Below are 56,593 nucleotides of genomic sequence, written 5' to 3' on the forward strand. Positions count from 1 at the left end.
GGCGGGCGCGTCCCAGACGGTCACCATCCCGTTGCAGGAGGACCAGGCGTACGACTTCGGCATCGGCGGCCCGAACGGCGTCGAGAAGCGGTTCAAGGGCGTGCTGGACTGCAAGACCCAGGGTGCCGCGACCGATGTCTCGACCCAGACCCTCAGCGAGCCGAGCCCGGCGTCGGTGGGCGGCTCCAGCGGCGGCACCGACCTCGCCGAGACCGGCGGCTCCGACGCGACGCCGATCATCGCGGGCGCAGCCATCGCCCTCGTCGTGATCGGCGGGGCCGTGGTGGTCCTCGTCCGCAGGAAGCAGACACCGCCGCAGATCTGATCGGCCCGGCACCCCGACCACCGGGCCACCCGGCTACCCAGCCACAAGGCTGCTCTGTGCCGCACGGGCGCTCTACCGCACCCGTCCCCCGGCGCACAGCGTCCCGGCCACCGGGCCACCGGGCCACCGGGCCACCGGGCCACCGGGCCACCGGGGAGAGTGCGGCCTCGGCGGGGTGCGCGGTGATCCGTCGGGGTTGCGGTGTGTGACCGTGGGGACCTTCCGCCCCGCCGACGGGAGTTGGCCTCGGCGGGACGGAAGGTACCGCAGCGACTAGGAGCGGGCGCTCCGGACGCGTACGACGGCGAATCCGGCCGCGATCAGGCCGAGGACTCCGACGATCAGGCCCGCTGTGCCCAGAGCACGGGCGGTGGAGTCACTGCTCTTGTCGCTCGCGGTCGATTCCTTGGCCGCCGAGGACGAGGACCCCGCGGACGAGTCGGATCCGGAGGCCCCGGTACCGGCCGCGGTACCGGCCGAAGAAGTGTCTTCGCCCGCGCCCTTGGCGGTGAGGGTCAGCGCCGGAGCCGGGCTCTCCGGCTCCGCCGCGCCCTTCTGAGGCTCCTCGATCCAGCGGACGACGTTGCCGTCCGAGTAGGTCTGGAGCGTCTTGAAGCTCAGTTGGTCGGTGTCGTCGGGCAGTTGGCCGAACGCGACCTCGAAGTCCTGGAACTGGCCGTGGCGGATCCTGCCCCCGGTCCAGGTGATCTCGGAGACGGCGTCGGTGATCGTGCCGTCGTCCGTCTTGATGGGCTTCTTCAGCTTGATGGTCGTCACCTTGGCGGTCCAGCCCTCCTGCGGGGTGACCAGGACGCCCAGGACCGGATGATCGGTGGGCAGGAAGACCTGCACCTTGGTGGTGCTGGCGGTGTCCTCCTCGTTGGGGACACGGAAGCTCAGGAGACCGTCCGTGGCTCCCTTGGCGTAGCTCTCGGGGTGGACCGTCACATGCGCGAAGGCGGCGCCGGCGGCGGTCAGGAGGCCCGCGGTGGCGAGGGCGGCGACCGTGCCGGTGCGGCGCAGGGTGGTGCTCATCGGGAACATCTGGGGAACTCCGTACTGGGGGGAACGTGGTCAGGGCGTGTACGCGAGCCCTGTCGGCGGTCCCCGGCGCGAGACTGCGTGGCGGAGCAGCGTCTGCCGGAGCGGCCACGGCTCGGCCGGAGTCCGTCCCACGGGATCGCCGTACGGCCGTACGGGAGGCGGGGCCGTACGCGCCCTCCACCACGCGGCGAGGCCCGGCACGAAGGCCACGGCCCGGCGCAGCAGGGACCACAGGGCGGCCTCGCCGCGTCGCAGCCACCAGGTCGTCAGCAGGGCCGCGGCGACATGCGCGGCTGTGGCGTGGGGGGTCAGGGCGTGCGTGTGCGGGGCCATCATGGACGCCCCGTGCATGTCCATCGCCATGCGCGGCCGGGCGGCCTCGAAGCCGAGGTGGAGTCCGGCCTGCGCGACCAGCATCGCGCCGCCTATCCCGAACAGGGACCGTTCACGGCCGCCCAGTGGACAGCCGACGGCGAAGACGGCGAGAAGTCCGGCGCCGTCCGCCCAGCGCGGCGGCGCCTGCCCGGTGGCGAGCACGTGCCCCCCGGCGGCCAGCAGCACGCACAGCACGGCGAACACCGCCGCGCGCAAACTCCGTACCGCCAGGGACGCACTCATGGAGCCCAGATACTGCCATGGGGAACGAGTGACCGTCGCGGCTTCCCCGGGGAGCCGTCCGGCACGGGCTGCCCGGCTCTCCCGGCCACCGCTCGGATAGGGTCCCTGCTGAGCCTGGGAGGGACCCGACATGCGACTTCGCTGTGCCGTGCTGGACGACTATCAGAGCGTCGCGACCGAGATCGCCGACTGGTCGCCCGTCGCCGACAGCGTGGAAGTCACCTGTTTCGACCGGCACTTCGCCGACGAGGACGCGCTGGCCGCCGCACTGGCGGAGTTCGACATCGTCGTCACACTCCGCGAACGCGTGCCCTTCCCGGCGTCCCTGCTGGCCCGGCTGCCCAGGCTCAGGCTGTTGATCGCCTCCGGGATGCGCAACACGGTGATCGACTACGCGGCCGCCGAGGCGCACGGGGTGACCGTGTGCGGCACGCCGAGTACCTCGACGCCCCCGGTCGAACTGACCTGGGCGCTGCTGCTCGGCCTCGCGCGGGGGATCGTCACGGAGCACAACGCGTTGCGGGCGGGCGGTCCCTGGCAGAGCACCGTCGGCGCCGATCTGCACGGCCGCCGGCTCGGTCTGCTCGGGCTGGGCAAGATCGGCGCCCGGGTCGCCCAGGTGGGCCTCGCGTTCGGCATGCGGGTCAGCGCGTGGAGCCAGAACCTCACCGCGGAGCGCGCCGAGGAGGTGGGGGTGGAGCTCGCCCCCACCAAGGAAGAGCTGCTGGCGGGCAGCGACTTCGTCTCCGTCCACCTCGCGCTCGGCGACCGCACCCGGGGCCTTGTCGGCGCCGCCGAACTGGCCCTCCTCAAGCCGACCGCCTTCCTCGTCAACACCTCGCGCTCGGCGATCGTCGACCAGGACGCCCTGCTGGCCGCGCTGCGCGAGGGAAGCATCGCCGGAGCCGGCCTGGACGTGTTCGACGTCGAGCCGCTGCCCGCCGGCCACCCGATGCGCACGGCCCCGCGCCTGCTGGCCACTCCGCACCTCGGCTATGTGTCGCGTGCCAACTACGAGACGTACTACGGCGCGGCGGTCGAGAACATCGCGGCGTTCCTCGCGGGCACACCGCTGCGCCGCCTCGGCTGACCGGGGTCCGCTCGGCCGGTCGTCCGACCGTTCGCCGCCGGTCCGCCCGGTCGGCGTGCCCCATAATCCCGTAGTCCCGTATCCCGAAGTACAGAGGTCCCGAAGTCCCGAAGGGCGGGCACGGGATCGGGCCGGATGAACAACCGTCCGTACGGCTCCAGTTCGAAGAGGGATCCCCCGCTGAACGCCCGTGACCAGGTGTGGACGGGGGCGTTGAAGGGGGAGTGCGGTCGCGTCCGTGCCGCCGCACTCACCGATTCAAAGGAGAACGTGATGTCTCGCATCGCGAAGGCCGCCGCAGTCGTCGTGGGCACGGGTGCCGTGGCGCTCAGCGGGGCCGGTCTGGCCATGGCTGACGCCGGCGCCCAGGGCGGGGCCGTCGGCTCGCCCGGTGTCCTGTCGGGCAACGTCATCCAGGTCCCGATCCACGTGCCGGTCAATGTGTGCGGCAACACGATCAACGTCGTCGGTCTGCTGAACCCGGCCTTCGGCAACACCTGCGTGAACGGCGGGGGCCACCACAAGGAGCGCCACGTCGACCACAGCAAGCACGTCAAGCACGTCAAGCACGTCGACCACGGCTACGGCAACTGAGTCCAGCACACGACAGGCCCCCGGCAGGAAGTGACTGCCGGGGGCCTCGCCATGCCCGCTAGGCGTACCGGTAGACGGCGCTGTGGTCCTCCATCGCCTCCGGTGTCACACCCCACGGGGGCATCTTCTCGTGCCGGGCGACGATGCGGCGGTACTGGGAGTCGTTGCGACCCGGGGGGCGTTCGGGCAGATAGCGGGCGCCCCCGTGGCGCTTCTGCCAGCGGGACCACTGAAGGTCGATGAAGGCGTGGTGCAGCCAGAAGACGGGGTCGTTGACGGAGGCGCCGCCCAGCATGTGACCGCCGACCCAGCGGTGGACGCGGTTGTGGTTTCCCCAGGTGGCGTTGCCCGGCCCGTGTCCCCATCCCTCCAGCCGGTTCCGGAAGCCGCGCCTGGAGGTCGAGTTGAAGGGCGCCGCGTCGTAGACGGGATCCTCAAGGGCCGCGTTCAGCTCGCTCTGGGTGGGGAGTTGGAGCGGCTTGCGCGGGCGGCCGAACTCCCGCGTGAGGAACGCGCCGTCGGTCACCCCTTCCTTGATCTTCCAGTTGCCCTGCGCGTAGGCGAAGGGTCCGGTCATGACCTGCCGGTCCGAGCGCCGCCCGTCGCCGCCGAGCAGGTCCTTCGTCCACGGCGCGGCGGACGGCGTGCGGTCCCGCGTCCAGTCCCAGTACGGCACGCTCACCCCGGGGTCCACGCGCTGCAGCGCCCGCTCCAGGTCCAGCAGGAACCGCCGGTGCCAGGGCAGGAACGAGGGCGCCATGTGCGCGGCGCGCAGTCCGCCGTCGCCGTCCGAGACGTAGTAATCGATGTGTGTCCGGACGAACTCGTCGTACTGTCCCCGGCGTTTGACCTCCAGCATCGCGGTGACGAAGCGGCGGCGCTCCGCGCTCGTGAGGGTGCCGGCGTTCTTACGCGTGTACACCATGGTGGTGGCCACCCCCCTTCGCACCGCTCTGCCGTCCGCCGGTCCCCCGCGCACCGCCCGCGGCCGCGCCGCCCGCCTTGCGGTCCATGGCCCGGAGGTGTTCGGCGGGGCCCAGCTCGTCGACGGCCGCGCGCACCGCCGCCAGCGGTGTCGGATACGACTCGTAGTGGTCCACCATGCTGAGATAGCTGCCGTCCGCACGGCGCATCAGATGCAGCGGCCGTTCGTCCACCGTGACCTGCCACTCGGCGCCGGCGAACGCGGCCCGGCCGTCCGAACCACCCTTCGTGCCGAGGATGTGCCGGCCCCGGTACATCTCGTCGAAGGAGAGGTCCTCGGGGCGGTGCCGGCGCGGCGGCCGTGAGGCCGCGACGACGGGGGCCAGCGCCACGCCGACGGCCGACACGAGCAGACCCCGCAGGGCGCCTCGCCGGGTCAACGCCATTCCACCCACGACGAGCTCCGCCCCGCGGCCGCGCCCCCGGCCGACCGGCACCCGGCCCCGCCCGCGCCTCGGCACTCTGCTCGACACCCAGCCGATGACCATGCATCACTCCTCGACGAATTCAGGCTGCTTCGATCCGCTTCAGCGGGATCAACGACGGCGGCGCCCGATGGTTCGGTCGGCAGGCCCGGTCCTGACTCCCGGGCACGCTCCCCCGGACCGGACCGGCTGGGCCCCCGGACCCATCTCCACGTTCGCCCCCGGCACGGTCTTCAGCAGCGGTGCGAGCACGGCGGCCTGAGGCGGTCTCAGTTCGGGAAAACCGAAGCGGTCGGGGTTCGGCGCCCCGAGCGGGCTGTCCACGGACGCTCCCTGAGTCAGCGTCCGCACGTCGGCCGCCGGCGCGGAGAGACCACGATTCCGGGAACGCGATCAGCGCAGGATTCCCCCGGCGGACTCATTGGTCGTCCGATAGGGAGAATCAGCCCGTCCAGAAATCCCACCAACGGGTGAGGATCAGCATTCCGATGACGCCGATGTGCAGCACCGGAAAAACCCAGGTGAATTCCGCGAGGAATACCTTCAGCCAGTCCGGCGCGGGCAGAAAATCGTTCCGTACATTGAAAGAGGTGACGTACCAGAACATGATGATCGTGGCGACCCATGCCAGACAGCACCACAGGCACAGCGAGTTGATCCGGTAGAACGACTGGAACTGGAGCCAGGTGCAGAATCCGACGCCGAAGAGCATTCCCGCGTTGAAGGTCAGCCAGTACCAGCGGGGAAATCCCGCACCGGTCAGCAGGCTCACGCCGACACAGATCACGATGCCGTAGGCGACGAGCCCCATCATGGGGTTCGGGAAGCCGAAGGCCGAGGCCTGGGCACTCTTCATGATGTTGCCGCAGGAGACGACCGGGTTCAGGCTGCACCCGGGCACGAAGTTCGGGTTCTCCAGCAGCTTGAACTTGTCGATCGTGATGACCCACGCGGCCAGAAGACCGGCGGCGCCCGTGATCACCAGCAGCAGGGCGAGGGCACGACCGCTGCCGACGGTGCGCCCGCGCGCATCGCCGCCGTCCGTCCCCCGTCCCGCGGCGGCCGTCATCAGCCGCGCAGGCTGCGCGCGGGCAGCAGTACGTGCGCCGCGCTGAGCAGGGTCTCCTCGTCGCCGGCGAAGGCCGTCAGATCCTCGGGAGCGACGGGCTTGCCCGGCTCGGCCACCGGCCAGGCGCAGGTGGCGAACAGGAAGTAGGCGTAGCCGCGTTCCCCCACGGCGGCGAGCCACTCCGGCGGAGCGGCGCACTGGGCGTTGAGGTGCGGCATGCTGACGACGGCCTGGTCCGCCTCGACGAGCAGGGTGAGCGGCAGACCCGGCTGCCGGGAACCGTCGATGAGGGTGTCGCCCGCGGGCAGTCCGTTGTCGATCAGGAGCTGCCGGACGGCGGCCGCGGATCCTTCCGGGCCGCCTTCGCCGTCGCCCAGCGAGTAGGCGAGGAGATAGGGCATGTCTCCGTCGGGGGCTTCGCCGCTGAATGCCATGACGGCGAGCGTGCCGAGATCGGCGACCCGAAGAGGGCGCATTTCGCTTGAGGTTGAGGTCACCGCGGAACCTTATCGATGCGCCCGTTCGGGTTCTGACCCGAAATCACCCGACCGGGCGATGACCGGGAGCGTGACCACACGAACGAGGGACTCGGCTCGAACAGCGCGAAGGCCGATTCCGCGCCCGCGGAATCGGCCCTTCTCACCGCGTCGGATGGACGCCGTCAGTCGTTGACGCAGACGTTGCCGAAAGTCGGGTTCAGCAGGCCGACGACGTCGACGGTGTTGCCGCAGACATTGACCGGAACGTGAACGGGAACCTGCACGACATTGCCCGACAGGACACCCGGGGAACCGACCGCCGCACCCTCGGCACCAGAGTCCGCGGCGGCACTGCCCGCGGCGGCACCCGCGGCCATTCCGGCGGTGGCGAAAATCAGTGCGGCCTTCTTGGCAGTGTTCATTGTCAGCCCTTTCCTCGGAGATTTTCCCGGAGATTTTCTCCAGAGCCTAGGGAAATGCGGTTCGGCATTGCGGAAGGACACGCGCCCGATGAATACGACTAACCCCGAGGGGGAAGGCCACCCAGAAGCTGCTGGGGGCCGCTGGCCGTGTTGAGCGTCTTCGTCGCGCCGCTCACGCCGTTGAGCAGCGAGCTCTTGTTCTCGGTGTCCAGCGCGTTCGACTGGTGCTGCAGCGGCAGGACATCCTGCGCGCTGACCGAACGCTGGCTGGTGACGGTCTCCAGGGCGCCGTTGAGACTGGAGGGCGTGAGGCCGGAGGCTCCGGCGGCGAACGCGGGCGCGGCGGCACCGGCGACGACCAGGGATCCGGCGACTACAGCGGCGGCCTTGAGGGACTTCATCGTGTTCCTTTCTTCGGCGACCGATGTCGCCGGAGGGAATTCCTCTATGCGCTGCCTAACGAGCCCCGGACGCGGCGGAAACTCCGCGTGCAGAAAATTCCTGCACCCCACTCGAACGAACGGCGCGTCTCATCCCCCCACGGGACCTCCGCGCTCCTGTCGGACCCCGCGGGCGAACGGCCGCCGCCTGCACGGCAACGCGGACCGGCCGCCCTCCCTTTCGGAAGGACGGCCGGCAGAAGGGTCCGCGATGACGTCAGCCGTTGGCGCAGGTGTTGCCGAACGTGGGGTTCAGCAGACCGATGACGTCGACGGTGTTGCCGCACACGTTGACCGGAACGTGAACGGGAACCTGCACGACGTTGCCCGACAGGACGCCGGGGGAGTGGGCGGCCGCGCCGTGCGCGCCGCTGTCGGCGGCGGCGATGCCGGCGGCGCCGGCCACAGCGGCGGCGGCAACGGAGGTCAGGGCCAGGCCCTTCGCGATACGCGACATGGAGAAGTGCTCCTTGGAAATCGAGTCAACATCCGGGCGGGGTGCCCGGCTCTGGATTCAACGCGCGGCGCACATGCGGGTTGTGCCTCCAAAGGGGTGATCTCGCAAACGGTCGAGCTTCACCAATACGACACACATGCAAGCTTTCCCTGATAAATACGGACACCCGCTAGAGTCGGGCACCTCCGAGGGCGCCTGGAAGCAGGCGTCGACCGGCGTCGGGAGCGGACGGGGAGCCGGCGCGCACCCGTCTGATCCTCAGATTTTCCGTCCTTCCGCTGGTCCCGAACCTTTTCCCCCGAAAGGGCACCGCCGGTCATGCGTACTTCCCCGGGTCTGCTGCTGCGCCGTGCGCTCATCGGCTGCTCCGCCCCCGCCACCTTCCGGGCACCGGGCGGCCCCGCGTCCGCGGAGCCGCCCACCGACACGGCGCCCGCCGCGAAGGCTCCGGCGCCGACGTTCACGCGGCGGCACCAGGCGCTCCAGCACGGCGGAGTCGTGCGGGCCGCGAACTCCTCGATCAGCTGCCGGAGTTCAACGAAGTCCGCCCTCCGCCACGGCCCTGCGCGAACAGCCGGGGCGACCCGCGGCACGGCACCCACGTGCCGCGCGGAGGTCCGTCACCTCCCCGGGATCGTGCGGGGCCGGGTGGGCCTGGTCGCGTACAACGGCGACCGCGGACGCAGGGGCGACTCGCTGTCCGTCTCGACGGGCCGCGGTGCGCCGACGGTGCTGAGCGGCTCGGACGTCCTCGAGCTTGGTAAGGGGATCCGTCGCGGGGGTGACCAGTTGGCCTTCCGGATCGTTTCGCAGCGGGACGCGGCCCGGGTCGGAGCACTGTTCGCCGCCGTCGACGCGAAGCAGTGACGCGCGCCCCGGCGCGCCGCCCGTGAGCAAGGGACCGCGCATGCATCTGCCAACAGACCCTCCGCCGCGGGTCCTTCATGTCACGCAACCGATCGACGGCGGTGTCGCCCGGGTGGTCACCGACCTCGTCAGGGCACAGCTCGCCGCCGGAACGCGGGTGACCGTCGCCTGCCCGGACGGCAACGGCTTCGCCCGGGAGGTACGGGCGCTCGGCGCGGACGTACGGCCCTGGCACGCGACGCGTGCGCCGGGGCCCCAACTGGCCCAGGAGGTACGACGGCTCGGCCGTGTCCTGGCACGGGTGCGGCCCGATGTGGTGCACGCCCACAGTGCCAAGGCGGGGCTCGCGGTCCGGCTCGCGCTGCGCGGACGGGTGCCGACGGTGTTCCAGCCGCACGCCTGGTCGTTCGAGGCCGTCGACGGTGCCGCCGCGGCGCTCGCGCTGCGATGGGAGCGATGGGGGGCGCGTTGGGCGTCCCGGGTGGTGTGCGTGAGCGAGGCGGAGCGTGCGACCGGCGTACGCGCCGGAGTGCGCGCCCCGTGGCGGGTGATCCCAAACGGTGTCGACCCGGAGCGTTTCCACCCCGCGTCCGTGGACACCGTACGAGCCGGGATTCCCCTGCTCTCCGGGGTCGATCCGGCGGCTCCGCTGGTGGTGTGCGTGGGACGGCTGTGCCGGCAGAAGGGGCAGGACATCCTGCTGGAGGCGTGGCCCGCGGTGCTGCGGCGGGTACCCGCGGCCCGGCTCGTGCTCGTCGGGGACGGGCCGGACGCCGCGCGGCTGCGCGCCGGGGCACCGCGTGACGTGCTCTTCGCCGGGGCCGCCACCGACGCGGTGCCCTGGTACCAGGCCGCCGATCTGGTGGTGCTGCCGTCCCGTTGGGAGGGCATGGCGCTGGCTCCGCTGGAGGCCATGGCCTGCGGGCGTCCGGTCGTGATGACGGACGTGGACGGCGCCCGCGAGAGCCTGCCGCCGGGGCATGACGCCCGCTGCCTGGTGCCCTCGCCGGAGCCGGGACCGCTGGCGGAGGCGATCGGCGCGCTGCTGTCCGATCCGCTGCTGCGCGAATCGCTCGGCCACCAGGGACGCCGCCACGTACTGACCACGCACGACGTGCGCCTCACGGCCGACGCGGTCGCGGGGGTGTACCGCGAACTGCTGGCCGGCCGACAGCCGCAGGACGCCGGGAGCGTCATGTGCGCGGACCACACCGAGTGCAGGGAGTCCATCCACTCGTGACTGCGGAAAGCACCGTTCCCTCCCCCGGCGGACAGCCCCGGGAGTACGGATTCTCACCCGTCTCGGTCATGCCCTCGCGCGAGACCGCCGGCGGTTTCAGGTTCCCGGCCGGGCCACGGACCGCGCCCTGGCCTGCCTCCTGGCTGCCACTGGCCACCATGGACGCGGTCGCGGCGCTGGCGGCCGGGCAGACCCTCACCGAGATCCAGCGCCACCCGTTGTTCCTCGTCGCGCTGCTGCTCGGCGTGGTCGCTCTGAACGCGCGGGCGTCACTGTACCGGCCTGCGCCGCTGCCTGCCCTGCTCGACGAACTGCCCGCCGTCTGCGCGCGGATCGCGGTCACCTGGTGCACGCTGGCCGCCCTGCTCGCCGCGTTCGCCCCGGACGGCGCGCTGTCGGCCCGGACGCTGGCCCTGGGGTGCGCCGCCCAGGCGGGGATCAGCTGCGCGGGCCGCGGCACGGTGCACTGGCGGCGGCGCCGGGCCCTCGTGCAGCACCCCGGCGCGGCCCTTGTGATCGGTCCCGCGGGAACGGCGCAGCGGGTGGCCGCGGCCTTCCTGCGCCATCCGAACTGCGGGGTACGGCCGGTCGGTGTCGTCTCCGACCAGCCGGCCGGCCTCGACGGACTCCCGGTTCTCACCACCGGCGAGGAAGTGCAGCGGGCCCTCATCCAGAACGGTGTGCGGGCCGTGCTCGTGGTGGAACCGCCGAGCGGACGCGGGCCGATGCTGCGGGCGCTGGCCCTCGCGGGCTGCGAGCTGTGGGAGGTCGACCCGGACTCCCCTTCGTACGACCGGGAGAGCCGGCACACCCTGGCCGGGTTCGCCTGCCGCCGCCTGTCGATCGGCCGACGGCGCGCCAGCCTCGGCAAGCGGCTCCTCGACGTCGCCGTCTCCGGCACCCTGTTGCTGCTGGTCAGTCCGCTGCTGCTGCTGTGCGCGGTCGTCCTTCGGCTGACCGACGGGCCCGGTGTGGTGTTCCGGCAGGAGCGCATCGGCAAGGACGGGCGGCCGTTCACCCTGCTGAAGTTCCGCACCCACCGCCCGGTCGACGCGCACGAGGCCGCGACCCGCTGGAGCGTGGCCAACGAACAGGAGATGAGCCGGTTCTGCCATTTCCTCAGACGCACCTCGCTCGATGAGCTCCTCCAGCTCCTGAACGTCCTCTGGGGCGACATGAGCCTGGTCGGCCCGCGTCCCGAACGGCCGTACTTCGTGGCCAAGTTCAGCCAGACCTACCCCGGCTACGCGGCCCGTCACCGGATGCAGACCGGCATCACCGGGCTCGCCCAGGTGCACGGGCTGCGCGGCGACACCTCGATCGAGGACCGCTGCCGGTTCGACAACGCGTACATCGACAACTGGTCGCTGTGGCAGGACGTCTGCATCCTGCTGCGTACGGCCGCCGCGCTCGTGCGCCCGACCGGGAGCTGAGCCGATGAGCCACGCCCTGCCCGTCACGCCCCTGGACACACTGACCGCCGCCCTCCGGCGCGCGCTGCCGATGCTGCCCGTCGTGGCGGTGATGGCACTGCTCGGGCTGCCGATCGTGCCGAGCGCCGAGGGGGGCGCGAACATCGCGGACGCCATGTCCGGCCTCGTGGTGCTCTGTTGCGCGATCCATCTCGTACGGGCCCGGCGGCGCCCCCTGTCCCGGACCGCCGCCGTGGTCCTCGGGCTCCCGGTGATCGGCATCGCCGTCTCGGCGGCCGGGGCGGCGGACCCGGGAACCGGGATCGCCGGCCTCACCCGCTATCTGCAGATCTTCGTCCTGGTACCGGCCGCGGTCCTGCTGCTCGTGCGTGACCGGCGCGACCTGCGACTGCTGGCCTGGTCGTTCGTCGCTCTGGCGCTGTGGCAGGGGGCGGTCGGGGTACGGCAGTACGTCACCGGGACCGGCGCCTCGTACCAGGGCGAGGACGTCCGGGCGGTCGGGACCTTCGGGCCGACCGACGTGATGGGCATGGCGACGGTGGTCGCGTTCGGGCTGGTGTGCGCGGTGGCGCTGGCCCTGGGGACGGGTGAGGCTCGGCAGCGCTCGGTCGCCGTGCTGTGCGCGCTGGCCCTGCTGCCGCCGCTCGCCCTGTCGTTCAGCCGGGGCGCGTGGATCGCCACGGCCGTGGCCTGCGGCGCGCAACTGGTGCTGGCGGGGCTGCGGCGCGCGGTGAAGGTGGCCGCCGCGCTGGCCGCCGCCGGGATGATCCTCGTGGGCGGGCTGGGTGCCGGCACGTCGATGCTCCAGGAGCGCATCGCCAGCATCACGCAGGTCACCGACGCGCCGGACCAGTCGGTGACCGACCGGTACACGATGTGGGCGGCGGCCACCGACATGTGGCGCGAACACCCCCTGACGGGCGTCGGGTTGAAGGGCTTCCCCGACAACCGGGACGGTCACGCCTCGCTCGCCCTCTCCTCGGGCAGCGACACCGCGGGCGCGGGTGCCGCCTATCAGAAGCAGCCGCTGCTCTCGCCGCACAACATGTATCTCCTCGTCCTCAGCGAGCAGGGTCTGATCGGGCTGCTCGCCCTCGCGGGCAGTTGGCTCGCGCTCCTGGTGTGCTCGCTGCGCGGGCTGGTCCGCGTGCGCCGCACGCCACCGGACGCCACGGGGCCCGGCCTAGCCCCGGGCGGCACCCGGCCCGGCACGGACTGCGCGCTCGTCGCGATCGGGCTGATCGTCTGGCAGCTCGTCGACTTCGTGTACGCGGACATCGGCGGCCCCTCCACGGTCCTGACGGCCGTCGTCCTCGGCGTCATCGGCTGGTGGGCGCTGATGGATCCGTCGACACCGGCAGGCAGCGACGCCACGACACCGGCCGCTTCGGTACGGGAAGAGGCCGCGGCGCGATGACGCTGACGCCGCGCAGTGCGGGGAAGGGCCCGAACACGAACACGGCCTTCGGGACAGGCACGAGGACAGCCACGAGGACAGGCACGAGGACGGGGGACACGGCGATGAGCACGGATGCAGGGGCGGGCACAGGCACACCGGCGGGAGCGGGGACGGAGTCAGGGACCGGGGCGTGGACGGGAGCCGTCCCCGGGAGGGGGGCGTTCTCGGGGACAGGACCCGGCGTCGAGTCCGTCGTCCCGTTGCCCTGCGCCCGCACCTCCGCCTCCACCTCCGGCGGCACCTCCGCCTCCGCCTCCGCCCGCACCCCCACCTCCAGCTCCACCCCCACCTCCAGCTCCACCCCCACCACACGCTCCCCCTTAGCCTCCGGCGCCGTACGGCACCCCGATCCTCCAAAGGAAGCCGGGAAGACCGAGGCGGCCTCCAACCGGTTTCTCGCCAAGGCCGCCCTCGTCACCGTCGCCCTCTCGATCGCCGGAGCGTTGCTGGGCCTCGGCCGGGATCAGGCGCTGGCGCATCTGTTCGGGGCCGGGTCGGACACGGACGCGTTCCTCGTCGCGTGGACGCTGCCGGAGTTCGCGGCGACGCTGCTGATCGAGGACGGGCTGGCCTTCGTGCTGATCCCGGCGTTCAGCATGGCCGTGGCGCGGCGTGCGCAAGGAGCGGCCGGTGACCCGGTGCGCGCGCTGGTCGCCGCCACCCTGCCCCGGCTGACGCTGGCCTTCGCGGCCGTCGGGGCGCTGCTGATCGCGGGGGCGCCGTACCTGGTCGAGGCGCTCGCGCCCGGTCTGCCCGATCCCCGGCTCGCGGTGGACTGCACCCGGCTGACCGCGACCTGTGTGTTCTCCTTCGGGCTCGCCGGGTACTGCAGCGCGGCCCTGCGGGCGCACCGGCGCTTCGTGGCGCCGGCGGCGATCTACGTGGCGTACAACGTCGGGATCATCGCGGCGATGATCGTTCTCGGCGCCCGCTGGGGCGTGCGGTCCGCGGCCCTCGGTGTCGCGGTCGGCGGTGCGCTCATGGTGGTGGCGCAGGGGCCGTCGCTCTGGCGGCAGCTACGGCGCGGGGAGTCGGCGGGCGAGGCACCGGGCGGTGAGCCGGCCCGCCCGATGGATCTGACCCTCATCGGCACGGTTCTGCTCTTCGCGCTGTGCCGGCAGTCCCAGGTCCTCGTCGAACGCTTCCTGGCCTCCTCGCTGCCCGCCGGGGCCATCTCGCATCTGAACTACGCCCAGAAAGTGGCCCAGATGCCGATGGTGCTCTCGCTGATGCTGTGCACGGTCACCTTCCCGGTGGTCGCACAGGCCATCGCCGAGGGCGACACCGAGCGGGCCCGCGACCGGGTGGAGCGCGATCTGACGCTCGTCTCCTGCACGGTGCTCCTCGGCACGGCGGCGGTCATCGCGTGCGCCCCGCAGATCATCCAACTGCTCTTCCAGCGGGGCGCGTTCACCGCCCAGGACACGGCGGCGACGGCGGCGGTCATGCGCGTGTACGCCCTCGGACTGCTGGGTCACACCCTGGTCGGCGCGCTGGTGCGCTCGTACTTCTCCTCGGGGCGGCCCACCTGGTACCCGCTGTTCGCGATGACCGCCGGGATCGTCGCGACCTGCTGGGTCGGCGCGCTGGCCGTCGGCCGCTGGGGGGTGTGCGGGATCGCCGCCGCCAACGCGACCGGGATCACCCTCAGCGCCCTGCTCCTGCTGTACGGCATGGGGCCGCGCAGTGTGCCGATCCGCACCCGGAAGGTGGTGGCCGAGATCGGCAAGCCGCTGCGGGCCGCGCTGGTCGCCGCGGCGGCCGGTGGCCTGTGCGCGAGCCGCGTGGACTCCCCGCTGCTCGGACTCGTCGTCGGCGGCACGGTCGTGACCGTCGTCTTCGCCCTGCTGGCCTGGGCCTTCCGGGTCGAGGGGTTCGCATCCGCACTCCGTTCCGTCACACGAAGGGTTCCGTATGCCCGTTTCCGCTGACAGCAGCAGGCGTACCGGCACGAGCTCCCTCGACGCGCCGCCCTGGGTGGCGATGTACCACTCCGTCGGGGACTGTTCCGACGACCCGTACCGCGTCACGGTCTCCCCGGACCGACTCGACCAGCAGCTCGGCTGGCTGCGCCGGCGCGGTCTGCGCGGGGTGCGCATGACGGACCTGCTCGCGGCCCGCGCCCGCGGCCAGGGGCAGGACCTGGTCGGCCTCACCTTCGACGACGGGTACGCCGACTTCGTCGAGACCGCTCTCCCCCTCCTGCGGCGCCACGGCTTCGGCGCCACCCTCTTCGTGCTGCCCGGCCGGCTCGGCGGCGACAACGCCTGGGATCCGCTGGGCCCCCGCAAGCCGCTGCTGGGCAAGCAGGGCATCCGGGTCGCCGCCGCCTCCGAGGGCATGGAGGTCGGCTCGCACGGATTCACCCATGTCGATCTGACGAAGGCCGACGACGCCGTGCTGCACGTCGAGGTCGCGGGGAGCAGAGCAGCGCTCTCGGAGTTGATCGGTGCTCACGTCGACGGCTTCTGCTATCCGTACGGGACCATCGACCGCCGGGTCGTCGCCGCCGTCCGCGAGGCCGGGTACAGCTACGGCTGCGCGATCGACCCCGGCCCGCTGACCGGCCCGCACGCCCTCCCCCGCGTGCACATCGGCGAGAACGACACCCCCGTACGCCTGTTCCTGAAGCACAAGCTGCACCGGCTGCGCCGCCGTCCGGTCGAGGCGGGCCGATGAGGGCGCTGCACATCATCACCGGTCTCGGCGTCGGCGGCGCCGAGCAGCAACTGCGTCTCCTGCTGCGGCACCTGCCCGTCGCATGCGATGTCGTGACGCTCACCAACCCGGGCGCGGTCGCCGACGGGCTCGCCGACGACGGGGTGCGCGTCATCCATCTCGGCATGACCGGCAACCGCGATCTCGGCGCGCTCCCCCGCCTGGTGAAGGTGATCCGCGCGGGCCGCTACGACCTCGTGCACACCCACCTCTACCGGGCCTGCGTGTACGGAAGGCTCGCCGCCCGGCTGGCCGGGGTGAGGGCCGTCGTGGCCACCGAGCACTCGCTCGGCGACTCGCAGATGGAGGGCCGCCCGCTCAGCCGGGGCGTGCGCGCCCTGTATCTGGCCAGCGAGCGGCTCGGCCGTGCCACCGTCGCCGTCTCGCCCACGGTCGCCGAACGGCTGCGCCGCTGGGGCGTGCCCGCACCGCGCATCGAGATCGTGCCGAACGGCGTCGACCTCGCCCGCTTCCGCTTCGACCCGGTGCTGCGCGAACGCACCCGCCGCCGGCTCGGGCTGCCGGAGGGCGCGTACGTCGTCGGCGGCGTCGGCCGGCTCACGGCGGGCAAGCGGTTCGACGTCCTGATCGGCGCGCTGGCCGAACTCCCCGAGGATTGGCGGCTGTTGCTGGTCGGCGGCGGCGCGGAGGAGAGCGTGCTGCGGCGCGCCGCGCACGACGCCGGGGTCGCGGACCGGGTCCTGTTCACCGGCGAGCGGCCCACCGGCGGCTTTCCCGGCGCCGATCTGCCGTCCCTGATAGGGGCCATGGACGTCCTCGCCTCGGCCAGCCCCGAGGAGTCGTTCGGGCTCGCCGTCGTGGAGGCGCTCGCGGCCGGACTGCCGGCGCTGTACGTCTCCTGCCCGGCCGTCGAGGACCTGCCGCCCGAGGCGGCCCGAGGCGCCACCCGGGTCCGGGGCGGCGCGGACTCCTTCGCCCGCGCCCTGACCGACGTCCGCGCGGAGGGTCCCGCCCCCCGCTCGGCCGCGGAGGCGGCCCACCACTACTGCATCACCCGCAGCGCCGCACAGCTCATGGACGTGTACGCGGCCGCTGTCTCGCGCACCTGACTGGAGTGAGTTCCACATGTCCGAAAACCTCACCAGGGGCCACCGCCCCTCGGGTTCGGCCCTTTCCCGGGCGAGGACCATCCCGCCGTGGTCGCTGCTCGCGGCCGGCGCCGTGCTCGGCGGCGCGCTCGGCGGCGCGTACGGCGTGGTGAAGACCCCGACCTACACGGCCACGAGTTACGTCATCGCCGTACCGACGGACAAAAGCGATCCGTCGACCGCGCTCGGCTTCGCCCAGGCGTACGGCCGGGTCGCCACCCAGCTCGCGGTGCTCGGGGACGCGCGGGTGTGGGCCGGTGTCCCGGTGAAGACCCTGGAGGCGAGCGTGCGGACGGCGACCTCCCCGGACGCGCCGATGGTCGCCGTCTCGGCCACCTCCGCACGGCCCGCCCGGGCCGCCGACATGGCCAACGCCGTCGCCCGCTCCCTGACCCAGCGCGCCAACGAGAACCAGAAGAGCACCCACGTCCAACTCGTTTCGTTCTCCCGGGCGATGAAGCCCATCTCGGCGTCCTCGGCCTCCCCGACGGTGACCGGCCTGGTCGGCGCGAGCGCGGGCGGGCTGCTCGGCGGGCTCGTGCTGCTGGTCCGGCCCCGGCGGTCCACCGACACCGCCCGCCCGGCCTCGGTACCGAACCCGGCCACCGCCGCCGATGTGCACGGCCAGCTGTGAGCGGGACGCTCCAGGCCGGTGCACGCAGCACCGCACGAGCCGAAATCGTCACCGAAGAGCGGGAGTTCGCCGAACTGGCGGCGGCCTGGGGGCGCCTCTACCGCCGGTGCGGCGCCGCCACCGCCTTCCAGAGCCACGCCTGGCTGCACTCCTGGTGGCTGTCGTACGGAACGCCGGGGCGACTGCGTCTGGTGGTCGTGCGCGAGGGCGATGAACTGCTCGCGGTCGCGCCCCTGATGCGGGCCCGCGGCCCGCAGCCGACGCTCGTGCCGCTCGGCGGGGCGATCTCCGACTACGCGGACGTGCTCCTCGACGACGAGCACACCGACCGGGCGGCGGCCACGCTCACCGAGGGACTGTCGGCCGCGGCCCGCACCGCGCTGATCGACTTCCGCGAGGTCCGCCCCGGCGGCGCGGTGGAGCGGATCTACGAGCAATGGCAAGGGCCGCGCCGCCGGCTGCGGGACTCCCTGTGCCTGGAACTGCCCGCCGCCTCGATGGACGAGCTGCTGGAGCGCCTCCCCTCGGCCAAGGCGCAGCGTGTCCGGGCCAAGCTGCGCAAACTCACCGCGCTCGGGGTCGAGCGGCGGATGGTGACCCACGAGGAGGTGGACGCGGCCCTCGGCCGGCTGCTCGCCCTGCACCGGCTGCAGTGGGAGGGCCGGAAGGTGACGTCCGAGCACCTCCATGAGCGGTTCGCGGAGCATCTGGTCCGCTCGGTGGGCCCGATGGTGCGGTCCGGGGACGCGGTGGTCACCGAGTTCCGGCTCGACGACACCGTGATGGCCGTGGACCTCACCCTGCTGTCGTCGCGTCTGGCGGGCGGATATCTGTACGGCGCGCATCCGCAACTGCGGGAACGCAAGGCGGACGTGGCGGTGATACTGCTCGACGCCTGCTCCCGGCACACGGAGGGCGGCGGCCGCGGGACGCTGAGTCTGCTGCGCGGCGACGAGCCCTACAAGCACCACTGGCGCCCGGATCCCGTCGTCAACCAGCGGCTGCTTCTGGCCCGTCGGCGTACGGCGCCGCTGATGTCGGCGGTCGTCTGCGACGTCGCCGCGCGCCGACGGGGCAAGGAGTTGCTGCGGAAATGGAAGGAACGCGGTGGCGGCAGGCCCTGAACGACCCGCCGCCACCCGGGTGTCACCAGTCGCCCGACCACCAGTCGCGTGACCACCAGTCGAGGTTCACGCACACCTTCCCGCCGATCCAGTGCTCCACCCAGTCACCGAGTTCCAGCGACGAACAGGTGGCCGGGGACGTGTGCGGGTCAGGGGCAGGGTCCGGGGTCACATCCGGGACCGGCTCCCGTGCCGGGGGCGGTGTCGGAGCCGGCTCGGGCTTCGGGGTCTTGGCCGGGGTCGGCTCGGGCGTCGGATTCGAGGCCGGTTCGGGCACCGGAATCGGCGTGGAGGCCGGCTCGGGCTTCGGGGTCGGCGTCGAAACCGGCTTGTGCGTCGGGGGCTTGGCCGGGGTCGGGGTCGAAACCGGCTCGGATGCCGGAGTCGGCGTCGGCTTGGGCTTCGGGGTCTTGGCCGGGGTCGGAGTCGGGGTCGGGGTCGAGACCGGCTCGGATGTCGGGGTCGGGGTCGGCTTGGGCGTCGAGGCAGGCTTCGGCGTCGACGTCGGGGTCGAGACCGGCTTGGGCGTCGGCGTCGGCTCGGGTGTCGGTGTCGAAACCGGGTCGGATGTCGGCGTCGCGTCCGGTGCCGGGTCCGTAGTCGTCGGATCGGTCGTCGCCGGGTCCGTCGTCATCGGGTCCGTCGTCATCGGATCCGTCGTCATCGGATCTGCCGTCTCCGGATCCGTAGTCATCGGATCGGTCGTCGTCGGATCCGTCGTCATCGGATCTGCCGTCTCCGGATCCGTAGTCGTCGGATCCGTAGTCGTCGGATCCGTCGTCTCCGGATCGGTGAAGTGGGACAGCGCGGCGCGGTACGCCTGCGCCGCGCGTGGATTGTCCTCGCACTGCCACACGCCGTGCGGGCAGTAGTCGGTGAGCGTGTTGTACACCGGCTTGTGCTCGTCGATCCACGCGAGCATGCCCTTCATGTACGCCGCGTTGTCGCCGTTGTGGAACAGACCCCACTCGGGATAGGAAATGGACTTGCCGTGGGCCTTGGCGAAGTCCACCTGTTCCTGAAGCCCGTACGGCTCCTTCACCTGTTCGTCGAACGAGAGCCCCGACGGCTGGTCGTACGAATCCATGCCGATGATGTCGACCGTGTCGTCCCCCGGATAGCACTGGGTCCAGGGAATGCCGTCCCGGCCGCGGCTCGGGGTGAAATCGAACCGGAACCTCTGTCCCGGCACCGCCCGCATGGCGGTGACGATTCTGTTCCAGTACTTCTTCCAGGCCTCCGGGTCGGGACCACAGCGATGGGTGTACGTGATGCCGTTCATTTCCCAGCCGAGCACGATGACGGTGTCGGGCACCTTCAGCTCGACGAGCCGCTCGGCGAGCGCGCGGAAATGGTGGTCGAAGGCCCCGGACTCGGCCTCGCGCAGCAGCCGACGGACCTGGCCGTCGGAGAACCCTTCCTCGTTGTGCTCCATCATCGGCACGTTGAGGACGAGCATCCGGTCGTCCCGTCGGCGGCGCCAGTCCGCCCAGGCCTCCAGGAACCCGGGCGCGCCCTCGATGTCGCTCCAGCGGTCGCCGGGCAGATACGTGTGCCCGACCCGCAGTTCGGTGCCGCCCAACCACTGGCTGAGCTGCTCGATACGGGCGATGCCCCCGGCGCCGGAGTCGAGGTAGGCGCCGAAGGGGGGCGGCTCGGCGGGGGCCCGCCTGACGGGCGGCGCGGACCTCGCGCCGGTCGCGCCGGTCGCGCCGGGGGGCGCCGGTACGGCGGCGGTCGCGGTCGGCCCGGTGGACGCCGCAGCGGACGCCGACACCGACAGCGGGCTCGGGCCCGGGCCCGGAACGCCGTCGGCGGTCGAGGGGTTCGCGGGCGGTGTCGCCACCGTGGGTGTCGGAGCCGGCGGGTCACCGACCCGCGCCGCCCCGACGCCCACGGCGTATGCCGGACCGGACACAAGGGCCACCGACGTGACGATGCCGGCCGCGATGAACGCCAGCCTTCCGCTCCGGGGCCGTTGCTGCTGTGGGGCCATGCCTGCTCCTCTCTCCCTCTTATTCCTCGGATTTCCCTTTCCGATTACTGACACTCAGTCATATGAATACCAATTCAGCCAACCGAGGTTCCGGCCTCCACTCCCGATGATCACTCGCACGGGTGACCGCCCGGTCGCCGCACCCGTCCCCATTCCTCCCGACCCTGTTCTCGATGCCGATCCGAAGCCGATCCCGACGCCGATCCCCTTTCAGATCCGGATCCTGATCCCCATTCAGGTCCCGGCGCCGATCCCGTTCCCGTCGCCGACCCTTCGCCGACCCGTCGCCGATCCGTCGCCGATCCGAAGGAAAAACCCGTGCCGAATCTCGGCAACCGGGTCCCCGCCGTGCTGCTGCGCATCGACCGGAATCCCTTTCAGCACGGAACGCTGGGAGCCGTACGTTCACTCGGCCGGGCCGGTGTGGAAGTGCACCTCGTCGCCGATACCGCGGGAAGTCCCGTCCGCAGATCGCGTTTTGGGTGGGCGACGCACCCCCCCACCGCCGCCCGGTTCGTCCGTCGCGGACATCGCCGCGGTATTGCGCCGAGTGGCCGCCCGGGTCTCCCGACCCGCCGTACTGGTCCCGATGGATGACGCGAGCGCCCTCGCCCTGAGCCGTCCGAGCGAGGAGCCCGCCGCCGGGTGCCGGCTGCCGCGGCAGTCCGGCACGCTCACCGAAAGCGTGGCCGAGAAGGCCGAACTGGTCACCGTGTGCGCGAGCGTCGGCGATCCGCACCGGTTGACCCTGATGCCGCCGAGCCCGGCACAGGCGGCCTCGGCGGCCTGGCAACTGGGGCTGCCGCTGGTGGCCAAGTGGAGCCGCCCCTGGCTGATCCCGGCCGGACAGGGGCTGCGCGGCACGGTGGTGGTCCGCTCGGCGCGGGAGGCACAGGCCCTTTATCCGCGCACCGCGGAGGCGGGCAACCGGCTGCTGCTCCAGACGTTCCTGCCGCCGGGGCCCGACCGTGACTGGATCTTCCACGGATGCGTCGACCGGTCCGGCGCGACACACGGCGGTGGCGCGGGCCGCAAGCACCGCGCCCGGCCGCGCGACGCGGGCCTAACAGGGTCGGCCGCTGGACGCCGGACCCGCAGCTCCAGCCCATCGCCGAACGGCTCATCGAGGCACTCGGCCACCGGGGGTCTCTTCATGGCGGGCCTGGTCACCGCCTCCGTCTTCGGCCCGGCCATGCGCTGCGTGCACGGCGCCGGCTTCACGGCGGACACGCTCGTGCGCGGCTTACGGCGACGGCTGCGCACGGGGCCGGGCGGCGGGACGGATTCCGGCACCCGGCGAAGGCCGTCGGCGGGGATCGGACCTGGTTCCCGGCGCCGGCCCCTGACGCCGGCGGCGCAACAGGGATGCGCACCCGCCGCGGATCGGACCGCTCCGGGTGCCGGGCGCGGGGACGCGACCGGCACCGGGAGCGGAGCGTCACCGACGGTACGCGGCCCGGTTGCGCCGGTACAGCACGGTGCCGCCCGCCAGCAGGGCGGCACTGGCCGCCGTGGTGGCGAGGAGTCCCTCACTGCCGGTCTCCGCCAGCGCCGCATGCGGGGTGTACACGACAGGCGTGTGCGGGGTCCGGGTCGGCGGATGCTCGTGGACCGTCCGCGGGGGGTTGTGCGGTGTGGTCGACGGCGGAGTGGCTTGGTGCGGGGTCGTCGGGTGACGGTCCGGCGCGTGGTGATGACCGCATTCGTTGCCGGACACAGAGTTCAGCAGACCGATCACGTCCACGCTGTTGCCGCAGAGCTCGACCGGGATGTCCACCGGAACCGCGATCTGGTCGCCCGACAGGAGACCGGGCGAGCCCTGCGTCTCGCCGTACGACGAGGAGCCGCTCCAACCGCCTTGGTGGGCACCCGAGTTGTCGTACGCCGGACCTCCGTGACCGGAGTGGCGGTCACCTGAGTCCCCGTATCCGGAGTGGCCGTGTTCCGAGCCTCCGTAGCCGCCGCCGGAGTGGTCGTCGTAGCCGCCGTGTTCACCGCTGTAGCCGCCGTAACCACCTCCCGAGTGGGCGGCGCCGCTGTGGCCCGGGGCCCGGTCCGAGCCGTGTGCGGAACTGGCGTCGTGCTGGGCGAGGTTGTGCGGCGCTACGTGCCGGCCGTGCGAACCCGAGCCATTGGCGCAGGAGTTGCCGAACGCCGGGTTGAGGGCGGCGACGATGTCGACCGTGTTGCCGCAGAGGTTCACCGGCACGTTCACCGGCACCTGGATGTTGTTTCCGGACACCACACCGGGCGAGTCCGAAGCGGTCGCGGTCGCGGTCGAGTCCGCGAAGGCCGGACTGGCGTACAGGGACATGATGCCCGTCGCAGCCGCGGCCAGGACCACTCCCCTACTCAGGTTCTGTCGCACTCTTGTTGTCTTCCTGCTGGTAGAAGTGAGGAAGCCGGCCTCGGGACCGAGAGGCGGTCCAAGGCCGGCCGTGGCACAGCCGGAGGCGGCTGAAGTGCCGAAACTCAGTGGTTGGCGCAGTGGTTGGCGATCGCCGGGTTCAACAGGGCGATCACGTTGATCGAGTCGCCGCACACGTTGACGGGGATGTGGATCGGGACCTGGATCACGTTGCCGGAGAGGACGCCGGGAGAGTGGGCGGCGGCACCCTCGGCACCCGCGTCCGCGAAGGCCGGGGCGGCCATGCCCAGAGCCATGATCGCGCCGGCGACGACAGCAGCGCTCTTCTTGTGCTTCACGTGCTTTCCCTTCTCTGGGTCATGCCCCTTTGTCGGTAGAAACCGAGCGAGCAGAACTTGATTGGCTCGCACCATGACCCGCAGACCGTCAACGAGGGACGGGCGGCCGAAGAAACTGTGGAACGTACGCCAATTGGGGATTCACTCGAATCGCCCTGCGTGGAATCGGCACGGAAGCTTCACAACAGGCGAAACACTCCTTCCGAAGAAGAAGCGTTTCGCCCGGGCGGCGATGTCAACTCGACAGAAATGGAATTCATTCATACGACGAGAACACGCGTCGGGGCCCGGGCCGTCGCCTGAACGCGACGTGCGGCCCGGGCCCGAGCGGAGGCTCAGCTGTGGCCGGCGCCGTTGCCCGACAGGACCGGGATGTTGTCGGCGATGTGCGAGAGCGGCTCGTCGCCCTTGGCCTGGGTGGAGTTCTCGGTGCACTGCTGGTTCTGCGGCGCGGACAGAACCTGCACGTCCTGGACGGCGATCGGGACGCCGCCGAGGAGCGGTCCGACGTTGGCCTTGGCCGGCAGGCCGATGCAGGGCTTGTTGAGCGAGCCCTGGACCGCCGAGAGCTGAGGGCTCATGTCGCCCTCGGTCAGCGCGTTGCCGTACGCCTGCTCGGCACCGTTCCCGTTCGCCGTGGTGACGCCGTTGTCGTTGCCGATGGCCAGCGCCTGCGGGGCGGCCGCCGCCGAGACACCGCCGACGGAAGCCGCGACAGCCGCCACGGCCATTGCCTTCTTGAGCATTTCTCCGGGTTCCTTTCCTGCCTGTCCCACATATTCCTGCTCCCCATCAACCGGGGCCGGCGGGATTGGTTGCGTGACATCACCTGATCGAGCTGTTCGACCCGCCCGAATTCATGGAACCTCTGGCCCGAGGACTCGACCATCACACCATCCCATAGGGACCGTTGGGGTGAATCGCAGCAACCATGGCGCCCAGGGTCAGTTGTCCAGGTCGCTCCGGTGGACGGGGTTTCTCCAGAAGGGATCAGCAAGTGATCAAGAAGGTCATGACTGCTGCGGCGATCGCCGCTTCCGTCGTCGGAGCCTCGGCTGCCGTCGCCCCCCAGGCGCTGGCCATCGGCAACGACGGGGGTGTCACCACCTCCAACGGAAACGCCGCCTCGCAGATCTACGGCAACCAGGCCACCTACGGCAGCATGAGCCCGCAGATGGCGCTCATCCAGGGTTCCCTGAACAAGCCCTGCGTCGGCCTGCCGGCCAAGGCCAACGTCGGATCGCTCATCGGTGTGATCCCGGTCGCCGTCCAGGACGTGCCGGTCCTGTCCTCCCCGCAGAACCAGCAGTGCACCGAGAACTCCACCCAGGCCAAGGGCGACGAGCCGCTCTCGCACGTCCTGGACAACATCCCGGTCCTGTCGGGCAACGGCGCCGACCACAGCTGACCCTCATCGGCATCACGGACAGCGGGTCGCTCCTCGGAGCGGCCCGCTGTTCCCGTGTCCGGCGCCGGAATCCCCTTCCGTCCGCCGCCGGGACTTCCCCGCCGTCCGGTGCGGGGCCGACCCCGGCGTCCGGTGCGGGGTTTCCTCAACTCCCGTACAGCGCGCCGATCTCGGCCGCGTACACCGCCGTCACCGCGTGCCGTCGTACCTTCAGTGACGGGGTGAGCAGGCCGTTGTCCTCGGTGAACTCGCCTTCCACCAGGGCGAACGCGCGAATGGACTCGGCCCGGGAGACCGCTTCGTTGGCGTGGTCCACGGCCTTCTGGACCTCCGCGCGTATCCGCGGGTCGCGGACGATGTCCGACGGCGCGGTGTCCGCGGGGAGTCCGCGGACGGCGAGCCAGTGGGCGACCGCCCCGGCGTCGAGGGTGATCAGGGCCGCGACGAACGGGCGGTTGTCGCCGACGACGAGACACTGTCCGACGGGCGCGCGGCCGCGCAGCCGGTCCTCCAGGACGGCGGGCGAGACGTTCTTGCCGCCCGTGGTGATGAGGATGTCCTTCTTGCGGCCGGTGATCGTGAGGTAGCCGTCCCGGTCCAGCGCGCCGAGATCGCCGGTGGCGAACCAGTCCTCGGTCAGCACGGCGTCGGTCGCCGCCGGGTTGTTCCAGTAGGCGTCGAAGACGACACCCCCCTCGATCAGTACCTCTCCGTCGTCGGCGATCCGGACGGCGGTGCCCGGGATCGGCAGGCCGACCGTTCCGGGGCGGGGTCCGAGCGGCGGGACGACGGTGGCGGCGGCGGTCGTCTCGGTCAGGCCGTAGCCCTCGTAGACGATGATTCCGGCGGCGTAGAAGAAGAGGTTGAGGTCGCGGTCGAGCGGGGAGCCGCCGCTGATGGCGTAGTGGGCTCGGCCGCCGAGTTCCCTGCGGATGCGGCAGTAGACCAGCAGGTCGTACAGCGCCCAGGCCGCGTACAGGCCGGGCCCTGGGCCCCTGCCCGTAACAGAAACTCAATGGGTCACGCACGATCCGTCCCCAGCCACCGGTCACGCGCCGGACCGGCGGCCGAAGGACGGCTGGCGGACCGGCTACGACCTGCAGTCCCCGGGGCAGATGTGCAGGCTGTCGGCCTGGTCGATCGCGGTGGCGAGCGACGCTACGTCCTTGTCCTCCGTTTCCTTCGCCAGATCGCGGGTGTGAGAGGCGAGTTCAGTAAGCGGGAGCGCGCCGGGCAGCGAGCTCCAGCGGGCATCGCCCGAGCGCAGCGCGTCGGCGAAGTAGGCGGCCGCGGCGGTGACCTGGAAGGAAGGGGGCGAGGTCCAGACACCGGACCACAGGGAGCCGGTCTCCAGGCTGCCGGACTCCTCGTGCGGGGCGCGGGAGTCGGGGTCGAGCCAGCGGACGGTCGCGGTGGCCAGATGACCGGAGGCGCCCGGGCGGGTGCGCACGGCGTAGAGCGCGGTGACCGTGTGGCCGGGACCCACCTCGCCGCCGTCCACCCGGTCGTTGCGGAAGTCCTGGTCGGCGACCTTGCGGTCGTCGTAACCGATCAGCCGGAACTGTTCGACCGTCTGGGGGTCGAACGCGACCTGCGCCTTGGCGTCGCGTGCCGTGAGGTCGATGTTCTGCGGAAGCTGGTCGCAGAAGACGGTGAGGGCGTCGTCGCGGTTGGAGACGTACGTCGTGTGGCCGTCGCCCTTGTCGGCCAGGCGCTCCATGAGGGCGTCGCCGTAGTCGCTGCCGACGCCGACGCCGAAGAGGGTGATGCCGTGCTCGCGGCGGGCGGACGAGATCTGTCCGAGGATGCTGTCCGCGTTTGTGTCACCGGTGTTGGCGAGACCGTCGGAGATCAGGACGACCCGGTTGGTGGCCCCTTCGCGCAGCCCCTCGACAGCGGTCGCGTACCCGGTCTTCACACCCGCGCCGAGGTTGGTCGAATCGGTCGGCTCCAGGCTGTCGATCGCCTCGTGGACGCGGCCGCGGTGGTCGCCGAGCCGGGTCATCGGCAGCACGGTCTCGGCCTCGTCGCTGAAGGTGACCAGGGCGACCGAGTCGTCGTCGCGCAGCCGGTCCGTCATCACGTCCAGGGACTGCTGGGCCAGGTCGAGTCGGCCCGGCTCGGACATGGAGCCCGAGATGTCGATGACGAAGGTGAGGGCGGCGGGCGGGCGTTCGCTCTCGCTGTCGGCGGCCCGGGTGGCGAGGCCGACCCGGACGAGGGACCAGCGTCCGTCGTCGGTGCGGGCGCCGTCGACGGTGACCGAGAAGCCGTTGCCGTCCGGGCGTTCGTAGTTCTGGTGGAAGCTGTTGACGAATTCCTCGGGGCGGATCGTGGTGGGGTCGGGGACACCGCCGCTCGCGAGGGTGCGCCGGGCGTAGCCGTACGACGCGGTGTCGACGTCGAGGGCGAAGGTGGAGAGGTAGTCGGGCGACGGCGTGACCTCGGGGGCGTCCGACTGCTCGCCCTGCTGGTCGCGCCCGGTCGCGCCGCCCGTCGGCTGGACGGGGGCGGGCAGCGGGAGGTTGCGGCCCCCGGACTTGTCCGCGCCGTCCGAGGTGTTGTTGCCGCCGCCCGCGCCGCAGCCGGTGAGCAGCACCGCTCCCGCCGCTGTCAGGGCGAGCAGCGAGCCGCCGAGCCTTCGGCGGGTCGCCGTCCGCGCGCCGTCGCGTGGGCGCCCCGTGCCCGCCGACGTCCGTATATGGTTCATCCCCATCTTTGCCCCCTCGGCGTACGGCCCTTGTGTGGGCCGACAAGTGTGACTGTGACGGCCGAGGGGGCCGGGACGAGCGCTCGGAAGCGTTGCGGAAGGATTGCGAAGCGGCCACGGCGGAGGCCCGTCGAGACCGGTGGGTGACCCTCCGGAGACCTACGACACGATGTCCTTGCGCCCGAAACCGCGGAAGGCCAGGGCGAACAGGACGAGGGCGTACGTTACCGAAATCGCCGCGCCCTGGATCATTCCTCCCCATTCCAGTGTCGGCTGGACGGCGTCGGCCCAGGCGAACTGCCAGTGGGCAGGCAGGAAGTCGCGCCAGTGGCCGAGCGCGGTGACCGCGTCCAGGACGTTGCCGACGATGGTCAGGCCGACCGCGCCGCCGACCGCGCCGAGCGGGGCGTCCGTCTTCGTCGACAGCCAGAACGCGAGCCCGGCGGTGACCAGTTGGGACACGAAGATGTACGCGATCACGACGAGCAGCCGCTGGGCGGCGGTGCCCGCGGAGAGCGCTCCGCCGGTGGGGATCTCCAGCGGGCCCCAGCCGTAGGCGGCGGTGCCGACGGCCAGCGCAACGACCGGCAGCAGGACCATCGCCGCGAGACTGAGAGCGAGCGCGACGGTGAGCTTGGACCACAGCAGCCGGGCTCTGGGCACGGGGGCCGCCAGCAGATAGCGCAGGGAGGACCAGCTCGCCTCGGAGGCGATGGTGTCGCCGCAGAACAGCGCGACCGGGATCACCAGGAGGAAGCCCGCCGACACGAACAGGTTCACCGCGGCGAAGTTGGCGCCCGAAGCGGTGGCCGTGTCCAGCAGGGTGATCCGGCCGTTCCGCTCACCGGGCCGGCCGCCGATCGCGAACGCCACGAGCAGGACGAAGGGCAGGGCCGCGAGGACCGCCCCCATCGCCAGGGTGCGGCGGCGCTTGAGCTGGCGGACGAGTTCGACGCGCAGGGGCAGGGTGCGGCGCGCCCGGTACCCGTCCGCCGTCTCGGTCCGCTCCAGGAGCGTGCTCATGCGGAACCTCCGATCAGGGTCAGGAACGCGTCTTCCAGACGTCGGTGGGGGCCCACCGACGCGACCGGTACTTCGAGGCGGACGAGCTCCACGACCAGGCGCTGTGCGCTGCCGCCGTCGTCGAGGCGGACCAGCAGTCCGTCCTCGGTCGCGACGGCCGAGACCACGCCCGGCAGTGCGCCCACCTTCTCGACGACCGGCTCGTCGACGGGGGACCCGGTGCCGATGAGCAAGGTGTCGCCGGAGCCGATGATCTCGGACACCGGGCCCGCCTGGACGAGCCGGCCGCGGTCCATGACCACGAGGTGGGTGCAGGTCTGTTCGACCTCGGCGAGGAGATGGCTGGAGACGATGACCGTGCGGCCCGCGGCGGCGTACCGGATCATCACCTCGCGCATCTCCCGGATCTGTGGCGGGTCGAGGCCGTTGGTCGGTTCGTCCAGGATCAGCAGGTCCGGGAGGCCCAGCATGGCCTGGGCGATGGCCAGGCGCTGGCGCATGCCCTGGGAGTAGGTGCGCACCGCGCGGGCGAGCGCCTCGCCGAGTCCGGCGATCTCCAGGGCCTCTTCCAGGTGGGCGTCCTCGGGAGGACGTCCGGTGGCCAGCCAGTAGAGCTCCAGGTTCTCGCGGCCGGAGAGGTGCGGGAGGAAGCCCGCGCCCTCGACGAACGCTCCGACCCGGGAGAGGACCGGCGCGCCGGGGCGGATCGCGTGCCCGAAGACGTGGATCTCGCCCTCGTCGGGCTTGATGAGGCCCATGAGCATGCGCAGGGTGGTCGTCTTGCCCGCGCCGTTCGGCCCGAGCAGGCCGAGGACCTGGCCCTTCTCCACGCGGAACGACAGCTCCCGTACCGCGTACCGGTCGGCCGACTTGGCGTAGCGCTTGCTCAGGCCGGTGATCTGGAGCGGGACTTCGGCCAGCTCGGCATCGGGTGCCGGGGCGCTCGTACGGCGGCGGCCGGTCAGCAGCAGCGCCAGGGCGGTCAGCGCGCCGGCGAGCGGCAGCCACCACACCCAGGCGGGCAGCGCCGCGGCGGCGGTCTTCACTCCGGGGGCCGTCGGCACCTGGAGGGCGGTCTTGAGGGCCACGGTGTACGTCGCCGGGGTCGCCGGGGAGGCGTAGCCGAGGTCCGTCGAGGCGAGGACCAGGCGCAGCCGGTGGCCCTTCTGGACCGCGTGGTCGACGGCGGGAAGGGTGAGGCGCACGTCCTTGCCGCTCTTCGCGCCCTCGACGCGGACCGGGGTGACGAGCTGGGAGGGCAGCACCTGCTGGGTGCCGCCGGGGCCGACGTCGTACACCTTCGCGAAGAGGACGGCGTCGTCGGTGCTGGACCGGACGTGCACGGTGACGGTCGGCGAGCCGGTGATCCGCAGGTCGTCCCGGAGGGGCGCGGACTCGAAGCGGGCGTACTGGCCGGGGAAGTCGAGGGAGATCCCGACGCCGAGGGTGGAGAGCTGGGCGAGACCGCCCGCGCCGCCGAGCCCCGGCAGGGCCGAGATGGCGGGCGGACTGGCGCCGGCCGGGTTCTGGAAGCTCTGCTCGCGGCCGCTCAGCGCGACGGTGTGCCGGCCGCTGTCCAGTCCGGGGTAGCTGTCCGCGCTCGCTCCGCGCAGCAGGGCGGCGCCGTCCGTGGAGTCGATGCCTCCGGTGCGGGTGACGCGGAAGGCGGGGCCGGTGTCGGCGCCCTTGTCGTCCTTCAGATAGCGGTCGAACCAGGAGCCGACGCGGGAGGTGACGCGGTCCGTCTCCATGTCGCCGCCGTCGTGCCCGCCGGAGATCCAGTCAACGTCCACGGGCGCGCCGTTGGCCTTGATCGCCTTGGCCATCGCGTCGGCCTGGCCCAGCGGGAAGAGGGAGTCGGACTGGCCCTGGGTGATGAGGGTGGGGACCTTGACGCGGTCGCCGACGGCCGAGGGGCTGCGCTCCTGGAGCAGCTTCACCGCCGCCGCGTCCGGCTTCCCGGACTCGGCGACCCGGTTGTACATCGCGCACAGCTCGGGCTCGAACCGGGCGCAGCCGCCGCCGGAGTTGATGAAGATGCCGGCCCAGAGCTTCTTGAACACGCCGTTCGGGAAGAGGGCGTCCGCGAGGTTCCAGTACGTGATCGACGGGGCGATGGCGTCGACGCGCGGGTCGTCGGCTGCGGCCAGCAGGGAGATCGCCCCGCCGTACGAGGCGCCGGCCACGCCCACGCGCGGGTCGCCGCTCCGGTCGAGCCGGACCTCGGGCCGCCGGGCGAGCCAGTCGATGAGCCGGGAGACGTCGGCGACCTCGCCCTTGGGGTCGTTCAGCCCGATCTTCCCGGTGGACCTGCCGAAGCCGCGGGCCGACCAGGTCAGCACCGCGTATCCGTCGCGGGCGAGCTTCTCCGCCTCGTCGCGTACGTCCGCCTTGCTGCCGCCGAAGCCGTGCGCGAGGAGGACGGCGGGGCGGCGCTCGGTGGAGGGGCCGGCGGTGAAGTACGAGGTGTCGATGCGCACTCCGCCGTCCATGGCCATGACGCGGTCGGCGCGGTGCACGGCGGGCGCGTCGTCCGACGCGACGGCCGTCCAGGTGCCCGCGCCGGCGAGCAGCACGACGGCCGCGGCGGCGGCCGCCCATCTCCCGCGGGCTCGCGCCGTCGTGCGAGCGGGGAGTTGCCCCCGTCGCGGCCCGCGCGGCCGGGGCAGTCGAAGATCCATGCCTCAACGGTACGGGTGCCCACCGACAAGCGGGGCAGCCGCCGGGGTGAACCCGCACCCCTCCCACGGGAGTACGGCACGGGTCGCGTGTACCGCGTCCGTGGTACGAACGCGTCATGGAGATGCGCCGCGCCGCCACCGTCGGGGAACTGACCGCCGCCGAGTACCTCTTCGACCATCCCGTGCGTCCCGAGTGGGCCCGGCGGTTCCTGGACACCCAGGGCCATCATCTGTACCTGGCCTACGAGGGCGAGGTCCCGGTCGGCTTCATCAGCGGGGTCGAGACGGTCCACCCCGACAAGGGCGCCGAGATGTTCCTGTACGAGCTGGCGGTGGCCGAGCCGTTCCGGCGGCGCGGCACCGGGCGGGCGCTGATCCACGAACTCGCCGCCCTGGCCCGGGAACGCGGCTGCTACGGAATGTGGGTGGGGGTGGACACCGGGAACGACGTCGCCCTTGCCACGTACCGCAGCGCGGGTGGCAAGGACGACGGGACGTGCACGGTGGTGACGTGGGACTTCGGCTGAGGCTCCGGGGCGGGGCGGGGCGGCCCAGCGTTTCCGGGCCGGGTCCGTCGGTACGGGCCGCCGGTTACGCCTGCGCGTCCTCCGGGATCGACACCAGCCAGCGGGTGTCGCGGCGCGGCCGCAGGTAGAAGGCCCAGTACAGGGTGGCGACGGCGGTGATGCCGCCGGTCCACACCAGGTAGACCGTCTCCTGCTGGGTGAGGACGTAGGCGAGGACCACGATCAGCAGGATCGGCATCGCGGGCCACAGCGGCATCCGCCAGGCGGGGGTGTGGCGGTGGTGGCCGCGCCGGGCGAGCAGGGCGGCGACGGCGACGAGCAGGTACATGGCGGTCACCGCCACGCCCGTGACGCCGTACAGGGTGTCGAGGTTGACGAAGCAGAGGGCGGCGCCGGGGACGCCCACCAGCAGGGTGGCGACCCAGGGGGAGCCGAACCGGCCGAGCTTGGACAGGCCGTTGTTGACCGGCTCGGGCCATGCCTTGTCACGGGCCGAGGCGAACAGGACGCGCGAGTTCTGGATGACCATGACGATGCCCGCGTTGATGATCGCGAGGGCGACGCAGAGGCTGACGAAGGTGCCGACGGCGGAGTTGGACCAGGCCGTGACCATGCTGCTGATGTCGCCGCCGGTGAGCTCCTTGATGTCGGAGGCGCCCATGGTGATGGCGACGACCGGGACCAGGATGACGACCGTGGAGATGGCGAGGGTGGCCAGCACCGTGCGGGCGACGTTGCGCCGCGGGTTCTCCAGCTCCTCGGAGAGGTAGACGGCGGTCGAGAAGCCCTGGGTGGCGAAGAGGGCGATGGCGAGCCCGGAGATGACGAGCATGGCCGTCACGGGGTCGGTGTGTCCGCCGGTACCGGCGACCTGCATGGAGGTGAGGCTGCCCAGGCCGCGGTGGCTGTGCGTGAAGCCCAGCAGGGCCACCAGACCGGCGGCGATGACCTCGAGGACCAGGAAGATGCCGGTGATCCAGGCGTTGGCGCGCAGGTCGAGCAGTCCGGCGAGGGTGGCCAGCAGCATCACTCCGGCGCCGGTCATCGCCGGGTCGAGGTGCACCAGCGGGGCGAGGTAGTCGGCTGTGCCGATGGCGATCACCGGCGGGACGATCATGACCACCAGCAGCGACATCACGAAGACGAGCCAGCCCGCGAGCCGTCCGGCCATCGTGGAGACCATGGCGTACTCGCCGCCGGCGCTGGGGATGAGGGTGCCCAGCTCCGAATAGCAGAACGCCACGGCGATGCAGAGCAGCGAGCCGATCGCGATCGTGAGGGCGGTCGCGGTGCCGAGTGAGCCGAAGAGGTCGGGTATGACCACGAACAGCGTCGAGGCCGGGGTCACGCAGGACAACGTCAGCAGGGTGCCGCCGACGACGCCGATGGAACGCTTGAGCGTCTTCGGGTTCCCTGTGGCCGTTGGGGCGGCGTCCAGGACGGCGGTCTCGACTGGGCGGAGCGTGTCGGTCATGAAGCGGTTCCGATCGACTCGTGCATCTGAGGTTCGGGCGGGAGCGATATCGCCTCCGGCGGCTCGCGTCGTACTTCTTCTCGTCCGCTCCCGCGCTGATGGAACCTTGACGGAAACCGTTGCGTCAATGGCCGTTTACCTACGGAATCCGCAATAGCGAAGCGACGCACGTCACATCACTTTCGCAGGCGACAACGTCACCCTGTTGCAATCGTCATGAATTTATGGAGTGTGACCATGCTTTCAAAGGTCACACCCGTTGGTAACCTGCGTCACCCGGTTCATCCCGATGAACGGGAATCGTTGCGGCGGCGTCAAAAAAACGTCAAGCCGTCCGCATAGCGGACGGCTTGACGGGGTGGGTCGGGCGGGGCCTCAGTGGTTGCGCGGGAAGCCCAGGTCGACGCCCGCCGGAGCCTCCGACGGGTCCGGCCAGCGGGTGGTGACGACCTTGCCTCGGGTATAGAAGTGCGTGCCGTCGTTGCCGTAGATGTGGTGGTCCCCGAAGAGGGAGTCCTTCCAGCCGCCGAAGGAGTGGTAGCCGACGGGCACCGGGATCGGCACGTTCACGCCGACCATGCCCGCCTCGATCTCCAGCTGGAAGCGGCGGGCCGCGCCGCCGTCCCGGGTGAAGATCGCGGTGCCGTTGCCGAAGGGGGACGCGTTGATGAGCGCCACGCCCTCCTCGTACGTCTCGACGCGCAGCACGCACAGCACCGGGCCGAAGATCTCGTCCTTGTACGCGTCCGACGTCACCGGCACGCGGTCCAGGAGCGAGAGGCCGATCCAGTGGCCGTCCTCGTACCCCTCGACCGTGTAGGCCGTGCCGTCGAGGACGACCTCGGAGCCCTGGTCGGCGGCGCCCTTCACGTACGACGCCACCTTGTCGCGATGGACGGCCGTGATGAGCGGCCCCATCTCGGAGGCCGGGTCGTTGCCGGGACCGATCTTGATCTTCTCGGCGCGCTCGCGGATCTTGGCCACCAGCTCGTCGCCGATGGAGCCGACCGCCACGACCGCGGAGATCGCCATGCAGCGCTCGCCGGCCGAGCCGTACGCGGCGGAGACGGCGGCGTCCGCGGCCTCGTCCAGGTCGGCGTCCGGCAGGACCAGCATGTGGTTCTTGGCGCCGCCCAGCGCCTGGACCCGCTTGTGGTTCGCGGCGGCGGTGGTGTGGATGTAGCGGGCGATCGGCGTCGAGCCGACGAAGGACACCGCCTTGACGTCCGGGTGCTCCAGGAGACGGTCGACGGCCACCTTGTCGCCGTGCACGACGTTGAAGACACCGTCGGGCAGACCGGCCTCGGCCAGCAGCTCGGCGAGCTTCATGGCTGCCGACGGGTCCTTCTCGGACGGCTTGAGGACGAAGGTGTTGCCGCACGCGATGGCGAGCGGGAACATCCACATCGGGACCATGGCCGGGAAGTTGAACGGCGTGATGCCCGCGACGACACCGAGCGGCTGGCGGATCGACGCCACGTCGACCTTGGAGGCCACCTCGGTCGACAGCTCGCCCTTGAGCTGCACGGTGATCCCGCAGGCCAGCTCGACGATCTCCAGACCGCGCGCGACCTCGCCGAGCGCGTCCGAGTGGACCTTGCCGTGCTCGGCGGTGATCAGCTCGGCGATCGCGTCCCGGTTGGCGTCGAGCAGCGCGCGGAACCTGAACAGGATCGTGGACCGCTTGGCCAGCGAGGACTGTCCCCAGGTCGCGTAGGCGTCCTTCGCGGCGGCGACCGCGGCGTCGACCTCGTCGACGCTCGCGAACGCGACCCTCGTGGTCACGGCGCCGGTCGCCGGGTCGGTGACCGGCCCGTACGTACCCGACGCACCCTCGACGGTCTTGCCACCGATCCAGTGGTCGACGGTCTTCGTCATGGCCATGCACTCCTTCACAGATGGCGGCGTCGGGCGGCGACGTGCCGGTCGTACTCCTCACGTGCCTTGACCGCCGACGATCGGGTCGCGGTCTCGGCCACAGGTACATCCCACCAGGCTTGGGCCGGAGGCGCGCCCGACACTGTGTCTGCCGTTTCGGTCTCCACGTAGACACAAGTGGGAGTGTCCGCCCCGCGCGCCTCGGCCAGGGCCGCCCGCAGGTCACGCACGGTCTTCGCGCGTAGGACACGCATACCCAGGCTGGCCGCGTTGGCCGCGAGATCCACCGGCAGCGGCGCCCCCGTGTACGTACGGTCCTCGGCCCGGTAGCGGTACGCCGTGCCGTACCGCTCGCCGCCCACGGACTCGGAGAGGCCGCCGATCGAGGCGTACCCGTGGTTCTGGAGGATGATCACCTTGATCGCGATGCCCTCCTGGACGGCGGTGACGATCTCCGTCGGCATCATCAGATACGTGCCGTCGCCGACCAGCGCCCACACCGGACGGTCCGGGGCCGCCATCCGCACCCCGATCGCGGCCGGGATCTCGTAGCCCATGCACGAATAGCCGTACTCGACGTGGTACTGGTCCCGCGACCGCGCCCGCCACAGCTTGTGCAGGTCGCCGGGGAGCGAGCCGGCCGCGTTGATCAGGATGTCGTCCTCGGTGACCAGCTCGTCCAGGACACCGAGGACCTGCGGCTGGGTGGGCCGGATGTCGATGTCCTCGGCCTCGTAGGCCGCGTCGACGCGGTACTCCCAGCGCTCCTTGTCGTCCGTGTACTCGGTGACGTACGCGGGCTCGGCGCGGTGCTTGTGCATCAGCAGCGCCTCGGTGAGCGCCTCCAGTCCGGCGCGCGCGTCGGCGATCAGCGGTATCCCGGCGAGCTTGTGGCCGTCGTACGGAGCGATGTTGAGGTTGAGGAAGCGGACGCCCGACGCGCCGAACAGGGTGCCGGAGGCGGTCGTGAAGTCGGTGTAGCGGGTGCCGACGCCGATCACCAGGTCGGCGGTGCGGGCGAGTTCGTCGGCGTTCGCCGTGCCGGTGTGCCCGACGCCGCCGACGTCCTGCGGGTGGTCCCAGCGCAGCGAGCCCTTGCCCGCCTGGGTGGAGGCGACGGGGATACGGGTGGCGGAGGCGAGTTCGGCGAGCGCCTCCTCGGCACGGCTGTGGTGGACGCCGCCGCCCGCGACGATCAGCGGGCGCCGGGCCTCGCGGACCGCCGCGACGGCGCGGGCGAGTTCGCCGGCGTCGGCCGCCGGGCGCCGCACGGCCCAGGTCCGCTCGGCGAAGAACTCCTCGGGCCAGTCGTACGCCTCCGCCTGCACGTCCTGGGGCAGCGCGAGCGTGACGGCGCCGGTGTCGACGGGGTCGGTGAGTACACGCATCGCCTGGAGGGCCGCCGGAATCAGGGCCTCGGGCCGGGTGATCCGGTCGAAGTACTTCGACACCGGGCGCAGACAGTCGTTGACCGACACGTCCCCGGCGGAGGGGACCTCCAGCTGCTGGAGCACCGGGTCGGCCGGGCGGGTCGCGAAGACGTCGCCGGGCAGGAGCAGCACCGGGAGGTGGTTGATGGTGGCGAGCGCGGCGCCGGTGACGAGGTTGGTGGCGCCGGGCCCGATGGAGGTGGTCACGGCGTGCGCCGACAGCCGGCCGCACTGGCGCGCGTAGCCGACCGCCGCGTGCACCATGGCCTGTTCGTTGCGCCCCTGGTGGTACGGCATCTCGTCGGCGTACTCGACGAGCGCCTGGCCGATCCCGGCGACGTTCCCGTGGCCGAAGATGCCCCAGGTGGCGCCGATCAGGCGACGCCGCTCGCCGTCCCGTTCCGTGTACTGCGCGGCCAGGAACCGCACCAGCGCCTGTGCGACCGTCAGCCTCGTCGTCGAGGTCATCGGTATCCCCCTGTGCTCTCTGCGTGTCCCGGGTGGAAGCGGATCCGCCACTCCCTGTCCCCGCCCGGTCCCGCCATGACGTTCAGGTAGTACATGGCGTGACCGGGCTGGGCGATGGACGGACCGTGCCATCCGTCGGGGACGAGGACGGCATCGCCGGTGCGGACCTCGGCGAGGACGTCCGAACCGCCCTCACGGGAGGGGAATACGCGCTGATAGCCGAAACCGTTCGGGCCGTCGATCTCGAAGTAGTAGATCTCCTCCAGCCGGGACTCGACGCCGGGCAGGTGTTCGTCGTGCTTGTGGGGCGGGTACGAGGACCAGTTGCCGCCGGGGGTGATCACCTCGACGGCGATGAGCCGGTCGCAGTCGAAGACGTCCGCGGCGGCGAAATTGCGTACCTGGCGGGCGCAGTTGCCGCTGCCGCGGTCTTCGACGGGAACCTCCGGCGCGGGGCCGTAGCGGGCGGGGAGTCGGCGCTCGCACTTCGCTCCTGCCAGGGCGAAGCGGCCTCCCGCGCCGGAGGCGATCTGGGCCCGGGCCTCACGGGGAACGTACGCGAAGTCGGAGACTCCGTCGAACACACTCCGCCTGCCCAGGAGTTGGAACTCTTCCTGTTCCATGCCGTCTTTGGTGCGCACCGTGCAGCCGCCGCCGAGCGGGAGCACGATCCACTCGCTGTCCCCGGTGGTGAACGTGTGGGTGCCGCCCGGTGCCAGCTCCACGATCCGCAGACTGCTGTGGGTCCAGCCGGCCCGTTCGGGGTCGATGTCGAGGACGTAATAGGCGTCGGCGGTGGTGCCCTTGGGCACGTACAGCTCGTTGCTCGGACGACTCATGCGGCCCTCACAGAAGTCCTACGGCGGTGTCCACGGCCTCGGCGACATCGCCGTCCGCCGGGTAGAGCAGCGAGCGGCCCACCACCAGGCCCTGCACGGTGGGGAGTTGGAGCGCCCCGCGCCATTTCTCGTACGCACCCTCCTGGTCCTCGCCGACATCGCCGCCGAGCAGGACGGCGGGCAGCGTGGAGGTCTCCATGACGCGGGCCATGTCGTCGGGGTTCTCGGTGACGGGGACCTTCAGCCAGGTGTACGCCGAACTGCCGCCCAGGCCGCCGGCGATGGCGATGGACTTGGTGACGGCCTCGGCGCTCAGATCGTTGCGCAGGGTCCCGTCGTCCCGGCGACGACAGAGGAACGGTTCGACGAAGACCGGAAGTTGCCGCTCGGCCATGGCGTCGATCACCCGGGCGGCGGACTCCAGGGTGCGCAGCGAGCCCGGATCGTCGTAGTCGATGCGCAGCAGCAGTTTGCCCGCGTCGAAGCCGAGCCGCTCGATGTCCTTCGGGCGGTACCCGGTGAACCGGTCGTCCAGCTCGAAGGCGGAGCCCGCGAGTCCGCCGCGGTTCATCGACCCGATGACCACCTTGCCGTCGAGCGCGCCGAGCAGCAGCAGGTCGTCGAGTATGTCGGCGGTCGCGAGCACGCCGTCGACCCCGGGACGGGAGAGCGCGAGACACAGCCGTTCCAGCAGATCGGCGCGCCCCGCCATGGCCAGCCTCCGGTCGCCGACGGCCAGCATGCCGCGCGCCGGGTGGTCCGCGGCGACGATCATCAGCCGCCCGGAGCCTTCGAGCAGCGGACGGCGCACCCGCCGCGCGGCGGCCTCCGCGATCGCCTCGGGGTGCCGGGCCCGGACCTGGACGAGGGCGAGGACGTCGACGCGCGGAGACGGGGGGCGCAGACGGTCGTAGGCGGTGGGGGTGACGGAGCCGGCGGTGAGCGGTCCGTCGGACGGGGCACCGGTGGGCCCCGTGCCGGTGGACCCCGTGCCGGTGGACCCCGTGCCGGTGGATCCCGTGCCGGTGGGCCCGGTGTTCGTCTGCGCGCCCGCCGGGGCGTGTCCGGCCGCCTCGTCGGGCGCGGGTGCGTCGCCGCCCTGTTCGTGGCGGGCTCCCCCGACGTGGCCCGCCCTCACCGCACCGCTCCGGCGGCGAGGGCCTGTTCGACCTCGTGTTCGGTGGGCATCGCGGAGGAGCACTCCAGGCGGGAGGCGACGATGGCGCCCGCGGCGTTCGCGTAGCGCATGATCCGCTCCAGGTCCCGGCCGGCGAGCAGTCCGTGGCAGAGGGAGCCGCCGAACGCGTCGCCCGCGCCGAGGCCGTTGAGGACCTCGACCGGGAGGGGCGGGACCTCGGCGGTGGTGCCGTCGCGATGGACGGCGAGGACGCCCTTGGGGCCCTGTTTCACCACGGCGAGTTCGGCACCCGCTTCGAGGAGGGCGGCGGCAGCGGCGTGCGGCTCGCGCTCTCCGGTGGCGATCTCGACCTCGTCGACGTTGCCGACGGCGACGGTGGCGTGGCGCAGGGCCTCGGCGTAGAAGGGGCGCGCCGACGCGGGATCCTCCCAGAACATGGGGCGCCAGTCGAGGTCGAAGACCGTCGTACCGGACCGGGCCCGGTGGGCCAGGGCGGCGAGTGTGGCCGTGCGGCTCGGCTCCGCGCAGAGCCCCGTGCCCGTCATCCAGAAGACGCGGGCGGCGCGCACGGCGTCGAGGTCGAGTTCGTGCGCCTCGATCTCCAGGTCGGGGGCCTTGGGCTGCCGGTAGAAGTAGAGCGGGAAGTCGTCCGGCGGGAAGATCTCGCAGAAGGTGACGGGGGTCGGCAGTCCGGGAACCGGGGTGACCCAGCGGTCGTCCACGCCGAAGTCACGCAGCGCCTCGCGCAGATAGGTTCCGAAGGGATCCGCACCCGTTCGGGTGATGACGGCACTGCGCCGTCCGAGCCGCGCGGCCGCCACCGCGACATTGGTCGCCGAGCCGCCGAGGAACTTGCCGAAGGAGGTCACCCGGGACAGCGGGACCCCCGTCTGCAACGGGTAGAGGTCCACGCCGATCCGCCCCATGGTGATCAGCTCGTACGCCATCGAGTTCCCTTCCCTGCGATCCCTACGGCTGCCCCCAGGTCTAGTGCCGCAGGCGAAGCCTGTCAACGTTTTGTCCAGACATTCGGACGACGCTTGACACCTCTCCGGAGCCGCCCGAAGCTGACGGCCATGACGTCGTTGCCACCTCAGTCATCGCCGCCCTCACAGCCCGAGCCCCAGTCGAAGTCGTCACCGCGGTCGTCACCTCCGTCTCCGTCCCCACTGTCGCGCATCCGGATCGGTTCGGCCCCCGACTCCTGGGGCGTCTGGTTCCCCGACGACCCGCGGCAGGTCCCCTGGCAGCGCTTCCTCGACGAGGTCTCCGGATCCGGTTACGAGTGGATCGAGCTCGGCCCGTACGGCTATCTGCCCACCGATCCGGACATCCTGAGGGAGGAGACCGCGCGCCGCGGGCTCAGCGTGTCGGCGGGCACGGTCTTCACCGGGCTGCACCGGGGCCCCGAGGTGTGGGAGTCCACCTGGGCGCATGTCTCGGACATCGCCGCGCTCGCCCAGGCGATGGGCGCCGGGCATCTCGTCGTCATCCCGGCCTTCTGGCGGGACGACAAGACCGGGGCGGTGCTGGAGGACAGCAGGCTGACGCCGACCCAGTGGCGTCATCTGACCGCTCAGACCGAGCGGCTGGCCCATGAGGTGCGCGAGCGCTACGGGCTGAGGATCGTCGTCCATCCGCACGCCGACACGCACATCGACAGCGAGGAGAACGTCACGCGTTTCCTCGACGCGACCGACTCCTCGCTGGTGTCGCTGTGTCTGGACACGGGCCACTACGCCTACTGCGGCGGCGACAGCGTCAAGCTCATCGAGACGTACGGCGAACGCATCGGCTACCTCCACCTCAAGCAGGTGGACCCGCTGGTGCTGGCCGGTGTGCGGGCCGAGGAGCTGCCGTTCGGGCCCGCCGTCGCGCGCGGCGTGATGTGCGAACCGCCGTCCGGTGTACCGGCGCTGGAGCCCGTCCTCGCCGCCGCGCAGAACCTCGGCGTCGAGCTCTTCGCGATCGTCGAGCAGGACATGTACCCGTGCCCGCCGGACAAGCCGCTCCCGATCGCCCGGCGCACCCGGGCGTTCCTGAGGTCCTGCGGGGCGTGAGGGCCGCACCACGACGGCCCGCCGAGCGCTCGGGGCACGGCGGGTCGTCGGCCCTGCCCGCGAGGAGCCGCGCAGGGTTCCTCGGGCTCCTCGCGGGCCGGTCCGCGGACCGGCCCGCGGACAACGGCAGAAACCGTCCTGCGGAGAACCACGCCGACGACTGCCCGCCCCTCGGCGGCCAATGCGTCACTCGTGTCACAAAAAACACCCCCGTGTCACACATGTCGCGTATACGCGGGTCTTGCGTCACACCCGGTCAACAGCCACAGCCCAGCGCTCACGCTGCGTCGTTCACGGGGCACACGCTTTGTGATCACCAGCGCAGCGCCCGGCTCCCCCGACGACCGCCCCAGGCCGCCGCCGCGGTGCGCGCAGGGAGGTGCCACTCATGACCGACCGCAGGCTCTGGTCGTACAAGGAGATCGCCGCGCACATCAAGGTGCAGCCGGACACCGTCCGGTCCTACCGCAAGCACGGACTGCTGCCACCACCCGATCATGTCGAGGCGGGAAAGCCCTACTGGTACGCCGACACCGTCCGCGCCTGGGTCGCCTCCCGCCCGGGGAACCGGGGCCGCAGAGACACCTGACCCACCCGGCCCGGTGCCTCGTCCAGTGCCCCGCCGGTCGGGCACTGGACGGGGGCCGCCCGACGGGACCGCCCTCGCGCCGACCTGATTCCCGGCACCCGCACGGCCCGACGGCCGTCCCGCACACCTCGCCGACCGTCAGCTCCACGGCTCGATGACCGTCACCCCCGAACCCGGCGCCGATCCCATGGCGGCCAGGGCGGAGGGTGTGGCGTCCAGCGGGATGGTGGAGGTCACGAGGAGGTCGGGGCGGAGTACGCCGCCGCGGACCAGTTCCAGCAGGGGCGGGTAGGCGTGGGCCGCCATTCCGTGGCTGCCGAGGAGTTCTAGTTCGAGGGCGATCACCCGGGCCATCGGGACCGGGGTGGCGCCGGTCGGCGAGGGCAACAGGCCGACCTGGACGTGCCGGCCGCGACGGCGCAGGCCGTCGACCGAGGCCGCGCAGGTGGCGGGCGAACCGAGGGCGTCCAGCGACAGATGCGCTCCCCCGCCGGTCAGTTCACGGACCGCCTGGGCCGGGTCCGCAACGGCGGAGGCATCCACGCACTCCGCCGCCCCGAACTTCCGCGCCAGTTCGAGGGCCGCGGGTGACACGTCGACGGCCACGACCCGCGCCCCGGAGGCCGCCGCGATCATCACCGCCGAGAGGCCGACGCCACCGCAGCCGTGCACCGCGACCCACTCCCCCGCGGCCACCCTTCCCTGCGCGACGACCGCGCGGAACGCCGTGGCGAACCGGCAGCCCAGTGAGGCCGCCGTCGCGAAGGACAGCTCCGGCGGCACCGCGATCAGGTTCACCTCGGCGTGGTCGAGTGCCACGTACTGGGCGAAGGAACCCCAGTGCGTGAACCCCGGCTGGGTCTGCCGCTCGCACACCTGCTGGTCGCCCGCCGCGCACGCGGGACAGCTTCCGCAGGCGCAGACGAACGGGACGGTGACCCGGTCGCCGGGGCGCCAGGACCTCACTCCGGCGCCCACCGCCTCGATCACCCCGGCGAGTTCGTGCCCCGGCACATGTGGCAGCGCGATGTCCGGGTCGTGGCCCATCCAGCCGTGCCAGTCGCTCCGGCACAGCCCGGTGGCCTCGACCCGCACCACGACCCCGTGCTCCGCGGGCGCCGGGTCCGCCACGTCCCGCACCTCGGCCGGCTCCCCGTACCGCTCGAACACCACTGCCCGCATCGGCTCCCGCCCTCCGCTCGGAGATCACCTTCCCGGGGGAACGCTACGGGCTGTCCCGCCCCCCGGCGGGCACACGACGACAGCCACGGCGCTCCCCCGGGCTCTTCGAGCAGGGGTACCCCCACTCCGCGTTGCCGGATCGACCGAACACGCCGAGCACGAGGACGACCCTCCGCCTTGCGATGCTCCCCCGGCCCGAAGGCGCGGGGGCCCCCGGCACCTGACGCCGCGCGCTGACACCGGGGATTACGGGCGAGCCCTCAGCCGCGCGCCTCGGCCTTGTCCCGGCCGGGCTCCGCCTCCGGCGCGGACTCCGCGTCCGCTGCCGCGTCGTGAGCCGGAGTCGCATCCGGAGCCGCATCCGGAGCCGCGCCCGGGATCGGAGCAGGGGTCGGGGCCGGGGCCGTGTCCGGGGTCCGATTCCGCGCCTCCCCCTCGCTGAGTCCGAACCGGTCGTGGAAGCGCCGCAGCGGTCCGGGCGCCCACCAGGTGGCTCTGCCCGTCAGGCGCATGACCGCCGGGACCAGCAGGCTGCGGACGACCATCGCGTCCATCAGCACGGCGAGCGCGACACCCAGTCCGAGCATCTTGGTGTTGGCCACCCGGGAGGTGCCGATGGCGACCATCACCACCGCGAGGATGACCGCGGCCGCGGTGATCAGCCCGCCGGTGCGCTGGAGCCCGAAACGGACCGCCTCCCGGTGGTCGCCGGTGTGGTCGTACTCCTCCTTGATGCGGGAGAGCAGGAAGACGCCGTAGTCCATGGAGAGGCCGAAGGCGACGCAGAACATCAGGACCGGGAGGGTCGTCTCGATCGAACCGGAGCTGGTGAAGTCGAGGAGGCCGGAGAGGTGGCCGTCCTGGAAGACCCAGACCACCGCACCGAACATCGCGGTCAGGCTGAGCGCGTTGAGCAGCACCGCCTGGACCGGGATCAGCACGCTGCCGGTCAGCAGGAACACCAGGAACAGCGTGACGATCGCGATGAACGCGGCCGCCCACGGGAGCCGGTCGCCTATCGCGTGCTTGGAATCGACCAGGACGGCCGCCGTGCCGGTCACGGAGGTGTCGAACGGGGCGTCCGCGGCGCGGAGTTCGCCCACCAGCCGCTGAGCCCCCTCGTCCACGGCCTCGCCCTTCGGCAGCACCGAGAAGTACGCGGAGTCGCCCTTCACCAGGGGCCCGTCCACACGCAGCACCTCGGGCAGCGCGGCGATCCGCTCCCGGTACCGGGCGTACTGGGTCTCCGTGGCCGCTCCCTCGGCCAGGACCTCCAGAGCGCCGCCGGGGCTGCCCGGGAAGCCGTCCCGGATGTGCTGCTGGACGATGTGCGACTCCGCGCCGGAGGGCAGCTGCCGGTCGTCGGCCGTGCCGAACTTCACGCCCAGGAAGGGCAGTCCGAGGACGATGAGGCCGGCCGTGGTGGCCACCGCGAAGAGCGGTGCCCTGCGCATCACGAGGGAGGCCATGCGTCCCCAGAGGGCTCCGCCGGCGGCCGGATCGGGCCTTCCGCGCCGGAACAGGCGCCGCAGGTCGAGGGAGTTCACCCGGTCGCCGAGGAGCATCAGCGCCGCGGGGAGCAGGATCAGCGCGGCGGCCGCCGCCAGCAGCACCACGGCGATGCCCGCGTAGGCGAAGGAGCGCAGGAAGTACTGCGGGAAGACCAGCATCGCGGCCAGCGACACGGCCACCGTGAGGGAGGAGAAGAGCACGGTGCGGCCCGCGGTGCGCAGGGTGGTACCGACCGCGGTGCGCGGTGGGGCGCCGGTGGCCAGCTCCTCGCGGAACCTGCGGACGATGAACAGGGCGTAGTCGATGGCGAGGCCGAGGCCCAGGGCCGTCGTCAGGTTCATCGCGAAGACCGAGACGTCCGTGACCTCGGTGAGTCCGCGCAGCACGGCGTTGGTGCCGAGGATCGCGATGATCCCGACCCCGAGCGGGAGCAGGGCCGCGACGGCGCTCCCGAAGACCATGACCAGCAGCAGAAGGGTCACCGGAAGGGCGATCATCTCGGCCCGGGTCAGGTCCTCCTTGATGGTCGTCTGCATCTCGTGCCGTACGGCGACCGGTCCGCCGATCTCGACCTCGACGGCGCCGCTCCTGCCGCGGTAGGAGGGTGCGAGGCGGTCCAGGGTGGCGGCCGCGGCCGTCTCGTCGCCGGTGATCCGGGCGGCGATCAGCGCCTGGTGGCCGTCGCGTGCCTTCAGCGCGGGTGAGCCGGACTGCCAGTAGGAGCCGACGCCGGTGACTCCGTGCTCGGCGGCCAGGCGTGCCGCGATCCGCTTGGCATCGGCCGCGACCGAGGGATCGTCGACCGAGGCCCCGCCCGCGTCGAGCAGGAGCAGCAGATTGGGCTGCGAGGCGGGGAACTCCCGCTCCAGCGCCTTGGTCGCGTAGGTCGACTCCGCGGTCGGGTCCTCCCAGCCGCCACTGCCGAGCCGGTCCGCCACCCCGCTGCCGGCGACCACGGCGAGCGCGGTCAGCAGCAGGGCGACGAGCAGGGAGAGCCGTGGCCGCGCGGTCACGAACCGGGTCCATCCGCCGAGCCGCGCGCCCCCGCCCGTACCTCCACCCGAACGCTCCCCCGAGCCCGAGCCCGAGCCCGAACCCTGGCCCTGGCCCTGGCCCCCGCCCGAGCCTTCAGCCGCGCCCTCGTCGGGCCTCGCCCCGGGCCCGTCATCCGCGTCGTTGACTTCGGACATGCTGCGGTGTCCCCTTCACCGTGACCCGATGACCCGCAAGCGTGCAGGCATCATGGATCGCCCATTGCCATAGAATGGCAAACACGAGTCGGCGCTCGCGTTTTTCAAGAATGCGAGCGACCACTCGCGTTTGTCAATCGCGTCCCGAGAAGCTGGGGATAACCGTGCCCGAGAAGCAGCAGACCGAGGAGTCGCCCACGCGACAGCAGCGCGCCGAAGACAAGCCGCGCCGCCGCCAGGCCCGCGGCGAGCGCCGCATCGCCCAACTCCTGGAGGCGGCAGCCTCGGTGTTCTGCCAGTCCGGCTACACGGCGGCGAGCACCAACGCCATCGCCCGCGAGGCAGGCGTCTCGCCCGGCACGCTCTACCAGTTCTTCCCGAACAAGGAAGCGATCGCGGTCGGCCTCAGCGACCAGTTGCTGGAGCACTGGGCCCAGTCGCACGGACAGGCGCTCAGCCCGGAGAACATCGGCCTCCCGCTGGACCGGATGCTCGACGCGGTCCTCGACCCGCTGATCGCGTTCAACGTGGAGAACCCGGCCTTCGCCGTCCTGATGCACGGCCCCGATGTCCCGGGAGCGATCATCGAGGAGATCGGCACCCTGCACTGCACCCTCCTCGCCCGCGTCGAGGAGATGATCGCGACCCGCCTGCCGGGCCTGCCGCCGGACGAGCGCACCCGCACGGCGAACATGGCCCTCCACCTCTTCAAGGCCGGCCTCACGCTGATCATGTCCCACGAGGGCGCCGAACGGGACGCCTACATCGCGGAGCTGAAGACGGTCATGCACCGCTATCTGGAGCCGCTCCTCGAAGGCGGGCTGCCCGCCGGCCGCTGAGCCGCGCCGGACGGGGGCGGCACCTGGGCTCCGGCCTGCGACATCAGGGACATGTGCCATAAGGTTCGGACAAATCGATCAGTGATCCGCGGTACCGATCCGTCCACGCACCCCCGCGCCACACACCCCGCGGGCCGCCCGACGCGTCGGACCGCGGGTCCCCGTCCGAACCCGCGGGTCCGCCCCCGAGGGACAAAGGGATGGCCGTGACCCAGAATCAGCCACCGGGCGCACCCCGGGCCCGCGCTCCCGGACCGCAGCAGCCCCCGCCGTCGTACCCCCGGATCCCCGTCGGCCTCTGGAAGCGCTGCCTGGGTGTCGGGCTGGCCCTGTGGGCGCCGGCCGCGATCGTCACGTACGCAACGAAGAGCGCCGCACCGCTGCCGACCCTGATCCTGCTCGGCAGCTTTCTGGCGCCCGTCGCCTTCGTGCTCCGGGCGTACGAGCGGCACGGCCGCGACCTGGGCGTGAGCCTGATCCTCGGCTGTTTCCTGACCGGGGGCACCCTGGGGGTGCTCGGCGCGTCCGTGACGGAGTACGAACTGCCGCGCCCCGGGCTGGGGACGTACGTCGGCGCCGGTCTGATCGAGGAGGCGGTGAAGCTCGGCGCGCTCATGTACCTGCTGCGCCGGCACACCCGGATCCGCGGGCCGCGGGCCGGCCTGGTGCTCGGCGCGACGCTCGGGTTCGGCTTCGCGGCCCTGGAGAGCGCGGGCAGCGCGTTCGACGCGGCCGTGTCCCTGCGGGGAGTCGGGGTGCGCACGCTCCTGGAGACCGAGGTCCTGCGCGGGGTGCTCACCCCCTTCGGACACGGCCTGTGGACCGCGGTCACGAGTGCGGTGCTGCTGGCGTACCGCCGCCCGGACGGGCGCTTCCGGTTCACCGCTCCGCTGCTCGGCACCTGCCTCGGCGCCTCCCTGCTGCACGCCCTGTGGGACTCCACGCACGGGATCGCGCTGTGGCTGGTGGCCCGGCTCGCCCACCCGGACCTCGCCCGGGCGCTGTTCGGTCCGGGCCGGCCGCCGCGTCCCGCCGGCGGACAGGATCACCTCTTCACCCTGTTCGCGGTGGGCGGCCTGTTCCTCGTCGCCCTCGTGGGGGTGGCCTGGGCGCGCTCGTCGGCGCACCGCGACCCTGCTTGGAGAAATACCCCCTAGGGGTATAGTGTGGTGAACATCGAGGGGAACCCTGGGCTCCCGGGGATCCCTCCCGCACACACACGCACCGGACGCCTCGACGAGGAGTAACGCCATGACCGCCCAGACCGGCACCCCGGGTTCCGTCACCACCGTCTACCAGGTGAGCGGCATGAGCTGCGGACACTGTGAAGGCTCCGTCAGCGGGGAGATCTCCGCGATCCCCGGCGTGAGCTCGGTGAAGGCCGTCGCCTCGACCGGAGAGGTCACCGTCGTCTCCGACACGGCGCTCGACGAGAGCGCCGTCCGCGCAGCCGTGGACGAGGCGGGCTTCGAGCTCGTCGGCCAGGCCTGAGCGGGACCAGCAGCTCTTCTCCTCCGCACGGGCCGTGCCGACCGGCTGATACCGGCTCCGCGCGGCCCGGCTCATTCCTGGAGCCGGACCATGACCACCGCAGCACCCGAGACGCCCATAGGCACGACCTCGGACATCGAACTCTCCATCGGCGGGATGACCTGCGCCTCCTGCGCGGCCCGCGTCGAGAAGAAGCTCAACCGCATGGACGGCGTCACCGCCACCGTCAACTTCGCGACGGAGAAAGCCAAGGTCTCCTACCCCGAGGGGGTACGGGTCGCCGATCTGATCGCCACCGTGGTGAAGACGGGCTACACCGCCGAGGAGCCGCCCCCTCCCGCGGCGCCCGAGGAGGCGGAACCGCCCGCCGCCGACGACCCCGAAACGGCCGCTCTGCGCCAACGGCTGACCGTCTCCGCGCTGCTCGCCCTGCCCGTCGTCCTCATGTCGATGATCCCGGCCCTCCAGTTCGACAACTGGCAGTGGCTCTCGCTGACGCTCGCCGCGCCCGTCGTGGTCTGGGGCGGGCTGCCCTTCCACCGGGCCGCCCTGACGAACGCGCGGCACGGCGCGGCCACCATGGACACCCTGGTCTCGGTCGGCACCCTCGCCGCGTTCGGCTGGTCCCTGTGGGCGCTGTTCTTCGGCGACGCGGGGATGCCGGGCATGCGGCACGGCTTCGAGTTCACCGTCTCCCGTACGGACGGGGCGTCCACGCTCTACCTCGAGGTCGCCGCGGGCGTCATCGCGTTCATCCTGCTCGGCCGCTTCCTGGAGGCCCGCTCCAAGCGGCGCGCGGGAGCGGCGCTGCGGGCGCTGATGGAGCTCGGCGCCAAGGACGTCGGGATCCTGCGGGACGGCCGTGAGGTCCGCCTGCCGGTGGGACAGCTGACGGTCGGCGACCGCTTCGTCGTACGGCCGGGCGAGAAGATCGCCACGGACGGGACCGTCGTCGAGGGCACGTCGGCCGTGGACGCGGCCATGCTGACCGGCGAGTCGGTGCCGGTGGACGTGGCCGTCGGGGACGCCGTCACCGGTGCGACCGTGAACGCCGGGGGCCGGCTCGTCGTCGAGGCCACCCGGATCGGCGCGGACACGCAGCTCGCCCGGATGGCCCGGCTCGTCGAGGACGCGCAGAACGGCAAGGCCGAGGTGCAGCGACTCGCCGACCGGATCTCCGGGGTCTTCGTGCCCGTCGTGCTGCTCGTCGCGCTCGGCACGTTCGCGGCCTGGATCGCGGTCACCGGGGACACGGTCGCGGCCTTCACCGCCGCCGTCGCGGTACTGATCATCGCCTGCCCGTGCGCGCTCGGTCTGGCCACCCCGACCGCCCTGATGGTCGGCACCGGCCGCGGCGCCCAGCTCGGCATCCTCATCAAGGGCCCCGAGGTCCTGGAGTCCACGCGCCGCGTCGACACCGTCCTGCTGGACAAAACCGGCACGGTGACGACCGGACGCATGAGCCTGCACGAGGTGTACGTCGTCGAGGGCACCGCCGAGAAGGACGTCCTGCGGCTCGCCGGAGCCCTGGAACACGCCTCCGAGCATCCGATTGCCCGAGCGATCGCGGCAGGCGCTCAGGAGCGCGCAGGCGGCCTTCCGGCGCCGGAACACTTCGAGAACGTGCCGGGCCGCGGAGTACGCGGACGGGTGGACGGCCACGACGTCACCGTCGGCCGGTTCCCGGGCGCGCTCCCCGAAGCGCTTGCGGACGCGAAGAACGCGGCCGAGGCGGCGGGCCGTACGGCCGTCGTGGTCGCCCTGGACGGCGTGCCGGCGGGTGTCGTGACCGTCGCCGACACGGTCAAGGAGACCAGCGCCGAGGCCGTCCGCGCACTGCGCGCCCTCGGGCTCACACCGATGCTGCTGACCGGGGACAACCGGGCGGTCGCCGAGGCCGTGGCACGGGAGGTCGGCATCGGTCCCTCCGACGTGATCGCCGAGGTGCTGCCCGAGGACAAGGTCGCCGTGGTCCAGCGGCTGCAGCGCGAGGGGCGGACCGTCGCGATGGTGGGCGACGGGGTGAACGACGCGGCGGCGCTCGCGACCGCCGATCTGGGCCTCGCGATGGGCACGGGCACGGACGCGGCGATCGAAGCGAGCGATCTGACGCTCGTGCGCGGGGACCTGCGGGTGGCCGCCGACGCGATCCGGCTGGCCCGCGGCACCCTGTCGACGATCAAGGGAAACCTGGTCTGGGCCTTCGGCTACAACGTGGCGGCGCTTCCGCTGGCCGCCGCCGGCCTGCTGAACCCCATGATCGCGGGAGCGGCGATGGCCTTCTCGTCGGTCTTCGTGGTCACGAACAGCCTTCGACTGAGAGCATTCGCGTGACGACGGACCATGAGTCCCCCTAGAGTCCAACGCGAGCCTCACATAAGCTCTTCACAAGGCTCGCGCATCTTCCTTACGCTTGGTCCTCGATTCCCATATCGGGGCTCTTGCCTATCTTCAGGACATATGCAAGAGACTCAGATCACAGTGATGTGAACGTAACCACCGAAGGGGTTCGTCAGTCTAAGTTGGCGATGTCAGAAGCGTCTTGGGGGGCGTGACTGGCATCTGGGGATGTCTTGGGGGACGTTCCCGGAAATTGCGTCGCCGGGGCACGTACAGCGGGGAGCTTTGAGCGGCCCTCCCGATCCGTACGCGTCCCGGCAGATCGCACCGCACCACCGCAGTACGGCGAGTTCCGCTCGCCCGGTACACCGTCGGCCTCCGTGCCGGCACACAGCGATTCAGGCGCTGTCCCGCAGACGCCCGGCCGGATCCCGTGGGGGGAATCCGCACCGGGACAAGGAAAGCGCCCTGACTGCCGGCCCGTGGGGGGACCAGTAGCAGGGCGCTTTCCGTTTTTTTGCCTTGATACGCGCTTCACCGGGCCCCGCGTACGGCGCCCGGTGGTCGTGCGGTGCCTCTAGCGGGCCTCGACCGGCACGAAGTCGCGCTCGACGACACCCGTGTAGATCTGCCGCGGGCGGCCGATGCGGGAGCCGGGCTCCTTGATCATCTCGTGCCACTGGGCGATCCAGCCCGGCAGCCGGCCGAGGGCGAACAGGACCGTGAACATCTCGGTCGGGAAGCCCATGGCACGGTAGATGAGACCCGTGTAGAAGTCGACGTTCGGGTAGAGGTTGCGCGCGACGAAGTACTCGTCGGAGAGCGCGTGCTCCTCCAGCTTGAGGGCGATGTCCAGCAGCTCGTCGGACTTGCCGAGAGCGGAGAGGACGTCGTGCGCGGCGGCCTTGATGATCTTCGCGCGCGGGTCGAAGGACTTGTACACCCGGTGGCCGAAGCCCATCAGGCGGACGCCGTCCTCCTTGTTCTTCACCTTGCGGATGAAGGCGTCGACGTCGCCGCCGTTGGCCTGGATGCCCTCGAGCATCTCCAGGACGGACTGGTTGGCGCCGCCGTGCAGCGGGCCCCACAGCGCGGAGATGCCGGCGGAGATCGAGGCGAACATGTTCGCCTGCGAGGAGCCGACCAGGCGCACGGTGGAGGTCGAACAGTTCTGCTCGTGGTCCGCGTGCAGGATCAGCAGCTTGTCGAGCGCGGAGACGACCACCGGGTCGAGCTCGTACTCCTGCGCGGGGACCGAGAAGGTCATGCGCAGGAAGTTCTCGACGTACCCGAGGTCGTTGCGCGGGTAGACGAAGGGGTGGCCGATCGACTTCTTGTACGCGTACGCCGCGATCGTCGGAAGCTTGGCGAGCAGCCGGATCGTCGAGAGGTTGCGCTGCTTCTCGTCGAACGGGTTGTGGCTGTCCTGGTAGAAGGTCGACAGCGCCGAGACGACCGAGGACAGCATCGCCATCGGGTGGGCGTCGCGCGGGAAGCCCCTGTAGAAGTTCTTGACGTCCTCGTGCAGCAGGGTGTGCTGCGTGATTTCGTTCTTGAAGGTGGAGAGCTCGTCGACGTTCGGGAGCTCGCCGTTGATCAGCAGATAGGCCACCTCCAGGAAGGTGGAACGCTCGGCCAGCTGCTCGATCGGGTAACCGCGGTAGCGGAGGATGCCCTGCTCACCGTCGAGATAGGTGATCGCGGATTTGTAGGCGGCGGTATTGCCGTACCCACTGTCCAGCGTCACCAGACCGGTCTGGGCGCGGAGCTTGCCGATGTCGAAGCCCTTGTCGCCGACGGTGCTGTCGATCACCGGGTAGGTGTACTCGCCATCGCCGTACCGCAGTACTACAGAGTTGTCGCTCACGTCATCCCTCACCGACGTTGTGCCTCTTCTTCGAGGTGCCCTGACTGTCTCTACCATCCCCCATTTGGCCCTGGAGAGTGCACTCGGGGTCGACCATTGGGCCTATCGGCGGCACTCAGTGCCGCCAACCTGCTCATCCTGCCCCGTTCGTTCCCCATCTGGAAGTGCTCTGTGACCTTCATGACTCGTTTGATCGATCATTTTTTGTGATGGACCGCGTTCCGCGCCCGAAAGGCCCCGTTCAGTGCTCGAACGGGCCCCTTCGCCTCGCGCGGAGCCGGTGGTTCACGAGCCGGACAGCCGGAAGTCCAGGGCCGTGCACCGGCGTCCCGCGGACACCGTACGCACCGCCTGGCCTATCGCCTTGCGCGAACCGACGAGGACGACCAGCTTCTTGGCCCGGGTGACCGCCGTATAGAGCAGATTGCGCTGGAGCATCATCCAGGCGCCGGTGGTCACGGGGATCACCACCGCCGGGTACTCGCTGCCCTGGGAGCGGTGGATGGTCACCGCGTAGGCGTGGGCCAGCTCGTCCAGTTCGTCGAATTCGTACGGCACCTCCTCGTCCTCGTCCGTGCGCACCGTCAGGCGCTGTTCGACCGGATCGAGGGAGGTGACCACGCCCACGGTGCCGTTGAAGACGCCGTTCTCGCCCTTGTCGTAGTTGTTGCGGATCTGGGTGACCTTGTCGCCGACCCGGAAGACACGGCCGCCGAGCCGCTTCTCGGCGAGGTCCGGGCGGCCGGGGGTGATGGCCTGCTGGAGCAGTCCGTTCAGGTGGCCCGCGCCGGCCGGGCCCCGGTGCATGGGCGCGAGGACCTGGATGTCCCGGCGGGGGTCGAGACCGAATGTGGCCGGAATCCGGCGGGCCGCCACGTCCACGGTGAGCCGCCCGGCCTCCTCGGTGTCGTCCTCGACGAACAGGAAGAAGTCCTTCATGCCGTCGGTGAGCGGGTGCTGCCCGGAGTTGATCCGGTGCGCGTTGGTCACCACCCCGGACTGCTGGGCCTGGCGGAAGACCTTGGTGAGGCGCACCGCCGGGACCGGGCCGCGGTCGGCGAGCAGATCGCGCAGCACCTCGCCCGCGCCGACGCTGGGGAGCTGGTCGACATCGCCGACGAAGAGCAGGTGGGCGCCCGGGGGCACCGCCTTGACCAGCTTGTTGGCGAGGAGGAGGTCCAGCATGGAGGCCTCGTCCACGACGACCAGGTCGGCGTCCAGCGGGCGGTCCTTGTCGTAGGCCGCGTCGCCGCCCGGCTTGAGCTCCAGGAGCCGGTGCACGGTGGAGGCCTCGGCTCCGGTCAGCTCGGCGAGCCGCTTGGCGGCACGGCCGGTGGGCGCGGCGAGCACCACCTTGGCCCCCTTGGCACGGGCCAGTTCCACGATCGAGCGGACCGTGAACGACTTGCCGCAGCCGGGCCCTCCGGTGAGCACGGCGACCTTCTCGGTGAGCGCGAGCCGGACCGCCGCCTCCTGCTCGGGGGCCAGGTCCGCGCCCGTACGCCCCTTCAGCCAGGCCAGCGCCTTGTCCCAGACCACGTCGTGGAAGCCGGGCATCCGGTCCCGGTCGGTGCGCAGCAGGCGCAACAGCTGTGCGGAGAGGGAGAGTTCGGCGCGGTGGAAGGGGACCAGGTAGACGGCCGTCACCGGCTCGCCGCCCTCCGGGCCCGGCACCCGCTCCCGTACGACACCGGGATCCTCGCCCTCCTCGGCGGGCGCCGCCAGCTCCGCCAGGCACTCGATGACCAGGCCCGTGTCGACCTGGAGCAGCTTCACGGCGTCCGCGATCAGCCGCTCCTCGGGGAGGTAGCAGTGGCCCTGGTCGGTGGACTGCGACAGGGCGTACTGAAGGCCGGCCTTGACGCGCTCGGGGCTGTCGTGCGGGATGCCTACGGACTGGGCGATCTTGTCTGCGGTGAGGAAGCCGATGCCCCAGACGTCGGACGCCAGGCGGTAGGGCTGGTTCTTCACGACCGAGATCGAGGCGTCGCCGTACTTCTTGTAGATGCGGACCGCGATGGAGGTGGACACCTCGACGGTCTGCAGGAAGAGCATGACCTCCTTGATCGCCTTCTGCTCCTCCCAGGCGTCGGCGATCTTCCCGGTGCGCTTGGGGCCGAGTCCCGGGACCTCGATGAGGCGCTTCGGCTCCTCCTCGATGATCCGCAGGGTGTCAAGGCCGAAGTGCTGGGTGATGCGGTCGGCGAAGACCGGGCCGATGCCCTTGACCAGGCCGGATCCGAGATAACGACGGATTCCCTGGACGGTGGCCGGGAGCAACGTCGTGTAGTTCTCCACCGTGAACTGCTTGCCGTACTGCGGATGGGAGCCCCAGCGGCCCTCCATGCGCAGGGACTCGCCGACCTGGGCGCCGAGAAGCGCGCCGACGACGGTGAGCAGATCGCCGGCGCCACGGCCGGTGTCGACCCGGGCGACCGTGTATCCGTTCTCCTCGTTGGCGTACGTGATGCGTTCGAGCACGCCTTCCAGCGTGGCCAGTCGCCGCTCGCCCGTCTGGGCGGCCCCCGCCTGATCGGTCATGATCCGACGGTACCGCCCGCCTCCGACAGCGCTCCGGCGCTGTGGACAACTCACCCGGCAGGGGTCCCGCGAAAAGTCTTCGAGGGGCCCGGTCCGTCGACCGGGCCCCTCGGATTTCCCCTCCGTATCAGAACCCCCGCGATCCCCCCGGATCCCCCTCCAAAGGTCCTGATGCCACGTATGACCCGCGAGGCCGGGGAAGGGTTGCACGGACTTCGGAAGATTTTTTATCCGGCGTGCTCCAGGAACCGGGCCGCCGTCTCGGCCAGCACCTCGCGCCCGTCCCGTAGCCACAGCGCGTCGTTGAAGAGTTCGACCTCGATGGGTCCGGTGTATCCGGCCGCCTCGACCAGACCCCGCCACGCCCGCAGGTCGATCGAGCCGTCGCCGAGCTGGCCGCGGCCGTTGAGGACGCCCTCGGGCAGCGGGGTGGTCCAGTCGGCGAGCTGGAAGGTGTGGATGCGGCCGCCTGCCCCGGCGCGGGCGATCTGGGCGGGGGCCGTGTCGTCCCACCAGAGGTGGTACGTGTCGACGGTGACGCCCACCTGGTCCGCGGGGAAGCGCTCCGCGAGGTCCAGTGCCTGGGCCAGTGTGGAGACCACACAGCGGTCGGCGGCGTACATCGGATGGAGCGGTTCGACGGCAAGCCGCACGCCGCGGGAGGCGGCGTACGGGCCCAGCTCGGCGAGCGCGTCGGCGATGCGCTCACGGGCGCCGTGCAGGTCCTTCGAGCCGGCCGGCAGGCCGCCGGAGACCAGGACGAGGGTGTCGGTGCCGAGGGTCGCGGCCTCGTCGACGGCCGCCCGGTTGTCGTCCAGGGCGAGCTTGCGCTCCCCCGGGTCGATCGCGGTGAGGAAGCCGCCCCGGCACAGGGTGGTGACGGCCAGGCCCGCGTCGTGGACGAGTCTCGCGGTGGCGTCGAGGCCGTGGGACCGCACGGGTTCGCGCCAGAGCCCGACGCCCGGGATCCCCATCTCCAGGCAGGCGTCGACCAGTTCGGGCATCGAGAGCTGTTTGACCGTCATCTGGTTGACGGAGAACCGGGCCAGGCCGCTCATGAGGTCACTCCGTACAGGGCGAGCAGGGTCTTCATACGGGTCTCGGCGCGTTCCGGGTCCGGGAACAGGCCCAGCCCGTCGGCCAGTTCGTAGGCGCGCGCGAGGTGCGGCAGGGAGCGCGCCGACTGGAGTCCGCCCACCATCGCGAAGTGCTCCTGGTGGCCCGCGAGCCAGGCCAGCAGGACGACACCCGTCTTGTAGAAGCGGGTCGGGGGCTGGAAGAGGTGCCGGGACAACTCGACGGTGGGATCGAGGAGTTCGCGGAAGCCCTTGACGTCTCCGGTGTCCAGGACGCGTACGGCCCGCGCGGCGAGCGGGCCGAGCGGGTCGAAGATGCCGAGCAGCGCGTGGCTGAAGCCCAGCTCGTCCCCGGCGATCAGCTCGGGGTAGTTGAAGTCGTCGCCGGTGTAGCAGCGGACGCCGTCCGGGAGGCGGCGGCGCAGTTCGACCTCGCGGCGGGCGTCCAGCAGGGAGACCTTGATTCCGTCCACCTTGTCGGGGTGTGCGGTGATCACCTGCAGGAACACCTCCGTGGCCGCGTCCAGGTCGCCCGATCCCCAGTAGCCCTCCAGGGCCGGATCGAACATCGGGCCCAGCCAGTGCAGGATCACCGGGTCGACGGCCTGGCGCAGGAGGTGGCCGTAGACGTCGAGGTAGTCCTCGGGTCCGGCGGCGGTCGCGGCGAGCGCGCGGGAGGCCATCAGGATCGCCTGCGCGCCCGACTCCTCGACGAGGGCGAGCTGTTCCTCGTAGGCGCTCCGCACCTCGTGGAGCGTGGCCGGGGCCGTGAGCTGGTCCGTGCCGACGCCGCAGGCGATCCTGCCGCCGACGGCCCTGGCCTCGGCTGAGGACCGCCGGATCAGTTCGGCCGCCCCGGCCCAGTCCAGGCCCATCCCGCGCTGGGCGGTGTCCATCGCCTCGGCGACACCGAGGCCGTGCGACCACAGATGGCGCCGGAAGGCGAGCGTGGCGTCCCAGTCGACGGCGGCGGGCGTATCGGGCGAGACGTCCGCGTACGGGTCGGCGACGACGTGCGCGGCCGAGAAGACCGTACGGGAGGCGAGGGGTTCGCCGGCGGGGAGGAGGCCGAGGGGCTCGTTGCGCGGCTCGTAGGA

The 56,593-nt window shown here is 71.6% G+C and carries 47 protein-coding genes and 3 pseudogenes (2 of these 50 cut by a window edge); 21 read left to right on the forward strand and 29 right to left on the reverse strand.

Annotation, left to right across the window (positions count from 1 at the left end):
- On the forward strand, positions 1–325 hold the 3' end of the coding sequence (locus tag ACIQRL_RS05275) for a Cys-Gln thioester bond-forming surface protein (RefSeq protein WP_401327201.1). Its footprint begins 1,082 nt before the window's first position; only the last 325 of its 1,407 coding nucleotides appear in the window; the start codon falls outside the window, past its left edge; its stop codon occupies positions 323–325.
- Between the two features lie 273 nt (positions 326–598).
- On the opposite strand, the gene ACIQRL_RS05280 is transcribed toward ACIQRL_RS05275, so the two are convergent.
- Both ACIQRL_RS05280 and ACIQRL_RS05285 read right to left on the reverse strand, forming a co-directional pair.
- Positions 599–1,369, reverse strand: coding sequence for a YcnI family protein (locus ACIQRL_RS05280; protein ID WP_401327204.1), 771 nt, complete (start codon positions 1,367–1,369; stop codon positions 599–601).
- Between the two features lie 30 nt (positions 1,370–1,399).
- Positions 1,400–1,987: a hypothetical protein gene (locus ACIQRL_RS05285; RefSeq protein ID WP_401327206.1), complete on the reverse strand. Its 588-nt coding sequence runs from the start codon at positions 1,985–1,987 to the stop codon at positions 1,400–1,402.
- Between the two features lie 130 nt (positions 1,988–2,117).
- Between ACIQRL_RS05285 and ACIQRL_RS05290 the strand changes: the two genes are divergently transcribed.
- Both ACIQRL_RS05290 and ACIQRL_RS05295 read left to right on the forward strand, forming a co-directional pair.
- Complete coding sequence (locus tag ACIQRL_RS05290) at positions 2,118–3,077, forward strand: D-2-hydroxyacid dehydrogenase family protein (protein WP_401327209.1); 960 nt, start codon at positions 2,118–2,120, stop codon at positions 3,075–3,077.
- A gap of 273 nt (positions 3,078–3,350) precedes the next feature.
- On the forward strand, positions 3,351–3,671 hold the full coding sequence (locus ACIQRL_RS05295) for a chaplin (protein ID WP_401327211.1): 321 nt from the start codon (positions 3,351–3,353) through the stop codon (positions 3,669–3,671).
- Positions 3,672–3,729: 58 nt separating this feature from the next.
- Here ACIQRL_RS05295 and ACIQRL_RS05300 read toward each other — a convergent pair whose 3' ends face one another.
- From ACIQRL_RS05300 to chpG, 7 genes are all read right to left on the reverse strand, one after another.
- Entirely contained in the window at positions 3,730–4,596 is an 867-nt protein-coding gene (locus tag ACIQRL_RS05300; protein ID WP_401327214.1) for a tyrosinase family protein, read from the reverse strand.
- A complete protein-coding gene (locus ACIQRL_RS05305; RefSeq protein WP_401327216.1) occupies positions 4,580–5,143 on the reverse strand; it encodes a tyrosinase cofactor in 564 nt (187 codons plus the stop codon). Before ACIQRL_RS05305 ends, ACIQRL_RS05300 begins: the two co-directional genes overlap by 17 nt.
- 379 nt (positions 5,144–5,522) lie before the next feature.
- Positions 5,523–6,149: a vitamin K epoxide reductase family protein gene (locus tag ACIQRL_RS05310; protein WP_401327219.1), complete on the reverse strand. Its 627-nt coding sequence runs from the start codon at positions 6,147–6,149 to the stop codon at positions 5,523–5,525.
- On the reverse strand, positions 6,149–6,646 hold the full coding sequence (locus tag ACIQRL_RS05315) for a DUF5949 family protein (RefSeq protein WP_401327222.1): 498 nt from the start codon (positions 6,644–6,646) through the stop codon (positions 6,149–6,151). Before ACIQRL_RS05315 ends, ACIQRL_RS05310 begins: the two co-directional genes overlap by 1 nt.
- A 164-nt stretch (positions 6,647–6,810) precedes the next feature.
- A complete protein-coding gene (locus tag ACIQRL_RS05320) occupies positions 6,811–7,050 on the reverse strand; it encodes a chaplin (RefSeq protein WP_401327225.1) in 240 nt (79 codons plus the stop codon).
- Between the two features lie 98 nt (positions 7,051–7,148).
- Positions 7,149–7,451, reverse strand: a complete 303-nt coding sequence (locus ACIQRL_RS05325) for a hypothetical protein (RefSeq protein ID WP_401327228.1) — start codon at positions 7,449–7,451, stop codon at positions 7,149–7,151.
- 256 nt (positions 7,452–7,707) lie between these two features.
- Entirely contained in the window at positions 7,708–7,947 is a 240-nt protein-coding gene (gene chpG / locus ACIQRL_RS05330; protein ID WP_401327230.1) for a chaplin ChpG, read from the reverse strand.
- 318 nt (positions 7,948–8,265) lie between these two features.
- Between chpG and ACIQRL_RS05335 the strand changes: the two genes are divergently transcribed.
- The 9 genes from ACIQRL_RS05335 (at position 8,266) to ACIQRL_RS05375 (ending at position 18,531) form a co-directional block, all read left to right on the forward strand.
- Complete coding sequence (locus ACIQRL_RS05335) at positions 8,266–8,814, forward strand: hypothetical protein (RefSeq protein WP_401327231.1); 549 nt, start codon at positions 8,266–8,268, stop codon at positions 8,812–8,814.
- A 40-nt stretch (positions 8,815–8,854) separates the two neighbouring features.
- Positions 8,855–10,054: a glycosyltransferase family 4 protein gene (locus ACIQRL_RS05340; protein ID WP_401327234.1), complete on the forward strand. Its 1,200-nt coding sequence runs from the start codon at positions 8,855–8,857 to the stop codon at positions 10,052–10,054.
- On the forward strand, positions 10,051–11,487 hold the full coding sequence (locus tag ACIQRL_RS05345) for a sugar transferase (protein ID WP_401327237.1): 1,437 nt from the start codon (positions 10,051–10,053) through the stop codon (positions 11,485–11,487). Before ACIQRL_RS05340 ends, ACIQRL_RS05345 begins: the two co-directional genes overlap by 4 nt.
- 4 nt (positions 11,488–11,491) lie before the next feature.
- On the forward strand, positions 11,492–12,904 hold the full coding sequence (locus tag ACIQRL_RS05350; protein ID WP_401327240.1) for an O-antigen ligase family protein: 1,413 nt from the start codon (positions 11,492–11,494) through the stop codon (positions 12,902–12,904).
- A gap of 104 nt (positions 12,905–13,008) precedes the next feature.
- Entirely contained in the window at positions 13,009–14,877 is a 1,869-nt protein-coding gene (gene murJ, locus ACIQRL_RS05355; RefSeq protein WP_401327243.1) for a murein biosynthesis integral membrane protein MurJ, read from the forward strand.
- Positions 14,861–15,625, forward strand: a complete 765-nt coding sequence (locus ACIQRL_RS05360) for a polysaccharide deacetylase family protein (RefSeq protein WP_401327245.1) — start codon at positions 14,861–14,863, stop codon at positions 15,623–15,625. Before murJ ends, ACIQRL_RS05360 begins: the two co-directional genes overlap by 17 nt.
- Positions 15,622–16,734, forward strand: a complete 1,113-nt coding sequence (locus ACIQRL_RS05365) for a glycosyltransferase (RefSeq protein ID WP_401327248.1) — start codon at positions 15,622–15,624, stop codon at positions 16,732–16,734. The genes ACIQRL_RS05360 and ACIQRL_RS05365 overlap by 4 nt, the downstream gene beginning before the upstream one ends.
- 16 nt (positions 16,735–16,750) lie before the next feature.
- Complete coding sequence (locus ACIQRL_RS05370) at positions 16,751–17,407, forward strand: lipopolysaccharide biosynthesis protein (protein ID WP_401327250.1); 657 nt, start codon at positions 16,751–16,753, stop codon at positions 17,405–17,407.
- Entirely contained in the window at positions 17,404–18,531 is a 1,128-nt protein-coding gene (locus ACIQRL_RS05375; RefSeq protein ID WP_401327253.1) for a GNAT family N-acetyltransferase, read from the forward strand. Before ACIQRL_RS05370 ends, ACIQRL_RS05375 begins: the two co-directional genes overlap by 4 nt.
- 679 nt (positions 18,532–19,210) lie before the next feature.
- Here the strand turns inward: ACIQRL_RS05375 and ACIQRL_RS05380 are convergent.
- Positions 19,211–20,527 (reverse strand): annotated as a pseudogene (locus ACIQRL_RS05380) (glycosyl hydrolase); the annotation flags it as partial.
- A gap of 318 nt (positions 20,528–20,845) precedes the next feature.
- Between ACIQRL_RS05380 and ACIQRL_RS05385 the strand changes: the two are divergent.
- Positions 20,846–21,673: pseudogene (locus ACIQRL_RS05385) on the forward strand (ATP-grasp domain-containing protein); the annotation flags it as partial.
- Between the two features lie 292 nt (positions 21,674–21,965).
- On the opposite strand, the gene ACIQRL_RS05390 reads toward ACIQRL_RS05385, so the two are convergent.
- The 3 genes from ACIQRL_RS05390 to ACIQRL_RS05400 form a co-directional block, all read right to left on the reverse strand.
- Positions 21,966–22,895 (reverse strand): chaplin, encoded by a 930-nt coding sequence (locus ACIQRL_RS05390; protein ID WP_401327255.1) that lies wholly within the window; start codon positions 22,893–22,895, stop codon positions 21,966–21,968.
- A gap of 104 nt (positions 22,896–22,999) precedes the next feature.
- A complete protein-coding gene (locus ACIQRL_RS05395; protein WP_401328114.1) occupies positions 23,000–23,191 on the reverse strand; it encodes a chaplin in 192 nt (63 codons plus the stop codon).
- A 377-nt stretch (positions 23,192–23,568) separates the two neighbouring features.
- Positions 23,569–23,979, reverse strand: a complete 411-nt coding sequence (locus ACIQRL_RS05400; protein WP_401327257.1) for a rodlin — start codon at positions 23,977–23,979, stop codon at positions 23,569–23,571.
- Positions 23,980–24,230: 251 nt separating this feature from the next.
- On the opposite strand from ACIQRL_RS05400, the gene ACIQRL_RS05405 reads away from it, so the two are divergent.
- Entirely contained in the window at positions 24,231–24,641 is a 411-nt protein-coding gene (locus ACIQRL_RS05405) for a rodlin (RefSeq protein ID WP_401327258.1), read from the forward strand.
- Between the two features lie 145 nt (positions 24,642–24,786).
- Here the strand turns inward: ACIQRL_RS05405 and ACIQRL_RS05410 are convergent.
- The 4 genes and pseudogenes from ACIQRL_RS05410 to ACIQRL_RS05425 form a co-directional block, all read right to left on the reverse strand.
- Positions 24,787–25,641 (reverse strand): annotated as a pseudogene (locus tag ACIQRL_RS05410) (AMP-dependent synthetase/ligase); the annotation flags it as partial.
- Positions 25,642–25,731: 90 nt separating this feature from the next.
- Positions 25,732–27,357, reverse strand: coding sequence for a von Willebrand factor type A domain-containing protein (locus ACIQRL_RS05415; protein WP_401327261.1), 1,626 nt, complete (start codon positions 27,355–27,357; stop codon positions 25,732–25,734).
- 153 nt (positions 27,358–27,510) lie between these two features.
- Positions 27,511–28,374, reverse strand: a complete 864-nt coding sequence (locus ACIQRL_RS05420) for an ABC transporter permease (protein WP_401327262.1) — start codon at positions 28,372–28,374, stop codon at positions 27,511–27,513.
- Entirely contained in the window at positions 28,371–31,055 is a 2,685-nt protein-coding gene (locus ACIQRL_RS05425) for an alpha/beta fold hydrolase (protein ID WP_401327264.1), read from the reverse strand. The genes ACIQRL_RS05420 and ACIQRL_RS05425 overlap by 4 nt, the downstream gene beginning before the upstream one ends.
- A gap of 116 nt (positions 31,056–31,171) precedes the next feature.
- Between ACIQRL_RS05425 and ACIQRL_RS05430 the strand changes: the two genes are divergently transcribed.
- A complete protein-coding gene (locus tag ACIQRL_RS05430; RefSeq protein ID WP_401327267.1) occupies positions 31,172–31,582 on the forward strand; it encodes a GNAT family N-acetyltransferase in 411 nt (136 codons plus the stop codon).
- 64 nt (positions 31,583–31,646) lie between these two features.
- Here ACIQRL_RS05430 and ACIQRL_RS05435 read toward each other — a convergent pair whose 3' ends face one another.
- From ACIQRL_RS05435 to iolC, 6 genes are all read right to left on the reverse strand, one after another.
- Positions 31,647–33,056: an APC family permease gene (locus ACIQRL_RS05435; protein WP_401327269.1), complete on the reverse strand. Its 1,410-nt coding sequence runs from the start codon at positions 33,054–33,056 to the stop codon at positions 31,647–31,649.
- A gap of 375 nt (positions 33,057–33,431) precedes the next feature.
- Positions 33,432–34,934 (reverse strand): CoA-acylating methylmalonate-semialdehyde dehydrogenase, encoded by a 1,503-nt coding sequence (gene mmsA, locus ACIQRL_RS05440; protein WP_401327271.1) that lies wholly within the window; start codon positions 34,932–34,934, stop codon positions 33,432–33,434.
- A gap of 14 nt (positions 34,935–34,948) precedes the next feature.
- On the reverse strand, positions 34,949–36,832 hold the full coding sequence (iolD, locus tag ACIQRL_RS05445; RefSeq protein ID WP_401327274.1) for a 3D-(3,5/4)-trihydroxycyclohexane-1,2-dione acylhydrolase (decyclizing): 1,884 nt from the start codon (positions 36,830–36,832) through the stop codon (positions 34,949–34,951).
- The gene (gene iolB, locus ACIQRL_RS05450; protein WP_401327277.1) at positions 36,829–37,671 is read right to left on the reverse strand and encodes a 5-deoxy-glucuronate isomerase; all 843 of its coding nucleotides are present in this window, start codon (positions 37,669–37,671) and stop codon (positions 36,829–36,831) included. Before iolB ends, iolD begins: the two co-directional genes overlap by 4 nt.
- 7 nt (positions 37,672–37,678) lie before the next feature.
- Positions 37,679–38,575 (reverse strand): deoxyribose-phosphate aldolase, encoded by an 897-nt coding sequence (locus ACIQRL_RS05455; protein ID WP_401328117.1) that lies wholly within the window; start codon positions 38,573–38,575, stop codon positions 37,679–37,681.
- 230 nt (positions 38,576–38,805) lie between these two features.
- Positions 38,806–39,756 (reverse strand): 5-dehydro-2-deoxygluconokinase, encoded by a 951-nt coding sequence (gene iolC / locus ACIQRL_RS05460; protein WP_401327279.1) that lies wholly within the window; start codon positions 39,754–39,756, stop codon positions 38,806–38,808.
- A gap of 129 nt (positions 39,757–39,885) precedes the next feature.
- On the opposite strand from iolC, the gene ACIQRL_RS05465 reads away from it, so the two are divergent.
- Both ACIQRL_RS05465 and ACIQRL_RS05470 read left to right on the forward strand, forming a co-directional pair.
- Positions 39,886–40,869: a sugar phosphate isomerase/epimerase family protein gene (locus ACIQRL_RS05465; protein WP_401327282.1), complete on the forward strand. Its 984-nt coding sequence runs from the start codon at positions 39,886–39,888 to the stop codon at positions 40,867–40,869.
- Positions 40,870–41,257: 388 nt separating this feature from the next.
- Complete coding sequence (locus ACIQRL_RS05470) at positions 41,258–41,458, forward strand: MerR family transcriptional regulator (RefSeq protein WP_355764666.1); 201 nt, start codon at positions 41,258–41,260, stop codon at positions 41,456–41,458.
- 138 nt (positions 41,459–41,596) lie between these two features.
- On the opposite strand, the gene ACIQRL_RS05475 is transcribed toward ACIQRL_RS05470, so the two are convergent.
- Positions 41,597–42,640 carry a zinc-dependent alcohol dehydrogenase family protein gene (locus ACIQRL_RS05475; RefSeq protein ID WP_401327285.1) on the reverse strand — a complete coding sequence of 348 codons (1,044 nt, stop codon included), beginning with the start codon at positions 42,638–42,640 and terminating at the stop codon, positions 41,597–41,599.
- A 260-nt stretch (positions 42,641–42,900) separates the two neighbouring features.
- Positions 42,901–45,342, reverse strand: a complete 2,442-nt coding sequence (locus tag ACIQRL_RS05480; RefSeq protein ID WP_401327288.1) for an MMPL family transporter — start codon at positions 45,340–45,342, stop codon at positions 42,901–42,903.
- Positions 45,343–45,506: 164 nt separating this feature from the next.
- Between ACIQRL_RS05480 and ACIQRL_RS05485 the strand changes: the two genes are divergently transcribed.
- From ACIQRL_RS05485 to ACIQRL_RS05500, 4 genes are all read left to right on the forward strand, one after another.
- Positions 45,507–46,181, forward strand: a complete 675-nt coding sequence (locus tag ACIQRL_RS05485; protein WP_401327291.1) for a TetR/AcrR family transcriptional regulator — start codon at positions 45,507–45,509, stop codon at positions 46,179–46,181.
- 206 nt (positions 46,182–46,387) lie between these two features.
- On the forward strand, positions 46,388–47,338 hold the full coding sequence (locus tag ACIQRL_RS05490; RefSeq protein ID WP_401327293.1) for a PrsW family intramembrane metalloprotease: 951 nt from the start codon (positions 46,388–46,390) through the stop codon (positions 47,336–47,338).
- A gap of 94 nt (positions 47,339–47,432) precedes the next feature.
- Positions 47,433–47,672 (forward strand): heavy-metal-associated domain-containing protein, encoded by a 240-nt coding sequence (locus ACIQRL_RS05495; RefSeq protein ID WP_401327295.1) that lies wholly within the window; start codon positions 47,433–47,435, stop codon positions 47,670–47,672.
- A 90-nt stretch (positions 47,673–47,762) separates the two neighbouring features.
- Positions 47,763–50,006 carry a heavy metal translocating P-type ATPase gene (locus ACIQRL_RS05500; RefSeq protein ID WP_401327298.1) on the forward strand — a complete coding sequence of 748 codons (2,244 nt, stop codon included), beginning with the start codon at positions 47,763–47,765 and terminating at the stop codon, positions 50,004–50,006.
- Between the two features lie 583 nt (positions 50,007–50,589).
- Here the strand turns inward: ACIQRL_RS05500 and ACIQRL_RS05505 are convergent.
- The 4 genes from ACIQRL_RS05505 to ACIQRL_RS05520 form a co-directional block, all read right to left on the reverse strand.
- Positions 50,590–51,879, reverse strand: coding sequence for a citrate synthase (locus ACIQRL_RS05505; protein WP_401327301.1), 1,290 nt, complete (start codon positions 51,877–51,879; stop codon positions 50,590–50,592).
- Between the two features lie 285 nt (positions 51,880–52,164).
- The gene (locus ACIQRL_RS05510; protein WP_401327306.1) at positions 52,165–54,420 is read right to left on the reverse strand and encodes an ATP-dependent RecD-like DNA helicase; all 2,256 of its coding nucleotides are present in this window, start codon (positions 54,418–54,420) and stop codon (positions 52,165–52,167) included.
- Positions 54,421–54,647: 227 nt separating this feature from the next.
- A complete protein-coding gene (locus ACIQRL_RS05515; protein WP_401327308.1) occupies positions 54,648–55,478 on the reverse strand; it encodes a sugar phosphate isomerase/epimerase family protein in 831 nt (276 codons plus the stop codon).
- A protein-coding gene (locus ACIQRL_RS05520; protein WP_401327311.1) for a dihydrodipicolinate synthase family protein crosses the window boundary here: on the reverse strand, positions 55,475–56,593 show its 3' portion. Its footprint extends 39 nt past the window's final position; only the last 1,119 of its 1,158 coding nucleotides appear in the window; its start codon lies beyond the right edge, outside the window; its stop codon occupies positions 55,475–55,477. Before ACIQRL_RS05520 ends, ACIQRL_RS05515 begins: the two co-directional genes overlap by 4 nt.

Source organism: Streptomyces sp. NPDC091209 (assembly GCF_044757755.1).
Classification (GTDB): Bacteria; Actinomycetota; Actinomycetes; order Streptomycetales; family Streptomycetaceae; genus Streptomyces.

Excerpts from the sequence above, each read along its gene's own strand:
- ACIQRL_RS05395 (WP_401328114.1), bottom strand. The coding sequence starts at position 23,191 with ATGGCTCTGGGCATGGCCGCCCCGGCCTTCGCGGACGCGGGTGCCGAG.
- ACIQRL_RS05320 (WP_401327225.1), bottom strand. The coding sequence starts at position 7,050 with ATGAACACTGCCAAGAAGGCCGCACTGATTTTCGCCACCGCCGGAATG.
- ACIQRL_RS05365 (WP_401327248.1), top strand. The coding sequence starts at position 15,622 with ATGAGGGCGCTGCACATCATCACCGGTCTCGGCGTCGGCGGCGCCGAG.
- ACIQRL_RS05280 (WP_401327204.1), bottom strand. The coding sequence starts at position 1,369 with ATGTTCCCGATGAGCACCACCCTGCGCCGCACCGGCACGGTCGCCGCC.
- ACIQRL_RS05340 (WP_401327234.1), top strand. The coding sequence starts at position 8,855 with ATGCATCTGCCAACAGACCCTCCGCCGCGGGTCCTTCATGTCACGCAA.
- ACIQRL_RS05285 (WP_401327206.1), bottom strand. The coding sequence starts at position 1,987 with ATGAGTGCGTCCCTGGCGGTACGGAGTTTGCGCGCGGCGGTGTTCGCC.
- ACIQRL_RS05430 (WP_401327267.1), top strand. The coding sequence starts at position 31,172 with ATGGAGATGCGCCGCGCCGCCACCGTCGGGGAACTGACCGCCGCCGAG.
- ACIQRL_RS05360 (WP_401327245.1), top strand. The coding sequence starts at position 14,861 with ATGCCCGTTTCCGCTGACAGCAGCAGGCGTACCGGCACGAGCTCCCTC.
- ACIQRL_RS05500 (WP_401327298.1), top strand. The coding sequence starts at position 47,763 with ATGACCACCGCAGCACCCGAGACGCCCATAGGCACGACCTCGGACATC.
- iolD (WP_401327274.1), bottom strand. The coding sequence starts at position 36,832 with ATGACCTCGACGACGAGGCTGACGGTCGCACAGGCGCTGGTGCGGTTC.
- ACIQRL_RS05400 (WP_401327257.1), bottom strand. The coding sequence starts at position 23,979 with ATGCTCAAGAAGGCAATGGCCGTGGCGGCTGTCGCGGCTTCCGTCGGC.
- ACIQRL_RS05325 (WP_401327228.1), bottom strand. The coding sequence starts at position 7,451 with ATGAAGTCCCTCAAGGCCGCCGCTGTAGTCGCCGGATCCCTGGTCGTC.
- ACIQRL_RS05435 (WP_401327269.1), bottom strand. The coding sequence starts at position 33,056 with ATGACCGACACGCTCCGCCCAGTCGAGACCGCCGTCCTGGACGCCGCC.
- ACIQRL_RS05475 (WP_401327285.1), bottom strand. The coding sequence starts at position 42,640 with ATGCGGGCAGTGGTGTTCGAGCGGTACGGGGAGCCGGCCGAGGTGCGG.
- ACIQRL_RS05310 (WP_401327219.1), bottom strand. The coding sequence starts at position 6,149 with ATGACGGCCGCCGCGGGACGGGGGACGGACGGCGGCGATGCGCGCGGG.
- ACIQRL_RS05350 (WP_401327240.1), top strand. The coding sequence starts at position 11,492 with ATGAGCCACGCCCTGCCCGTCACGCCCCTGGACACACTGACCGCCGCC.
- ACIQRL_RS05425 (WP_401327264.1), bottom strand. The coding sequence starts at position 31,055 with ATGGATCTTCGACTGCCCCGGCCGCGCGGGCCGCGACGGGGGCAACTC.
- ACIQRL_RS05415 (WP_401327261.1), bottom strand. The coding sequence starts at position 27,357 with ATGGGGATGAACCATATACGGACGTCGGCGGGCACGGGGCGCCCACGC.
- ACIQRL_RS05495 (WP_401327295.1), top strand. The coding sequence starts at position 47,433 with ATGACCGCCCAGACCGGCACCCCGGGTTCCGTCACCACCGTCTACCAG.
- iolB (WP_401327277.1), bottom strand. The coding sequence starts at position 37,671 with ATGAGTCGTCCGAGCAACGAGCTGTACGTGCCCAAGGGCACCACCGCC.
- ACIQRL_RS05465 (WP_401327282.1), top strand. The coding sequence starts at position 39,886 with ATGACGTCGTTGCCACCTCAGTCATCGCCGCCCTCACAGCCCGAGCCC.
- ACIQRL_RS05300 (WP_401327214.1), bottom strand. The coding sequence starts at position 4,596 with ATGGTGTACACGCGTAAGAACGCCGGCACCCTCACGAGCGCGGAGCGC.
- iolC (WP_401327279.1), bottom strand. The coding sequence starts at position 39,756 with ATGGCGTACGAGCTGATCACCATGGGGCGGATCGGCGTGGACCTCTAC.
- ACIQRL_RS05305 (WP_401327216.1), bottom strand. The coding sequence starts at position 5,143 with ATGGTCATCGGCTGGGTGTCGAGCAGAGTGCCGAGGCGCGGGCGGGGC.
- ACIQRL_RS05515 (WP_401327308.1), bottom strand. The coding sequence starts at position 55,478 with ATGAGCGGCCTGGCCCGGTTCTCCGTCAACCAGATGACGGTCAAACAG.
- ACIQRL_RS05290 (WP_401327209.1), top strand. The coding sequence starts at position 2,118 with ATGCGACTTCGCTGTGCCGTGCTGGACGACTATCAGAGCGTCGCGACC.
- mmsA (WP_401327271.1), bottom strand. The coding sequence starts at position 34,934 with ATGACGAAGACCGTCGACCACTGGATCGGTGGCAAGACCGTCGAGGGT.
- murJ (WP_401327243.1), top strand. The coding sequence starts at position 13,009 with ATGAGCACGGATGCAGGGGCGGGCACAGGCACACCGGCGGGAGCGGGG.
- ACIQRL_RS05470 (WP_355764666.1), top strand. The coding sequence starts at position 41,258 with ATGACCGACCGCAGGCTCTGGTCGTACAAGGAGATCGCCGCGCACATC.
- ACIQRL_RS05335 (WP_401327231.1), top strand. The coding sequence starts at position 8,266 with ATGCGTACTTCCCCGGGTCTGCTGCTGCGCCGTGCGCTCATCGGCTGC.
- chpG (WP_401327230.1), bottom strand. The coding sequence starts at position 7,947 with ATGTCGCGTATCGCGAAGGGCCTGGCCCTGACCTCCGTTGCCGCCGCC.
- ACIQRL_RS05480 (WP_401327288.1), bottom strand. The coding sequence starts at position 45,342 with ATGTCCGAAGTCAACGACGCGGATGACGGGCCCGGGGCGAGGCCCGAC.
- ACIQRL_RS05420 (WP_401327262.1), bottom strand. The coding sequence starts at position 28,374 with ATGAGCACGCTCCTGGAGCGGACCGAGACGGCGGACGGGTACCGGGCG.
- ACIQRL_RS05510 (WP_401327306.1), bottom strand. The coding sequence starts at position 54,420 with ATGACCGATCAGGCGGGGGCCGCCCAGACGGGCGAGCGGCGACTGGCC.
- ACIQRL_RS05370 (WP_401327250.1), top strand. The coding sequence starts at position 16,751 with ATGTCCGAAAACCTCACCAGGGGCCACCGCCCCTCGGGTTCGGCCCTT.
- ACIQRL_RS05295 (WP_401327211.1), top strand. The coding sequence starts at position 3,351 with ATGTCTCGCATCGCGAAGGCCGCCGCAGTCGTCGTGGGCACGGGTGCC.